49 protein-coding genes and 5 pseudogenes (2 of these 54 only partly in view) are annotated in these 57,671 nt (G+C 54.7%); 21 read left to right on the top strand and 33 right to left on the bottom strand.

Going from position 1 to position 57,671, the window contains the following annotated elements; all coding sequences use genetic code 11:
* Nucleotides 1-428: the end of an ABC transporter ATP-binding protein gene (locus AC5JQH_RS10510; RefSeq protein WP_008176865.1), read on the top strand. 688 nt of this gene lie to the left of the window's left edge; 428 of the gene's 1,116 nt are visible here — the last part of the coding sequence; its start codon lies beyond the left edge, outside the window; it ends in the stop codon at nucleotides 426-428.
* Between the two features lie 7 nt (nucleotides 429-435).
* Here AC5JQH_RS10510 and AC5JQH_RS10505 read toward each other — a convergent pair whose 3' ends face one another.
* The 3 genes from AC5JQH_RS10505 to AC5JQH_RS10495 all read right to left on the bottom strand — a co-directional run bounded on the left by AC5JQH_RS10505 (nucleotide 436) and on the right by AC5JQH_RS10495 (nucleotide 3,948).
* Nucleotides 436-2,148: an ABC transporter permease gene (locus AC5JQH_RS10505; protein WP_405417856.1), complete on the bottom strand. Its 1,713-nt coding sequence runs from the start codon at nucleotides 2,146-2,148 to the stop codon at nucleotides 436-438.
* Nucleotides 2,149-2,295: 147 nt separating this feature from the next.
* Entirely contained in the window at nucleotides 2,296-3,147 is an 852-nt protein-coding gene (locus AC5JQH_RS10500; protein WP_273084132.1) for a UDP-2,3-diacylglucosamine diphosphatase, read from the bottom strand.
* A gap of 177 nt (nucleotides 3,148-3,324) precedes the next feature.
* Entirely contained in the window at nucleotides 3,325-3,948 is a 624-nt protein-coding gene (locus AC5JQH_RS10495; protein ID WP_008176858.1) for a YbhB/YbcL family Raf kinase inhibitor-like protein, read from the bottom strand.
* Between the two features lie 114 nt (nucleotides 3,949-4,062).
* Between AC5JQH_RS10495 and AC5JQH_RS10490 the strand changes: the two genes are divergently transcribed.
* Both AC5JQH_RS10490 and AC5JQH_RS10485 read left to right on the top strand, forming a co-directional pair.
* A complete protein-coding gene (locus AC5JQH_RS10490) occupies nucleotides 4,063-4,395 on the top strand; it encodes an ankyrin repeat domain-containing protein (RefSeq protein WP_405417852.1) in 333 nt (110 codons plus the stop codon).
* 6 nt (nucleotides 4,396-4,401) lie between these two features.
* Entirely contained in the window at nucleotides 4,402-5,145 is a 744-nt protein-coding gene (locus AC5JQH_RS10485; RefSeq protein ID WP_008176853.1) for a spermidine synthase, read from the top strand.
* Between the two features lie 6 nt (nucleotides 5,146-5,151).
* Here the strand turns inward: AC5JQH_RS10485 and AC5JQH_RS10480 are convergent, their stop codons facing one another.
* Nucleotides 5,152-5,712 carry an LOG family protein gene (locus tag AC5JQH_RS10480; RefSeq protein ID WP_273084128.1) on the bottom strand — a complete coding sequence of 187 codons (561 nt, stop codon included), beginning with the start codon at nucleotides 5,710-5,712 and terminating at the stop codon, nucleotides 5,152-5,154.
* On the bottom strand, nucleotides 5,709-6,581 hold the full coding sequence (gene yghU / locus AC5JQH_RS10475) for a glutathione-dependent disulfide-bond oxidoreductase (RefSeq protein WP_014578957.1): 873 nt from the start codon (nucleotides 6,579-6,581) through the stop codon (nucleotides 5,709-5,711). Before yghU ends, AC5JQH_RS10480 begins: the two co-directional genes overlap by 4 nt.
* A 109-nt stretch (nucleotides 6,582-6,690) precedes the next feature.
* Here yghU and AC5JQH_RS10470 point away from each other — a divergent pair, with 109 nt between their 5' ends.
* Complete coding sequence (locus AC5JQH_RS10470) at nucleotides 6,691-8,799, top strand: NosR/NirI family protein (RefSeq protein ID WP_273084125.1); 2,109 nt, start codon at nucleotides 6,691-6,693, stop codon at nucleotides 8,797-8,799.
* Between the two features lie 26 nt (nucleotides 8,800-8,825).
* Here AC5JQH_RS10470 and AC5JQH_RS10465 read toward each other — a convergent pair whose 3' ends face one another.
* Nucleotides 8,826-9,380, bottom strand: a complete 555-nt coding sequence (locus AC5JQH_RS10465; RefSeq protein ID WP_273017721.1) for a carboxymuconolactone decarboxylase family protein — start codon at nucleotides 9,378-9,380, stop codon at nucleotides 8,826-8,828.
* A 117-nt stretch (nucleotides 9,381-9,497) separates the two neighbouring features.
* On the opposite strand from AC5JQH_RS10465, the gene AC5JQH_RS10460 reads away from it, so the two are divergent.
* The 3 genes from AC5JQH_RS10460 to AC5JQH_RS10450 all read left to right on the top strand — a co-directional run bounded on the left by AC5JQH_RS10460 (nucleotide 9,498) and on the right by AC5JQH_RS10450 (nucleotide 12,902).
* Entirely contained in the window at nucleotides 9,498-10,103 is a 606-nt protein-coding gene (locus AC5JQH_RS10460) for a TetR/AcrR family transcriptional regulator (protein ID WP_273084121.1), read from the top strand.
* Between the two features lie 246 nt (nucleotides 10,104-10,349).
* Complete coding sequence (locus tag AC5JQH_RS10455; protein WP_008176838.1) at nucleotides 10,350-11,660, top strand: NAD(P)/FAD-dependent oxidoreductase; 1,311 nt, start codon at nucleotides 10,350-10,352, stop codon at nucleotides 11,658-11,660.
* Nucleotides 11,661-11,873: 213 nt separating this feature from the next.
* Nucleotides 11,874-12,902, top strand: a complete 1,029-nt coding sequence (locus tag AC5JQH_RS10450) for an IS630 family transposase (protein ID WP_287498697.1) — start codon at nucleotides 11,874-11,876, stop codon at nucleotides 12,900-12,902.
* Nucleotides 12,903-13,149: 247 nt separating this feature from the next.
* Here the strand turns inward: AC5JQH_RS10450 and AC5JQH_RS10445 are convergent, their stop codons facing one another.
* Complete coding sequence (locus AC5JQH_RS10445) at nucleotides 13,150-13,446, bottom strand: hypothetical protein (RefSeq protein WP_342632643.1); 297 nt, start codon at nucleotides 13,444-13,446, stop codon at nucleotides 13,150-13,152.
* A gap of 13 nt (nucleotides 13,447-13,459) precedes the next feature.
* On the opposite strand from AC5JQH_RS10445, the pseudogene AC5JQH_RS10440 reads away from it, so the two are divergent.
* A pseudogene (locus AC5JQH_RS10440) lies at nucleotides 13,460-13,845 on the top strand (transposase); the annotation flags it as partial.
* A 16-nt stretch (nucleotides 13,846-13,861) separates the two neighbouring features.
* Here the strand turns inward: AC5JQH_RS10440 and dmpG (AC5JQH_RS10435) are convergent.
* The 13 genes from dmpG (AC5JQH_RS10435) to AC5JQH_RS10375 form a co-directional block, all read right to left on the bottom strand.
* Nucleotides 13,862-14,899, bottom strand: coding sequence for a 4-hydroxy-2-oxovalerate aldolase (gene dmpG, locus AC5JQH_RS10435; protein ID WP_474546508.1), 1,038 nt, complete (start codon nucleotides 14,897-14,899; stop codon nucleotides 13,862-13,864).
* A 13-nt stretch (nucleotides 14,900-14,912) separates the two neighbouring features.
* Nucleotides 14,913-15,848 carry an acetaldehyde dehydrogenase (acetylating) gene (locus AC5JQH_RS10430; RefSeq protein WP_474546509.1) on the bottom strand — a complete coding sequence of 312 codons (936 nt, stop codon included), beginning with the start codon at nucleotides 15,846-15,848 and terminating at the stop codon, nucleotides 14,913-14,915.
* Nucleotides 15,849-15,869: 21 nt separating this feature from the next.
* Nucleotides 15,870-16,658, bottom strand: a complete 789-nt coding sequence (gene dmpE, locus AC5JQH_RS10425; RefSeq protein WP_474546510.1) for a 2-oxopent-4-enoate hydratase — start codon at nucleotides 16,656-16,658, stop codon at nucleotides 15,870-15,872.
* 145 nt (nucleotides 16,659-16,803) lie between these two features.
* The gene (locus tag AC5JQH_RS10420) at nucleotides 16,804-17,631 is read right to left on the bottom strand and encodes an alpha/beta fold hydrolase (RefSeq protein ID WP_474546511.1); all 828 of its coding nucleotides are present in this window, start codon (nucleotides 17,629-17,631) and stop codon (nucleotides 16,804-16,806) included.
* Between the two features lie 199 nt (nucleotides 17,632-17,830).
* The gene (locus AC5JQH_RS10415; RefSeq protein ID WP_011784498.1) at nucleotides 17,831-19,132 is read right to left on the bottom strand and encodes an IS1380-like element ISMaq3 family transposase; all 1,302 of its coding nucleotides are present in this window, start codon (nucleotides 19,130-19,132) and stop codon (nucleotides 17,831-17,833) included.
* Between the two features lie 428 nt (nucleotides 19,133-19,560).
* Entirely contained in the window at nucleotides 19,561-20,832 is a 1,272-nt protein-coding gene (locus AC5JQH_RS10410; RefSeq protein WP_339779678.1) for an IS4 family transposase, read from the bottom strand.
* A 253-nt stretch (nucleotides 20,833-21,085) separates the two neighbouring features.
* Nucleotides 21,086-22,423 carry an OmpP1/FadL family transporter gene (locus AC5JQH_RS10405; RefSeq protein ID WP_493805558.1) on the bottom strand — a complete coding sequence of 446 codons (1,338 nt, stop codon included), beginning with the start codon at nucleotides 22,421-22,423 and terminating at the stop codon, nucleotides 21,086-21,088.
* Nucleotides 22,424-22,462: 39 nt separating this feature from the next.
* Complete coding sequence (gene bphC / locus AC5JQH_RS10400; protein ID WP_491558411.1) at nucleotides 22,463-23,398, bottom strand: biphenyl-2,3-diol 1,2-dioxygenase; 936 nt, start codon at nucleotides 23,396-23,398, stop codon at nucleotides 22,463-22,465.
* 19 nt (nucleotides 23,399-23,417) lie between these two features.
* Nucleotides 23,418-24,248, bottom strand: a complete 831-nt coding sequence (bphB, locus tag AC5JQH_RS10395) for a cis-2,3-dihydrobiphenyl-2,3-diol dehydrogenase (RefSeq protein ID WP_110068218.1) — start codon at nucleotides 24,246-24,248, stop codon at nucleotides 23,418-23,420.
* A gap of 59 nt (nucleotides 24,249-24,307) precedes the next feature.
* Nucleotides 24,308-25,534 (bottom strand): NAD(P)/FAD-dependent oxidoreductase, encoded by a 1,227-nt coding sequence (locus AC5JQH_RS10390; RefSeq protein WP_491558413.1) that lies wholly within the window; start codon nucleotides 25,532-25,534, stop codon nucleotides 24,308-24,310.
* Nucleotides 25,531-25,860 carry a bifunctional 3-phenylpropionate/cinnamic acid dioxygenase ferredoxin subunit gene (locus AC5JQH_RS10385; RefSeq protein WP_491558414.1) on the bottom strand — a complete coding sequence of 110 codons (330 nt, stop codon included), beginning with the start codon at nucleotides 25,858-25,860 and terminating at the stop codon, nucleotides 25,531-25,533. The genes AC5JQH_RS10390 and AC5JQH_RS10385 overlap by 4 nt, the downstream gene beginning before the upstream one ends.
* A 130-nt stretch (nucleotides 25,861-25,990) precedes the next feature.
* The gene (locus AC5JQH_RS10380; RefSeq protein WP_491558415.1) at nucleotides 25,991-26,551 is read right to left on the bottom strand and encodes a 3-phenylpropionate/cinnamic acid dioxygenase subunit beta; all 561 of its coding nucleotides are present in this window, start codon (nucleotides 26,549-26,551) and stop codon (nucleotides 25,991-25,993) included.
* Nucleotides 26,552-26,765: 214 nt separating this feature from the next.
* A complete protein-coding gene (locus AC5JQH_RS10375; protein WP_493805557.1) occupies nucleotides 26,766-28,136 on the bottom strand; it encodes an aromatic ring-hydroxylating dioxygenase subunit alpha in 1,371 nt (456 codons plus the stop codon).
* A 570-nt stretch (nucleotides 28,137-28,706) separates the two neighbouring features.
* Between AC5JQH_RS10375 and AC5JQH_RS10370 the strand changes: the two are divergent.
* Nucleotides 28,707-28,824: pseudogene (locus AC5JQH_RS10370) on the top strand (transposase); the annotation flags it as partial.
* A gap of 46 nt (nucleotides 28,825-28,870) precedes the next feature.
* Here the strand turns inward: AC5JQH_RS10370 and AC5JQH_RS10365 are convergent.
* Complete coding sequence (locus AC5JQH_RS10365) at nucleotides 28,871-29,851, bottom strand: AraC family transcriptional regulator (protein ID WP_491558417.1); 981 nt, start codon at nucleotides 29,849-29,851, stop codon at nucleotides 28,871-28,873.
* A gap of 220 nt (nucleotides 29,852-30,071) precedes the next feature.
* Here AC5JQH_RS10365 and AC5JQH_RS10360 point away from each other — a divergent pair.
* The 11 genes and pseudogenes from AC5JQH_RS10360 to AC5JQH_RS10310 all read left to right on the top strand — a co-directional run.
* A pseudogene (locus AC5JQH_RS10360) lies at nucleotides 30,072-30,456 on the top strand (IS1380 family transposase); the annotation flags it as partial.
* 477 nt (nucleotides 30,457-30,933) lie between these two features.
* Nucleotides 30,934-31,341 carry a BphX family protein gene (locus AC5JQH_RS10355; protein WP_342632656.1) on the top strand — a complete coding sequence of 136 codons (408 nt, stop codon included), beginning with the start codon at nucleotides 30,934-30,936 and terminating at the stop codon, nucleotides 31,339-31,341.
* Nucleotides 31,342-31,593: 252 nt separating this feature from the next.
* Nucleotides 31,594-32,485: pseudogene (locus AC5JQH_RS10350) on the top strand (acetaldehyde dehydrogenase (acetylating)).
* Nucleotides 32,486-32,504: 19 nt separating this feature from the next.
* A pseudogene (gene dmpG, locus AC5JQH_RS10345) lies at nucleotides 32,505-33,544 on the top strand (4-hydroxy-2-oxovalerate aldolase).
* 70 nt (nucleotides 33,545-33,614) lie between these two features.
* Entirely contained in the window at nucleotides 33,615-34,475 is an 861-nt protein-coding gene (gene bphD / locus AC5JQH_RS10340; protein WP_342632657.1) for a 2-hydroxy-6-oxo-6-phenylhexa-2,4-dienoate hydrolase, read from the top strand.
* A gap of 320 nt (nucleotides 34,476-34,795) precedes the next feature.
* Complete coding sequence (locus AC5JQH_RS10335) at nucleotides 34,796-35,374, top strand: antibiotic biosynthesis monooxygenase (RefSeq protein ID WP_342632658.1); 579 nt, start codon at nucleotides 34,796-34,798, stop codon at nucleotides 35,372-35,374.
* Nucleotides 35,374-35,610: a hypothetical protein gene (locus AC5JQH_RS10330; RefSeq protein WP_342632659.1), complete on the top strand. Its 237-nt coding sequence runs from the start codon at nucleotides 35,374-35,376 to the stop codon at nucleotides 35,608-35,610. The genes AC5JQH_RS10335 and AC5JQH_RS10330 overlap by 1 nt, the downstream gene beginning before the upstream one ends.
* Before the next feature lie 81 nt (nucleotides 35,611-35,691).
* Nucleotides 35,692-36,597 (top strand): IS110 family RNA-guided transposase, encoded by a 906-nt coding sequence (locus AC5JQH_RS10325; RefSeq protein WP_493805556.1) that lies wholly within the window; start codon nucleotides 35,692-35,694, stop codon nucleotides 36,595-36,597.
* 30 nt (nucleotides 36,598-36,627) lie between these two features.
* Nucleotides 36,628-37,026, top strand: a complete 399-nt coding sequence (locus tag AC5JQH_RS10320; RefSeq protein WP_139783518.1) for a transposase — start codon at nucleotides 36,628-36,630, stop codon at nucleotides 37,024-37,026.
* Nucleotides 37,023-38,111: an IS3 family transposase gene (locus tag AC5JQH_RS10315; protein ID WP_493805555.1), complete on the top strand. Its 1,089-nt coding sequence runs from the start codon at nucleotides 37,023-37,025 to the stop codon at nucleotides 38,109-38,111. The genes AC5JQH_RS10320 and AC5JQH_RS10315 overlap by 4 nt, the downstream gene beginning before the upstream one ends.
* 32 nt (nucleotides 38,112-38,143) lie before the next feature.
* Nucleotides 38,144-38,488 carry a transposase gene (locus AC5JQH_RS10310; protein WP_493805554.1) on the top strand — a complete coding sequence of 115 codons (345 nt, stop codon included), beginning with the start codon at nucleotides 38,144-38,146 and terminating at the stop codon, nucleotides 38,486-38,488.
* Between the two features lie 177 nt (nucleotides 38,489-38,665).
* Here the strand turns inward: AC5JQH_RS10310 and AC5JQH_RS10305 are convergent, their stop codons facing one another.
* The gene (locus AC5JQH_RS10305; protein WP_342632661.1) at nucleotides 38,666-39,748 is read right to left on the bottom strand and encodes an IS630 family transposase; all 1,083 of its coding nucleotides are present in this window, start codon (nucleotides 39,746-39,748) and stop codon (nucleotides 38,666-38,668) included.
* Nucleotides 39,749-39,979: 231 nt separating this feature from the next.
* Complete coding sequence (locus AC5JQH_RS10300) at nucleotides 39,980-40,273, bottom strand: hypothetical protein (protein WP_342632662.1); 294 nt, start codon at nucleotides 40,271-40,273, stop codon at nucleotides 39,980-39,982.
* A 607-nt stretch (nucleotides 40,274-40,880) separates the two neighbouring features.
* On the opposite strand from AC5JQH_RS10300, the gene AC5JQH_RS10295 reads away from it, so the two are divergent.
* Entirely contained in the window at nucleotides 40,881-41,096 is a 216-nt protein-coding gene (locus AC5JQH_RS10295; protein ID WP_474546217.1) for a hypothetical protein, read from the top strand.
* 66 nt (nucleotides 41,097-41,162) lie between these two features.
* Here the strand turns inward: AC5JQH_RS10295 and AC5JQH_RS10290 are convergent, their stop codons facing one another.
* From AC5JQH_RS10290 to AC5JQH_RS10245, 10 genes are all read right to left on the bottom strand, one after another.
* Nucleotides 41,163-41,405, bottom strand: coding sequence for a hypothetical protein (locus AC5JQH_RS10290; protein WP_474546218.1), 243 nt, complete (start codon nucleotides 41,403-41,405; stop codon nucleotides 41,163-41,165).
* Between the two features lie 218 nt (nucleotides 41,406-41,623).
* Nucleotides 41,624-42,151, bottom strand: a complete 528-nt coding sequence (locus AC5JQH_RS10285; protein ID WP_493791948.1) for a hypothetical protein — start codon at nucleotides 42,149-42,151, stop codon at nucleotides 41,624-41,626.
* Nucleotides 42,144-42,635, bottom strand: coding sequence for a hypothetical protein (locus AC5JQH_RS10280; protein WP_474546219.1), 492 nt, complete (start codon nucleotides 42,633-42,635; stop codon nucleotides 42,144-42,146). The genes AC5JQH_RS10285 and AC5JQH_RS10280 overlap by 8 nt, the downstream gene beginning before the upstream one ends.
* A 1,082-nt stretch (nucleotides 42,636-43,717) precedes the next feature.
* Nucleotides 43,718-44,746: an integrase domain-containing protein gene (locus AC5JQH_RS10275; RefSeq protein ID WP_493792046.1), complete on the bottom strand. Its 1,029-nt coding sequence runs from the start codon at nucleotides 44,744-44,746 to the stop codon at nucleotides 43,718-43,720.
* Nucleotides 44,747-45,703: 957 nt separating this feature from the next.
* The gene (gene brxL / locus AC5JQH_RS10270) at nucleotides 45,704-47,746 is read right to left on the bottom strand and encodes a protease Lon-related BREX system protein BrxL (RefSeq protein WP_493805553.1); all 2,043 of its coding nucleotides are present in this window, start codon (nucleotides 47,744-47,746) and stop codon (nucleotides 45,704-45,706) included.
* Nucleotides 47,746-50,088, bottom strand: coding sequence for a BREX-1 system phosphatase PglZ type B (gene pglZ / locus AC5JQH_RS10265; RefSeq protein ID WP_493791696.1), 2,343 nt, complete (start codon nucleotides 50,086-50,088; stop codon nucleotides 47,746-47,748). The genes brxL and pglZ overlap by 1 nt, the downstream gene beginning before the upstream one ends.
* On the bottom strand, nucleotides 50,085-53,270 hold the full coding sequence (locus tag AC5JQH_RS10260) for a DEAD/DEAH box helicase (RefSeq protein WP_493791697.1): 3,186 nt from the start codon (nucleotides 53,268-53,270) through the stop codon (nucleotides 50,085-50,087). Before AC5JQH_RS10260 ends, pglZ begins: the two co-directional genes overlap by 4 nt.
* The gene (locus AC5JQH_RS10255; RefSeq protein WP_493791698.1) at nucleotides 53,267-54,064 is read right to left on the bottom strand and encodes a hypothetical protein; all 798 of its coding nucleotides are present in this window, start codon (nucleotides 54,062-54,064) and stop codon (nucleotides 53,267-53,269) included. Before AC5JQH_RS10255 ends, AC5JQH_RS10260 begins: the two co-directional genes overlap by 4 nt.
* The gene (locus AC5JQH_RS10250; protein WP_493791699.1) at nucleotides 54,061-57,543 is read right to left on the bottom strand and encodes an Eco57I restriction-modification methylase domain-containing protein; all 3,483 of its coding nucleotides are present in this window, start codon (nucleotides 57,541-57,543) and stop codon (nucleotides 54,061-54,063) included. The genes AC5JQH_RS10255 and AC5JQH_RS10250 overlap by 4 nt, the downstream gene beginning before the upstream one ends.
* Nucleotides 57,544-57,659: 116 nt before the next feature.
* A protein-coding gene (locus AC5JQH_RS10245; RefSeq protein WP_493791700.1) for an ATP-binding protein crosses the window boundary here: on the bottom strand, nucleotides 57,660-57,671 show its end. The gene runs 1,710 nt beyond the window's last position; 12 of the gene's 1,722 nt are visible here — the last part of the coding sequence; the start codon falls outside the window, past its right edge; the stop codon is at nucleotides 57,660-57,662.

The following is a 57,671-nucleotide window of genomic DNA, read 5'->3' as shown; positions in this document are numbered from 1 at the left end:
GAGACGGAGAGATCGTGCAAACGGGAACTCCTACAGACCTTTACTGCAATCCTGCCGAGCCGTTCGTGGTCAACTTTTTCGGGCAGGTGAACGAACATCGCGGCGTTGTCCACAACGGCGTGGTGACAACGCCATTGGGCCACCTGGAAGCTAAAGGTTTTGAGGACGGCAGCAGCGCTAGAATTCTGATCCGTCCGGAGGCGGTCAAAGTCAGGCAACTTGAAGGACAGGCCGGTGATGACCGCACCAGCCATGTTCTGATGTCCCGACTGCTCGGCCCGACCAGTCTGTTGCATATTTGTGCTCACGGGCCGGACGGGCAGGAAATGCACCTGCATGCAAAAGTGCCCGGGGTGTTTCTGCCGGAAGAGGGACAGGCTGTCTCGCTTGAGCTGGATATGTCGCAGGTTTTTCTGTTCGCCGAGTAAACCGTGGCTACCCCGTTTTACTTCCCGGGCGGGACCGACGCATCGCCAGGCTCAGAATGACCACGGGAATGATCCCGACCACAACAATGGCGAGGGAGGACATGGCCGACTCGGCCAATCGCTCGTCAGAGGCCAGGCTGTAGGCACGGACCGCCAGGGTATCGAAGTTGAACGGCCGGAGTATGATGGTCGCCGGCAACTCCTTCATCACGTCCACAAACACCAGTATACCGGCCGCCAGCAGGCTACTGCGCATGATCGGCGTATGAACCTTGCGCAAGGTACCACCGGCGGTTTGACCGAGGGTTCGCGCAGCTGCGTCCATTGAGGGCGTAACCTTCCCCAGACTGGCCTCAACCGTATTGAAGGAGACGGCCAGGAATCTCACCGTGTAGGCGTAGATCAGGACAAAAGCGCTGCCACTGAGTACCAGACCCACCATGAAACCAAAGTTGTCACGAAGAAAGAGATTGAGCTTCTGATCCAGCCAGGCCAGCGGAATCATGATGCCCACGGCAATGACAGACCCTGGGATGGCATAGCCCATGGCCGCAATCCGGTTCACACTCCGGACCCAGGAGCTGGGATTCAGCCGCGCGCCGTAACTCAGCATTACCGCAAGCGTGACGGCAACCAGCGCCGCGCTTGAGGCGAGTATCAGACTGTTGAACGCGAACTCCAGAAAACGCGTCCCGAAAAGGCTGTCGCCGGTCGTAATCGCCATTTCCAGCAGAATCAGGGCAGGGACAATAAAACCAATGAGAACAGGCAGGAAACACACTGCAAAGGCGAGCGCAGCCTGACCTGAATTCAGCGAATACTCGGGCAATGCCTGATACCGTGCCGAGGTATGGTATTGCTTGCCACCGCGGGAAACGCGTTCCAGAACAACAACAAGAACCACGAACACCAGCAGGCAGGCTGCGAGCTGAGCCGCTGCAACCGGCTCACCCAGGCCAAACCAGGTCCGGTAGATTCCGGTGGTGAAGGTATCGACGCCAAAGAACTGGACTGCCCCGAACTCGTTCAGTGTTTCCATCAGGACCAGCGAAACGCCGCCGATGATCGCAGGACGGGACAGCGGCAGAGCAATGCGTTTGAACATACGCCACGGTCCCAGGCCGAGAGTGCGGCCAACATCAAGTGCACTTACCGACTGCTCCATGAACGATGCCCGGGCAAGCAGGTACACGTAGGGGTAGAGCACCATGGTAATCAGCAGGGCAGCACCGCCCAGGGACCGGATATCCGGAAAGTAATAGTCGCCAAACTCCCAGCCGAACCAGTCGCGCAAGGCGCTTTGTAGTGGCCCCGCAAACTGCAGGAAATCCGTGTAAGCATAGGCAATAACGTAGGTTGGCACCGCCAGCGGCAGCAGGAGAGCCCACTCGAACAGCCGCCTGCCGGGAAACCGGCACATAACCACCAGCCAGGCACAGGCAGTGCCAATCAGGGTGGTTCCTACAGCCACAGAGACACTGAGTACCACGGTGTTACTGAGGTATCTTCCAAGAACCGTGCTGACAAGGTGTTGCCAGACTTCACCGGACGGGAAAAACACATGGGCAAGGATGACCAGCACTGGCATCGCAACCAGCAGGGCGATCACGAGGGTGCTGACCGTCCAGGCATTGAAACGACGCGCGCGATGACTGGCGGCGCGGGTCCCGGGGCCAGCGCCAGCAAAACCGCTTGTCTGTGATGTCGTATGTTCAGCCATAAAGCCTATGAAGGGCTGGTAGGGACACGGAGTATAAGGGATACGATGGCGTTATGAAAAATAGCCACCCTGAAGGAGGGGTATTGAAGCCTCGATGGGCATGAGCGAGTGCCAGGGTGGGCGACCGAGGTCGCCGCACACCTCTGCTCAGCTGACGAGCCGGTTGACCTGCTCCACGAACGCTGTGGGCAGGGCATCAATCACCGGCCGGGCGTCTCCGCAAACATCCGGATGCGGGGCGTCAGGCTCTCTGGCCAGAACATTGGGGTTTTCCGACCAATGCAGCAGCTCCAGTGTGCCGTTCTCCTGCTCCACCAGCGCCGTGCAGTGTTCTACCCAATCGCCGTCATTGCAGTAAAGACCATCTTCGCTGCGCAGGAAGCCGGCGGAGTGGATGTGGCCGCAGATAAAACCGTCGTAGTTGCCCTTTTCCGCGACCGTCAGCGCCGCCAGTTCAAACCGCCGGATGAACGTGCGCGCCTTGCCGATTCTGCTCTTTACCCAGGCTGCCAGCGACCAGTAAGGCTTGCCCTTGAGCCGGCGCCAGGCGTTGAACCAGCGGTTCAGGCGGAGCAGGATACCGTGGGCACGGTCACCGACCAGAAGCATCAGCGGGCTGCAACGCACCACCTGGTCAAACTGGTCGCCGTGGCAGATCATGAAGCGTCGACCATCTGCGGTGGTGTGTATGGCCTTGTAGCGCAGCTCAATACCGGCAATGGTCTGGCCGCAGAACCGGCGCAGGAAATCGTCGTGGTTACCGGGCACATAGACCACCCGCGTTCCACTGGCAGCCAGCTCAATGAGTTTGTGAATGACGGCCCGATGGGAATCCGGGAAGTGAACCCGTCGCTGCATCGCAATCAGGTCGATGATATCGCCCACCAGATACAGAGTTTCGCAGCGGACCTGGTTCAGGAAATCCAGCAGATACTCGGCCTGGCAGTCAGCCGTGCCCAGGTGCACATCGGAAATGAAAACGCTCCGGTAGCTCCGCATCTTGCCTCCCGTCTTTCAACCATTCCGGATGCTGACACCTTGGCAAGACCGGGTGACGGGGACATGACAACAACAAGACACTTCTGTGACGTTCAGAAAGGAATCAGGGGGAGGGAACGATGGCTATCCGGTAACCGATTGGGTTACCGGAATATCACTGCTCGGTGTCTGAATCCGTTAGCGCAGGTCCGGATTCAGGGTGTAGGTACCCGTCACCCGGGCGCTGGCCAGTACGTGGCCTGCCATGGCTTCGCGCACATCGTTACCATCGAACTCGCCATCCAGGGCAAGGGTATCCACATCCAGTGCATGCACCTCGAAGTGGTAGTGATGGATGATCTCATCGTTCCAGGGCGGACAGGGACCATCGTACCCGGCGTAGGTGCCGTTCATGTCGGGATTGCCCGCCAGGAACTGGGTGTAATTGTTCACGCCGCGGATACCGATGGGACCGGGCCCCGGCTCCTTGCCCTTGGGAATCACGCCATCGCTGTCTTCGCCTTCCGGAATCCGGGTGGTGCCGGCAGGCACATCCACCAGCAGCCAGTGGAAAAAATCGACCCTCGGGATGTCCCTGGAAACCGTCTTGCCTTCCTGGTTTACATCATCCGCAACGCTGGGCACGTCCGGATCAAACATCATCACCACGAAGCTTTTCGTGCCCTCGGGCGCACCGTCCCAGACAACTTCGGGGTTCCGGTTGGGACCGAAGCTCATGTGGTCATCTTCGCTGTATACCCCGAATGCGAATTTCTCGGGAATCGGCTGGCCTTCTTCGATGCCTTCAACCTGCAGTTTCACGGCGTTGCCTCCTGTCGTTTTTAGCCTTGGGCTCATTGACTGTGTCTGGGACAGTCTCATTCTGTGATAATACGTTTTTAACACAAAATCGATTGAACTGACCACGGAGCCCCGATGAGCCAACAGAAGCCCGGCAAGCCGCAACAACCCGCGAACCAGAAAGACGAGGATGCGGTTGCCTTCGCCCAGGGTATTTTCGAACTGGCCTGCAACGGCGGTGCCGGACCTCTGAGCGTGATGCTTGATGCCGGCGTCCCGGTGAACATGCGCACCAGCGAGGGCGAGACCCTGCTGATCCTGGCCAGCAAGCACGGCCACCCGGAAACGGTACGCCTGCTGCTGGAAAAAGGCGCCGATCGCGAAGCGAAGGACAGCAACGGCAATACCGCTCTGTCGCTGGCAAAAACCGACAGCGTAAAGCGCCTGTTCGAAGAATCCGGCCGGTAAGCCGGCATGTTCAACAAAGGCGAGATTATCCACCACACCCGGGATGCCCTGGGCAGCATTCTGGTGGTCGATTACCGCAAACACCGGGTGCTTACCTTCAATTCGGTGTTCGAGCAAAGCAAGATTGATCGCCGATTTCCCTATCTGCCAGTTCATGAGTACAACCGGGCCATGATGCTGCCGGCGGTCTTTGCCAACCCTCGCCACGTCACCATTCTGGGCCTGGGCGGCGGCGTGATGGCCGGCGCCTTTCACCATCTTTATCCCGAGTGTCGGATACACGCCGTCGAACTGCGCCAGGCGGTACTGGACACTGCCCGGGAATTTTTTGATCTGCCCGGCAGTGAGCGCCTTGAGGTAACCATTGCCGATGCCCGGGATGCCCTGGAAAAGCTGCCGGAGGCGAGCACGGATATGATTCTGGCCGATCTGTACAACGCAGACCGGATGAGCCCTGCACAGGCCCAGAAACAGTTTGTGGATGAGTGCGCCCGGGTGCTCACGGAGGACGGCTGGCTGGTGCTGAATTACCACCGGACTCCGGATGTCCAGGGGGCTTACTTCCGGCGGCTCAAGAGGCACTTTGCGGTGCTTCTTGGCTTTCGAAGCAAAAGTAACAACACCGTGGTTTATGCCAGCAAACAGCACTTCCAGTCGGTGCATCCCAAAGATCCGGTGTTGGCGGAACTTGAAAGCCGGCTGCCGATTGACTGGCGCCGGCTGATGGCGAAGGTCAGCCGGATGGAGTGAGGTCGCTCACAACCATTTTTCTTCGGGGCTCTGATAACCCTCAAAGGCTCGGTGAAGGGTCGCGGGCTGATCGGTCTGGATCAGCATGTCGATATATTGCTGCTTGAGAAAACCCGCCCGCTCCATGGTTTGCGCCATCGCCAGCAACGGGTCAAAAAACCCGTTGACGTTGTAGATGGCACAAGGCTTCTGGTGCAGCCCCAACTGGCCCCAGGTCCAGGCTTCGAACAGCTCTTCCAGCGTGCCAATACCACCCGGCAATGCGACAAAGCCGTCGGCCAGATCCGCCATCAGGGCCTTGCGCTCGTGCATGTTTTTAACCACATGCAACTCGGTCAGACCGGAGTGGGCCAGTTCCCGGTCTCGCAGGTGCTCGGGGATCACCCCGTGAACCCTGCCGCCGGCGGCCAATACCGAATCGGCCACGATGCCCATCAGACCGACATGGCCTCCGCCGAACACCAGCTCAGTACCATTGCGACCGAAGTAATCACCCAGCTCCCGGGCCTTGTCCGCGTACAGCGGATCATTTCCGGACCGGGAGCCGCAATAAACCGCGACCTTCATTCACCGTCACCAATCTTGTCCTGGGTTTGGGTCTCGAAATCACTGGCGTCGTGACGCTCGTGCAGCTGGCTGCTCGGCTCACCCCAGGCCCGGTTGACCATGCGGCCACGCCTGACCGCCGGACGCTGGGCAATCTCATCGGCCCAGCGAATGACGTTGGTGTAGGTGTGGGCTTCCAGGAACTCGGCCGCGTCGTACACCTTGTTTTTCACCAGGGCACCATACCAGGGCCAGATCGCCATATCGGCGATGGTGTATTCGTCGCCGGCGATGTATCGATTGTTTGCCAGCTGACGGTCGAGCACATCCAGCTGGCGCTTGACCTCCATGGTGTAACGGTTGATCGGATACTCATAGTATTCCGGCGCGTAGGCGTAGAAATGACCGAAGCCGCCACCGAGCATCGGCGCACTGCCCATCTGCCAGAACAGCCAGTTCATGGTCTCCGCGCGTCCGGCGATGTCACTGGGCAGGAACGCCCCGAATTTTTCCGCCAGGTAAAGCAGGATGGACCCGGATTCGAACAGGCGGATGGACGGGGTGACACTGTGGTCCACCATGGCCGGGATCTTGGAGTTGGGGTTCACTTCCACAAACCCGCTGCCAAACTGATCGCCCTCGGTAATCCTGACGAGCCACGCATCGTACTCGGCGTCCTTGATACCCAGCTCCAGCAGCTCCTCCAGCATCACCGTTACTTTCACGCCGTTGGGCGTCGCCAGCGAATAAAGCTGCAACGGATGCTTGCCAACCGGTAGCGCCTTGTCGTGGGTCGGACCGGCGATCGGGCGATTGATACTGGCAAACCGACCTCCGCTCTCAGAGTCCCATTTCCAGACTTTGGGTGGCGTGTAGGTAGCGTCGGTCATGGCATTTCTCCTCACAAAGTAGCATTCAGCTGGCTCCGAGGTCGCATTGAGCCCGGGGCCGAAAACTCTAGCATGGAAGTTCAAACAAAAAGAACCACAGGAGTACCCCATGGCAGGGCGCATCGTGCTCCTTCTTGCCTGTCTGTTTTTAGTGCCCCCGGTTCACGCCGAGCTGTCAGACAGCAAGCGGGCGCTGATTCAGGAGCTGTTTCCCTCGGCAACGGTCATTGAAGACAAGCTGCCCGATTTTCCCGTGTACCCGGTGTATCAACTCCAGGAACTGCTTGGCTATGCCTACGAAACCGCAGACCATAGCCGCCTACAGGGCTTTGCCGGCAAACCGATCAGCATGCTGATCGGCCTCGACAGCAAAGGGCGTTTCACCGGCATCAAGGTGCTGAATCACCACGAGCCGGTTTTTCTCCATGGCCTGGGCGAAGGCCCCCTGTTCGACTTTGTAGACCAATACGAAGGGCATTCGTTACAAGAGCAGATTATTGTCAGCACCTCCAACTCCAGCCGTTCCGGACGAACCAGCGACGGCAACGTGGTGCACTTTGACGGTGTCAGCAAGGCCACGGTTTCGGTCCTGATCATCAACGACACCGTGCTCTCTTCAGCCCTCAAGGTGGCCCGCAAGAAACTCGAGGGCTTTGCCCAGAGCGCACCCACACGGGCGAAACCGGATTTCTACCAGCCCATGTCCTGGCAGCAACTGGTGGATCGCGGTTACATCGGACACTGGCAGATTGCTCCCGAATCCATCGAGGCCGAGCTGGGCCGGCCTCTTTCAGACTACCCCATGGACATCGAACCCGCAGACGGCGAACCTTTTACCGAGCTTTTCTTCGCCTACATCAATTCGCCCATGGTGGGACGAAACCTGCTTGGAGACGATGGCTATCAGCGCCTCATGCAACGGCTGGATGACGGCGCACAGGTTCTGGCCGTCATGTCCCGGGGCGCCTTTCCCCACGTTTCCCGAGAGTTCGTGCCCGGCAGCTCTCCGGACCGTGTTGGGCTCACCCAGAACAACCTTGCCGTGGAAATGCGCGACCTCAACCTGCTGGACCAGAATCTCGATTTCCGGGCGGCCGGCATTCCGTCATTCGATGCCGGAAACCTGTTCCGCGTGGGCGGTAACGCCGGCTTCAACCCCGGGGCGGAAGCCAATCTGAAGCTCAATGTCGAACTGGCCCGCAATCACCTGATGGTGGACCGCACGTCCCTGAATATCCCGGTTCGCTTCAACGAAGAACTGTTCGAAACCGTCGAGGTTGCTCCCAACCCGGAGGACACCCGTGAACCGGTCTGGATCGGCCTTTGGAAAGAACGTTGGTGGCAGATTTCACTGCTGGTAATCGGCCTGACCGTTCTGACCGTGTTCTTCGCCCGCCAGAAAACCCTGAGCCGCAACCCGAAGCTGGTACACCGGTTCCGCTGGGGATTTCTGTTCTTCACCCTGTTCTTTATCGGCTTCTACGCCCAGGGCCAGCTTTCGGTGGTTAACATCTACACCCTGTTCCTGGCGATCTGGGACGGTTTCTCTCTCAATGTGTTCCTGCTGGATCCGATCATCTTTATTCTCTGGGTGTACACATTCATAACCCTGTTCATCTGGGGCCGTGGCCTTTTCTGCGGCTGGCTCTGCCCGTTTGGCGCCCTGCAGGAAATGGCCGCCTGGCTTGGCGAGAAACTGAAGTTCCGCCAGATCAAAGTGCCCGAGCACTGGCACCGGCGCCTGATTCTGCTCAAATATCCGATCCTGCTGGCTCTGGTGGGCACCGCTTTCTACTCCCTGACCGTCGCCGAAAAAATGGCGGAGGTGGAACCATTCAAAACCAGCATAACCCTGTTTTTCGTTCGCTCCTGGCCCTTCGTTCTCTACGCCGTCGGCCTGCTTGTGATCGGCATGTTCATCCACAAATTCTACTGCCGCTACCTGTGCCCGCTGGGCGCCGGCCTCGCGGCGCTCGGCCGGTTACGCTTGTTCAGCTGGCTGGACCGGGTTGAGCTCTGTGGCAACCCCTGCCAGCACTGCAAGAATGAGTGCGGTATCAATGCCATTCGCAAGGATGGCCGGATCGATTACGACGAATGCATTCAGTGCCTGGAATGCGTCGTTATTCTCGAGGACGACACCCGGTGCGTCGACAAGCGGCTCGAGACCAAAAAACGATCAAGACAGGCGAACATATTGGCAACGGACGCGGGCTGACCCGTCCCGTTGCCGCGAAGCCCGGATTATTGCTTCTTCTGCCATTCAAACTTCTTGAACGGCTCATCAACGGGCGTCTCCGCAATGTGGTTGACGTAGTTACTCATGACTTTCTGGGACAACACCAGAATCACTTCCAGCACCTGGCGGTGCTGGTAGCCCGCTTCGTAAAACGCGTCCAGATCCTCTTTGCTGACATTGCCGTGTTTGCGCATGACCGCAAGAGTGAAGGTTCTGAGCGCCTCGAGCTTGTCGCTCGGCAGCGGCGTTTCGTCCCGCAGTGCATTGGTAATGTCGTCAGACACATCCATCATTTTGGCAATCCCGGTATGGGCCGGAACGCAGTAATGACAGGCGTTTTCCACGTTGATGGTCTGCCAGACGACAGTCTTTTCATCATTATCAAAGCTGCTATCCAGCACCAGTTGATGCAGTTGCTGGTAACCCTCAAGGATGCCCGGCGCCTCCGCCATGACCGCATGCAGGCCAGGAATCATGCCGAACGCCTTGAGCGAGTTGTCCAGCAATGGTCTGGATTTCTCCGGTGCCGTGTCTTTGTCGTGAAGGGGGAAATCTGTCATTGCCAACTCCTTTATTGAATGATTGCTCAATTACCACTTCAGGCTAACTGTTATTGAGCGGTCATTCAAGATATAATTGAGTGGTCATTCAAATCACTACGATGGTGAATTGTTGTTATGGCCAGACACGCACGCTATGACCGAAAAACCGCTCTGGAAAAGGCCGTTGGTCTGTTTTGGGAGAAGGGCTATCACGGCAGCTCCATGAAGCAGATCGAGCAGGCCCTCGATATGCGGCCGGGCAGCATCTACGCCACGTTTGGCAGCAAGGACGGTCTGTTTTCAGAAGCACTGGCCGCCTATGCGGAACAGGGCGGCCGGGAGTTGGCCGTTCACCTCAAGGGTTTTGATTCCATTGTTGACGGCCTTCAGGACTATCTGCGCGGCATCGCCTGCGGTTGCGGCGACGGAAGCGCGGCACCTTCACGAGCCTGCATGATCGTGAAAACACTGCTGGAATCCAGCAATACGCATTCGGCCCTGGCGGACCAGGCCAACAGCATTCTTGCTGCGATCGAGGGATCTCTTGCAGACCTGGTAGAGCAGGCTCGGGTGAAAGGGGAGCTGGCGCAATCCGTAGACAGCCGTCGACTTGCCCGGCTCCTGCAGGCGCAGATCATGGGCCTGAGGTCCATGGGTGAACGCAATCTGGATCCGCAAGCCATGAAAGACCTTGGTGACGATATGGCCGCCATCCTGGACGGGTATCGCACCCAGCATTAGACCCGCTGTTCCTTCTGCAGCTGCGGCGAGCGCGCCATCCACAGGTTCGCGAGCGCCAGGCCGGAAGGAAACAGCACTTCCGTAGAATTGTACCCACAGGTCCGGGCGCGTTAACATTATTGCCCGGCTCAGGCCCCGCCCTGTTTCCCGATCGAATTCCGGCTTCTCGTCTGGTTCCGAGTGAGGACAGCCAAGCATTCTCGCCTGAAGAGTCCTTGGCTCTCTTCACTTACAGGTCTGATTGGTATGGATAACCTTCATCACATTGTTGTGGTCGGCGGTGGCGCCGGCGGTCTCGAACTTGTTACCAGCCTCGGGAACAAACTGGGTAGAAAGGGAAAAGCCAGAATCACGCTGGTGGATTCCGGTCTGACCCACGTCTGGAAACCCCTGCTGCACGAAGTTGCCTCCGGTTCCCTGGATGCCAGCGCGAACGAGATCAACTACCGCGCCCATGCCCGCAAACACCATTACGAATTCCAGCTCGGCCGCATGAGCGGACTGGACCGCGATAGCAAGAAAGTGGTCATAGCCCCGTTCCACGATGTCGACGGTACAGAGGTCGTTCCCGAACGCCATATCCCCTACGACACACTGGTGATTGCCGTGGGCAGCACCGCCAACGACTTTGGCACGCCCGGCGCCCAGGACAACTGCCTGTTCCTGGACAGCCTCAAACAGGCCCGGCGCTTCCACAACCTGATGCTCAACGCCTTTCTGCGCAAGAATCACGAGGCGTTGCAGGGGGCTGAGCATACCCTGAATATCAGCATCATCGGCGCGGGTGCCACCGGTGTGGAACTGGCAGCAGAATTGCGACTGGCGTCCCGCGAGCTGCCGGTGTACGGCATGAACCACCTTCAGCCCTCGGACGTTTCCATTTCCGTGATCGAGGCCGCTGACCGCATTCTTCCCGCCCTGCCTGGCCGGCTGTCTGCGGCGGCCACCAGGGAGCTGGAACACCAGCGGGTGAAAGTACTGACCGGCCAGCCGGTGAGTGAGGTACGGCCCAGTACGGTCGTGATGAAAGACGGCACCGAATTACCCTCGGAAATGACCATCTGGGCAGCGGGCATCAAGGCCCCGGCCTTCCTGGCCGAGCTGGAAGGTCTGGAGGTGAACCGGAGCAATCAACTGGTGGTGGAACAGACCCTGCAAACCACCCAGGATGCCAATATCTTCGCCTTCGGCGACTGCGCTGCCTGTCCGCAACCGGATTCCGACCTGCCAGTTCCCCCCCGGGCCCAGGCTGCGCACCAGCAGGCAGACACCCTGTTCAAGACCCTCTGCAACCGCCTGGACAATGGCGAGGCGGTGCCCTTCGTCTACAACGACCACGGTTCGCTGATCAATTTCAGCCGCTATACCACCGTCGGCAACCTGATGGGCAACCTGTCCGGCCGCAGCATGTACATCGAGGGCAAGGTGGCCCGCATGTTCTACCTGTCCCTATACCGGATGCATCAGGTAGCCCTGCACGGCATGTTCCGCACCGGGATTATCTGGCTGATGGATAAAATCAGCCGTGCCATGCAACCCCGACTCAAACTACACTAGAGATACAGTCGAGCGGCAATGAAGTGGAGCGGGTGAAGGGAATCTAACTTTTCATAACAATCAGATGGTTATGCATATTAATCAGGTTCGTCATACAAGCTGCCATACAACTCTGATCAGCCTGCATTTTTTGTTACTAAGAAGTACAAAAGTAAGCGGACATCATTTATAATGTAGGCATTGTTCAACCGACCTTATCGGAGTTGCCTACTCATGCGCCATACTGACGGTCGTAAACTGGATCATAAAACTCTGGAAGCTCTTCGCATTCGTGCTGTCCAACAGGTTATGGATGGTGAAAGTCCTGAAGTTGTCATCAAAGCCCTGGGTATGAGTCGGGCCCGTATCTATGAATGGCTGGCTGCTTTCCGTGAAGGTGGGTTTGACGCACTGAAGGCCAAAGAGATTCCCGGGCGTCCGAAAAAGCTTAGCGGCGAACAGATTCGGGAGCTTTACACCTGGATTACCACCTTTACCCCGGACCAGTTGAAGTTCGATTTTGCCTTGTGGACCCGGGGTCGGGTACGGGAGTTGATCCGGCAAAAGTTCAACGTTCGACTCAGTGATGTCTCTGTCGGTCGCCTGCTTCGCAACCTGGGGCTGACACCGCAAAGGCCACTGCACCGGGCGTACCAGCAGAAGCCAGAGGCTGTAAAGCAGTGGAAAGAGGAAACTTACCCAGAGATTCGCAAAGAAGCCAAGAAGGTCGGCGCCACCATCTATTTTGGTGATGAGGCCAGCATACGTTCTGACTACCATAGTGGCACTACCTGGGCGCCCATCGGAGAAACGCCGGTGATTCGCAATACCGGTAGTCGCTTCAGCATCAATATGATCTCTGCCATTTCCCCCCGTGGAGAGCTTCGGTTCAAAACCATTGAAGGGACAATGAATACGGACGCCTTCATTGGGTTCCTCAAAGCATTGGTACAAGACGCCGAAAAGCCGATATTCCTGATTCTGGATAACCATCCAGTGCACCATGCCCGCCGGGTCCGGGCATACGTGGAGGGCCTCAACGGCAAGCTCAAGCTGTTCTTCCTGCCGCCTTACTCACCGGAACTGAATCCTGATGAGTCCGTTTGGGGCTACATCAAATACCACCACGTCGGAAAAAAGATCATAAACAGCAAAGACCAACTTCGGAATATCGTTTATCGACAACTTCGGCGGTTACAGAAACTACCCCGGTTATTGAAGTCTTTTTTCGGTCATCCGGACCTGGCGTATATCGCCGGGTGATGTTCGCTTACTTTGTTTCTGATTAGTATTTTAGGTAACCTCGGGGTCTGCGCCGGTAACTTGTGGTCTCCCCAAAAAATCGTCGCGGTCGAGAGTGAGGCGTCATCACTATCGCAAAGGTCGCAAAGCGAACATTCCGGCGGATAGACCAACACTCACTTTTGTTGAAAACTCAGCCTCTTTTTTTGGCATGTCGGAAGTAACGCGATGGAGCTCCTCCTGACCTATGATTGATTAGCGTTTCCCATCAGTCCTGGATACTGAAAGTATCCCCTCCAGAACCGAAAGTTCCGCTTTCAAGACGTATCTTCACTTCAAGATTATGGCGTGAATCGGCATTGGCCAAGGCCTCTTCCTGACTGATCCTGCCCTCGCTATAAAGCTCCATAATGACCTGATCAAAGGTTTTCATGCCCTGCTCGGGGCTCTTCTCCATGATTTCTCCAATGCCATCAATTTCCCCCTTATTGATCAGATCCTTTATGTAAGGACTGGCTAGCATCACCTCGACAGCCGCTGCACGTTTGCCATCTTGACCTTTCAACAGGCGCTTACGTTTTACCCTGACCGGGATCCGTCGCATGCCCGACATGCCGTTGTGCCTGGCAGTCAGGTGAGCAGCGACGGACTCGGGAGCTTCCGGGCCTTCGATGCGCCTCCCTACCCTCATGTGCGCCATATCACCGGCGGTGGGCGTGCCAGCGTGGCGAACCCGGAGTTCAACTCGGTCAACACGCTGCTCGGTAACCTCAAGAACCCGATCACCGGTACCTATCATGCCATATGCGGGCAGCACGCCCCGCGCTACCTGGCCGCCGAGCTCGAGTATCGCTTCAATCGGCGCTATGACCTCAAGGCCATGATCCCGCGCTTTCTCACGGCCGCCGCCCGAACGCCGCCGATGCCGTACCGGTTCCTGAGGATGGCTGAGCTTTATGCGTAATCAGGTAATGTCTTGCTCATGCATTCTGCTTCTTTTGGGCGGCCAGCAGATCCAGCGCCACATCCACGATCATGTCTTCCTGGCCACCCACCATGCGGCGTTTTCCCAGCTCTACCAGAATGTCCACGGTCTTCAGACCGTACTTCTGTGCCGCCACTTCGGAATGGCGCAGGAAGCTGGAATAGACTCCGGCATAACCCAGGGCCAGGGTTTCACGGTCCACCCGTACCGGGCGGTCCTGCAGTGGGCGCACGATGTCGTCAGCCGCGTCCATCAGGGCGTACACATCCGTGCCATGCTCCCACCCCATCTTGTCGAACGCGGCAATGCACACTTCCAGCGGGGCGTTACCAGCGCCGGCGCCCATGCCGGCCAGGGAGGCGTCTACACGGTCACAGCCCTCTTCCACCGCCACGATGGAGTTGGCCACACCCAGGGCCAGGTTGTGATGGGCATGGATGCCGGTTTCGGTTTCCGGCTTGAGCACATCCTTGAGCGCCCGGAAGCGGTCGCGGATGTCGTTCATGTTCATGGCACCGCCGGAGTCGACCACATAGAGGCAGGTGGCGCCGTAGTCTTCCATCAGCTTGGCCTGTTCCGCGAGACCCTGTGGGGTCTGCATGTGGCTCATCATCAGGAAGCCCACGGTGTCCATGCCCAGTTTGCGGGCGTGCTCGATGTGCTGTTTGGAGACATCCGCCTCGGTGCAGTGGGTGGCCACTCTTACGATTCTCGCGCCGGCGTTGTAGGCGTTGTCCAGGTCGTGGACGGTGCCGATGCCGGGCAGCAGCAGGGTGGCAATCTTGGCGTGTTCGATGACTTCCGCCACCGCCTCGATCCACTCCAGGTCGGTGTGGGCGCCGAAGCCGTAGTTGAAGCTGGAGCCCTGCAGGCCGTCGCCGTGGGCCACTTCAATGCTGCCCACTTTCGCTTTATCCAGGGCTCGTGCAATGTCCTGCACGTTCTTGATGGAGTACTGGTGGCGGATGGCGTGGCTGCCGTCGCGCAGGGTCACGTCGGAGATGTAGAGTTTCTTGCCAGGATTAAAAGTCATCGTTTTTTCCTCCTCAGTTGACCAGCGATTCGGCGATGCGCTCGGCGGTGCCAAGGGCCGCGGAGGTCATGATGTCCAGGTTGCCGGCGTAGGCCGGCAGGTAATGGGCGGCGCCTTCCACTTCCAGGAAGATGGAGGTCTTCAGGCCGCTGAAGCGGCCCAGGCCCGGAACGTTCATGGGCTGGTCTTCCGGGATCACGTCAAACTGCACTTTCTGCTTGAGGCGATAACCGGGCACGTAACTGTTGACGGCCTGGACCATTTCTTCCACCGAGGCCTCCACTTCCGCCTGGTCGGCGGCATCGGAGAGCACGTAGACGGTATCCCGCATCAGCAGGGGCGGCTCGGCCGGATTGAGGATAATGATGGCCTTGCCCTTCTGGGCACCGCCCACCACTTCGATGGCCTTGGCGGTGGTCTCGGTGAATTCGTCGATGTTGGCACGGGTGCCGGGGCCGGCGGACTTGCTGGAGATTGAAGCCACAATCTCGGCGTAGTGGGCCTTGGCGACACGAGAGACCGCCGCCACCATGGGAATCGTCGCCTGGCCCCCGCAGGTGACCATGTTGACGTTGCCTTCCTTCAGATTCTGTTCCAGGTTCACCACCGGCACGCAGTAGGGGCCGATGGCCGCCGGGGTCATGTCGATGATCTTGATGCTCTCTTTATGGCCCCGCAGGAACACTTCGTTGTGCATGTGGGCCCGGGCGGAAGTGGCATCAAACACGATGTCGATGTCGGCGAACTCCGGCATCTTCACCAGGCCATCCACGCCCTCATGGGTGGTGGCGACGCCCATGCGGGCGGCACGGGCCAGGCCGTCAGACTCCGGGTCGATACCCACCATGGCGCCCATTTCAATATTCTGGCCGTTGCGCAGGATCTTGATCATCAGGTCCGTGCCAATGTTGCCCGAGCCGATGATGGCTGCTTTGATTTTCTTACTCATGACTCTTTCCTGTTGCTTATATCAGTCGAACCGCACGGAGCAGCTTCCAATACCCGCCAGCGTCATCCGCAAATTGTCACCCGCATTGACCGGCACCATTGCGGACAAAGCGCCGGACAAAATGACTTCACCGGCCTTCAGCGACATTCCCAGTTCGCCAAGGGTGTTGGCCAACCAGGCAACCGCAATCGCCGGGGACCCCATGGAGGCTGCACCTGCCCCCGTACCCACGGTCCGGCCGTTTTTTTCCAGCACCATACCGGTTGTGAACAGGTCCAGATTACGGGGGTCCACCAGGCGATCCCCGAGTACAAACACGCCACACGACGCGTTATCCGCGACCGTGTCCTGAATCCGGATCTTCCAGTCGCGAATTCGTGAATCGACAATCTCAAAACACGCCATCACACCTTCGGTGGCCCTAAGCACATCAGCGACGGTGACACCGGGGCCGTTCAGATCCCGCTTCAGGACAAAGGCGATTTCACCTTCCGCTTTCGGTTGGATCAGGGATTTCATGGCAATCGACTCGCCCTGGTTGATCACCATGCGGTCCGTCAGCTGGCCAAAATCGGGTTGGTTCACACCCAGCATGTCCATGACAGCCTGACTGGTAACGCCTATTTTTTTTCCAATAACTTGCTCACCTAGCGCCAACCTCTTAGCAAGAAATAGTTTCTGTATTTGATATGCATCTTGGACGGTTAGCTCAGGATATCGATCCGTAATACTCTGTATCGGCGTAGAGCTCTGGTACGCAGAAAAAAGTTCCTTTGCAATTCTGTCACCGTCACTCTCACTAGAACACATATTTATTTCTCACCCCCCATTTCCTCGCCTGAAGAAATTCGATTTTAAATCGGCGCCTTCAATAACTGCGTCAATACGAATCCGAATTATTATTAACGCTTGCATTAAAGGCACCCGATTCTATCTACCCACAAAATTCAGCACACTACTCGTTGATCTCATTAAAGAAGTCAACTACGAGACGGTTGAATCGATCTGTATGTTCAATTTGTGTCCAATGCCCACAGCGACCGAAAACATGCAACTGCGCACGATCTATGACTTCAGCCAAGTGCAAGCTGCTGGATAACGGGACAACCCGATCCTCTCTTCCATGAATAATCAATGTCTCATTGGAAAGACTTTTAAGCTCTTCGTCAGAGCTGGCTAACGAGTCTAGCCACTGCTGGCGTGGGGCAGGGAACATACTTGCGAATGACTCCTGAACTCCAGGGCGAATACTTGCTTTATATCGCACCTCTGCTAATTCATCGCTCACCAGGGAACGGTCATAAGCGAAGAGATCGAGAAGCTTACGCATATTCTCTATAGACGGTTGGTAACCCCAGACTGCATCCAGGCCCTCTGTGAGCTTGAACTTAGTGCCAGCTGCGCCCATCAGGACCAAACGACCCACTCGCTCCGGATACCTCAGAGCGGTAGCAATCGCGAGCCCCCCCCCAAAAGAATTACCTACGATGTGAGCCTTTTGAATATTCAAAGCGTCCATAACACCGATGATGTGCTGGACCCAATTATCCAGGGAAAACTCATAACCATCAGGTTGTTCGGTATAGCCGAATCCAACCATATCGGGCGCAATAACACGATAGAACTGGCTTAGATATGGAATATTAGGGCGCCAATTAGCGTAGGCAGTCACACCCGGTCCAGAGCCGTGAACCAGTATTACCGGGTATCCTTCTCCAACGTCGTGGTAATTGGTTTGGATACCTGCCGCTACAACGCTCTTACCGATTTCAGGGTTCGTCATCTCTCATTCCTCATTTTTCGAAATATTGGGTCACTAGCCCGGATTTCTCATAGTGCTCCAACAACCTTCGCAGACCAAGCCTGGTAGTGCCAGATCCGAGTGGTCATGGTCGAAGTTGGCGATTATTTAGCCAGTTTCCGGCATTCAGGCACAACTCCCCCTTTCCCCCATTGGTATCGGGCCGGGGGAGCCCGATTATCTACTGGGGCACCAAGCGCTGAACCAGTGCTGAGAGATCGTTCTTGTGTGGATAGCTATCACTCATCAACACCCGTATTCGGCGGGTGTTGCGGATGATGACTGCGCCAACCTTGATCAGCTTCAAGCGCAAGGTGCCGGCACTCATACGTTCGAAGGGCGTGTTTTTCAGATGCACCCGCAAACGCTCGAACAGGGTGTAGGCGAAGCCGGATAAGATCAGCCGCCACTGGTTGGTCCACCAGTGTGTGCTGGAGGTGCGACCGGCAAACAGATCCAGTTGTTGATCCTTGATCCGGTTCTCCATATCACCCCGTGCGCAATACTGTTCGTAGTAGAGCTTGAATCCGTCATCGTAGCGGGAGCTGATAACGAACCGGGGGTTCGGGCCTTGAGGGCCATATTCCAGGCGCGCAACCACCCAGCGTGGCTTATGCCAGCTTCGGGCTTTGTAGCGGAAGCGGAAGGTGCTGGCGAGCTTATGGCCATGAGCCTCGTAGTAGGTCCGGACTTTGTCCATGGCTGGGGCGGCAAGCGCCTCCAGCCGCTGGTTGCGGGCCATGCCTACGATGTAATCCACCTGGTTGCGATCGCACCAGGCCAGCAGTCGGGGCTTGCTGAAGTGGGAGTCGCCCCGGAACACGATCCGGGTCTGTGGCCAATACTCGCGAATAAATCGCACCAGCAGCGCCAGAATGGCCCAGCTGTGCCGGGCATCACCTCGATTGCTGGTGCGCAGATAGCTCACCAGCAAGTGCCTACCGCAGAAGACGTAAAGCGGGAAGTAGCAGTGATGGTCGTAATACCGGTTAAAGAACTTACCCGGCTGGTCGCCGTGCACCGGAATATCGGTGCCGTCAAAATCCAGCACGATTTCCTTGGGCGGCTTCTCATGCTGCTCGATAAAGTGGTGCCAGAGCAACTCATGCGCTTTGACAATGGTTTGCCGATCCATCGCCTGCTCCATTCGACAAAGCGTGGACTTGCCGGCCAGAGTCGAGGCATTCCCCGTGGCGGTTTGTAGTGCCTGATCAAAGCGAAGCGCTTCATGATCATTCAGATCTTCGTAGCCACCGGCCACACCGTAGACCCGTTGCCGGACCAGGGACTTGAGCTCATGACGAATCATCCGGGGATCCCGCTGGTCGGTCAGAGTCTCGGCCAGCCGTTGGGTTAACCGGTGTTGTTTGTCGACTTCGCGCAGTAACAGCAAGCCGGCATCGGAGGTGATATGGCCTCCGGAGAAGTCGGTTTCAATCTGGCGGCGGGAAAGTGGCGAGAAGGTCAGTTTTTGAGGTACCATTTTGGATAGCGGTTGTTGGTGTTGATTGATGGTGTAAGGTCCTGAAATTTTAACACTTTCAGCCGCTTTCTTTTATCCCCTCATGAGAAATTCGGGCTAGGTTTCAGAAGGCGCACATAGATTCTTACAACCGCTATCCCAAAGAAGATATATGCAACTCGATCCGGAGTCAACGTCATCAACTTAAGCCCCGCAGAGTCCAAAATCCAGTTCCAGCCGAAGCCATGGGCGGGGTTTGGTGGCATCATCGTAACGATATCGCGGCAATGAGCGCCAGCTGAAGCGATTTTTTGGGGGATAGACCGGATTTCAGGCGGGTCGTGACCTGTACAGGTGGGGAGGCGCGTTTTCAGGGCGAGCGGAAGCCGACCGCTCCGGAAGCAGCCTGTTGGTTGGGTGAGTGGTGGGGTCCGGGTTGTTAACGCAACTTAGCGGGTGGGCTTATACCCCTCGCAGCCTTTGGTGGCGCACCGCCGGCGTTTTCGCGAGCTGGAGCGGCCGGGGCGGATGGCGCCCAGGGCGCTGGCCATCAGTTCCAGCAGGCCTGAGAGCAGCGCGCGGGTGGGGTTGAGCAGTAGCCGGACGAGGCTGTTCTTGAGGCAGGACAGCCCCTGGGTGAAGTTGGGCTGCCAACGGTGTTTGCGCTGGGCGTGACGCCGGTCGATCTCGGGTTGCTGCAGGGTTTGCATCAGCAGTGCCAGGTTCTTGAGCAGGATGCGGGCGTGCAGGTCCTGCTGGACGGCCTGGGGGGAACGGCCACTGAAGTTCTCCAGGTTCAGGGTTTGCTTGAGGCGCCGGTAGTCGGTTTCGATGCCCCAGCGGCGGTGATACAGGTCGGCAAAGTCTGCCGCAGGAAACGCCTGCGCATCCAGCAGGGAGGTGGCGAGCACTTCCGTGGTGCCCCCCGGCAGGTCCACCCGCACCAGGCGCAGGGTCACCGGGCCGTCTAGATCCGTCCCGGACTGCTGGCACACCTGGCGCGAGAGCCAGTTGGTGCAGGTGAAGGTGTGTTGGGTTTCCCGGTCGCCGGACTGGACAAAGTCCCGCACGGCGCGATTGAAGTTCAGGCGCAGGCGCATCACGAACGGAATTCGGCGTTGCGCCAGATCGGCGAACAGCCAGTGGGCGGGATAGCCGCGATCAAACAGGATCAGGCTGCCTGAGGGGGCGTGATCGAGATGGCTTTGGGCACAGCCGCGCTCACAGATCGTCGGGGAGACGAGCAGGCTGTGCAGGGTCTGGCCGTCGCCCAGGTCGATCAACTGGGACAAGCGGGCCACCGGCAGGCCCTGGTGGGTGCCGAAATGGCTGGCCTGTCTGTCTTCCAGGGGGAGATGGACACTGGAGCCGTCGATGCCCAGCAGGCGCAGGCCGCGCCAGCGGTATCGCAGACCCTGCGCATCCAGTTGTGCCTGAACCACCTGGTTCAGGGCCTCGAACACGGTCGGATCCAGCTTGTGGCGGGCCTTGCAGAAGGCCGAGGCGGTCACCTGACAGGATTCCAGGGCCGCGCCGGTGACCTGCTGGAAAAAGCCGTTCAATTCGGTTTGCAAGGCAGACTGGGGCTGATTGAGCAGGAACAGGGCCAGGTGTTTGAAGTTCAGGTGGCAGCGGCGGGTGAAATCCTGGGGACGTTGGCGGTGTTCGGCGATAAAGGCGGGGTCATCCAGTAGACTGGTTATTTTATGTACAATTTTCAGTCAGGATCTCGCTGGGCGTGTCAACCGTTAGTTTTGGCGGAAGTTTCATGAGGCGTATTCCTCGTGTGTTTGTGAACCGTAATTATATGATATCTCTGGATAAACGTCACTAATTCAATGACGTTGGATCCGGAGTATCTGGAGTAAATTACATACACTATCGATAGAACCTCCTTGTTCTTATCCAAGCCGAGGGAAATTTAAAATCTATAAGTGTAAGCCAAACCAAAACTATCTTGAGAATGCTTAACCTTTATTGGGTCAGAAGTGTTAGGCAGCTTAGAGTTCTCCATCGTCTCTTCAAAGGAGTGGTCCAGGCAAAGTCCACTTTACTTGCCGTTGACCATTGGTAGGAAAAACCCAGAGACCCGAAAGTATTAGGAATAGCAGGAATAACCGCAAGTAATGTATCTGAGCGTAGCGCCTGAGTCGCCATTCTGGCACCGCCTCGTAGCGTCCACTTTCCCGTCATATAGGCAGCGCCAAGCGATAGCGCTGTCTGATCTCTATAATTCTGCGGCAGGAGAATATCGATATTTTGGCCAGTATCCGCCACAAAACCAACATCGATATCTTCCATTGCATCCTCCCAGAAGATCCGGGAGAGGTCAGCCGCCAGCAACCACTGGCTACCAACCTGGTGGCTTATCCCCAGATTCAATTGAGCGGGTGTTTGAAAATCCCGAATCTTAACTGTTCCAGGTAGCGCGATTTGTCCGGCAACAGCATCGACCGCAGTCAGGACTCCATCACCCTTCATGTCCCCGATATGGCTCTTCATGGAATAAGCAACCCCTATTCGAGTATCCGGGCTGTACTTGTAGATCATACCCACTCGCCCCCCAAAACCCCAGGCATCTACACCGCTTGCAACCGGATGGTTTCTTGAAAAGCTGAAATGCGCGCCACGAAAGTCAGGCAAGCCTCCAAGTACAGGTACAAGAGTCCCACTCACACTACCAGACCCCATAAGCGAGCCTACCTGGTCCGCCCCCATCAACATTTCAAGGTTCAGGCCTTGCCACAGGGCATCCACGCTGGCCCCTACTATAAGCTGGTCATTAACCTCATAGCTGGCAGCAAACGGGATATTCATTGTAAGCAGCCGACTGGAAGACTCGAGCCCCGTATCAAGCCCCCCGGTGGCACGGGAGAGAAAACCATCATTACCGTACTCTGTCCCTACCCCACCTTGAGCAAAGGCACCAAAACCAAGCGCCAGGGAGCCATTGCGATAGGTATAGGCCAGCTGCGGAGCAGCATATGGGCCTCGGTTTTTCGAGTGATCTCTGGAGGAGGAGACCTCCCCAGTGGCTTGGTCTTTAACCGAGAGGTCAGCAATTACAACATCGAAACCCACATGAACTTCAGAGCCGAGCTCCATTAAAGATAGCGTCGCAGGATTCGTCATCATACCCGCTGCACCCACATCATAAGCAGTTGCAGCTCCGCCCATAGCCGTGGAAATTGGACCATGCCCAACAAATCTGAACACGTCGCTGACCGCCAAGGCATTTCCGGCGGTCATCATCAAGCCAGCTATAACAGATGTTATTTTTATTTTTTTCTTCATTTTTATTTTTTCCTTCATTTTTATTTTATCTATGCCAATTCCCGTTAGTAGAAGCTGTTATTTTCTTCGTACCGATTTATGCCCCCACATGGCAGTTCGGTTGTGTCTTGTCACCACCCAGGAACAATCATCGACGTCACGAGCACCCCAGCCAAATTCAAGTTCAAACCCGGATGGTGTTTCAGCATAAAATGAGACCATGTGGTCGTTAACGTGACGTCCGATCGTCGCAGTGATCATGCTAGATGTACTGTTGTCACTTTCCCCTGCCCGAAGGTTAGAGTCGGTTAATTTGTCTGACGAACCATCGAGTCGGTCGTAGGCATAACCTACATCATCAAACGTCAAGGCTTGCAGCAAGAAATGGTGAACCCTCTTGGGTAACGGAGCCTCGGCGATAGCCAGGGTGTGGTGGCGACCATTGCAATGAAGGAAATAACCTCGCACAGTAATATCTGGGCCTATCGCGATGTCGATTACGTCGGATAACTGAAAGCCTAACAGTTCCGTGTAAAACGACAGGCCTTTCTCAATATCTGGAACCGCATAAAAATAATGTCCCGCTCCTTGCTCTCCGGTAACGAACCCGCTGACACCAGCGCTAGAGATAAAAGGCTGCTCAAATAACTCTGTGGCCCCATAGTAAAGCTCCAAGGACATCCCAAATGGATCATTGAATGAGATCAAATCCATCACGCCACGTTTTTCTGCCAGTTCAGTGTCGCCCGTCTTGACCTGAACCCCGGCTTCACGTAGACGTTCCGTCATCAGCCTCAACGCCTTGGGATTGGCCACTTCATAGCCTGCAAATTCGAGGTCGTCAGAGTCACCTTTTTCTATCGCTATTCGCCACTCCCTTGAATCCATACGATATAAGGCTTTCTCATCAGAGCCATTAATCTCCATCAATCCGATTTTCTTGGTGAGATAGGAGCGCCACGCTTGCACATCGCTTACAGAGAACCCCATGTAGCCCAGGCTTTTGATACCCATTTATATCTCCTTATTCGATTTATTCGATATTGAGCTTGTCAAGGAGGTCATTACCTCCAGCCACAGAAAAGAGCCCACGGACACCCATCCCACCGTCATAGTTTAACAGTGCACCAGTAGCGGGTGCGGAATCCCCTCTTGTGGCGAAAAACACATAAGCCCCTGTGTACTCATCAACATCGGGCATACGACCGATTGGTAGTACGCTTTCCAACATTTCCCCCAACGGGATTTCAGATATGGATTTCTCGTTCATACCTAATGAACCTGGCCCTGACAGGCTCGTATTCATCCCGCCAACGCCAACACCATTAACGCGTATGTAGGGTGCCAACTCAAATGCAAGTTCACGTACCAGGCCGACAACCGCGTGTTTTGTAGCCGTATATAGAGGCCCACCGCCATTGGGATAAAAGCCCGCATTTGAAATCGTACATATAATGCTGCCACGACTGGCAACGAGAGCCCGTAGGCAAGCCTTTACAGCGAGAATATAGCCCTTTACATTAATCTGAAATAATTCATCAAACGCCTTGTCGATATTATCTTCCGGTAAATCGACAAGTGGCATGTTGTAATCCCATATACCCGCATTGGGTATTAACACATCGATTTTTCCAAACGTGTCAACACATTGGGTGGCCGCTCTTTTCAGATCCTCCAAAGAACGCACATCACCGGCAATCGATACCACTGCTTTACCGTGCTCTTGCTCCAGCTGGCGAACTCGATCCGGAGATTTATCGAAAACTGCGACCTTGGCACCTTCCTTAACGAATCTATCTACCAGGGCACGACCCAACCCTGACGCACCCCCGGTAATAAAGACTACTTCATCTTGTAATTTCATAAATAGGCTTCCTAATTGGAAATCGTGTAGACCTTCAAAATTAATCTCGCTCGGCGTCGCTATGCCTTAGCCTTCAAAAAGTCCCTCAGACTGAATTGAGGATCAGCCAACTCTGGCGTGGAAACAGGAACACCTCGCGTCACCAGACGGCTTGCAATCGAAAAATCTCGCGGATCATCAATGGCTATGGCCGCTTCCACGCGGTTATCCAGGACCCTGAACAACAGACGGGATCTACTCTGTTCGTTATTGCGCACAACAATTTCGCCTGGGCCGTTAATATCACCTGCCATCTGGAGTCTGTGCCCTGAAATTTCAGTCCAGGAGGTTTGGGTCTGAGGCGAGGGTTGGGGCTTGCCCAACATAGCGAGGGCGGCAATTTCCGCCTCTATTTGGCTGTTCAGGTATGTCTCAAGTGAGCGCCGCTCACCCGATCTCAGTGGCCAGGCAGCCACATCCCCAGCTGCGAACACTCTGGGATCTGAACTTTTTCCAGTGGCATCGACGAGTACACCACCACCCGGTTGACACTCAATACCGGCTGCGCGAGCGAGATCATCGGCCGGCTCGGCCCCGATGCTTACCAGGACGGTCTCAGCTTCAATTCGTCGACCATCAGTGCACACAACCGCACGCACGCGTTCGTCGCCTTCGAAACGCAAGGCATGCGCACTTCGTTCAACCTGAACGCCAATACGTTCCAATTCGTTACGACACCACTTGCCGGTATCACGGCCCAGAACACGTAACAGTAGTTCGTCCCCACACTCCAGAATGGTGACGCTGGCACCAAGACCACTAGCGGTGGTTGCCACTTCACATCCGATCAGGCCGCCACCAATGATTACCAGGGACTTGGCCGTTGCCAGTGAATCCTTCAGCCTGTTGGCATTCTCGTATGTTCGCAGTGTATGGATGCCCGGCAGATTGCTGCCCTCAGCCTGGATGCGCCTTGCGCGTGACCCCGTTGCCAGGAGTACATAGTCGTAGGGAATGTGACCGTCGGACTGCAAGCGAACCTGCCTGTTTGCGATATCAATTCCAGTCACACGCTCCGCCAGATGGAGCGTTATGTTAGCTGACTTACTCCAGTCAGGCCCCAGGATCGCCGCGGGCTCGTTCACTTTTCCCGCCAGGAGCTCCTTGGACAGACACGGTCGATCATAGGCAGCACAAGGTTCTTCTCCTATTAGGTGAATCGTCCCCTGATACCCTTCAGTGCGCAGACAGCGAGCCGCAGTTACCCCGGCAAGCCCGGCGCCAATAATAACAATTGATTTACTCATGGCGCATAATACCCGGCGTCAAAATCAACGAGGACATCATCGCCCTCGATTTTTAACGGAAACATTTTGAGCGGATCACATGGAGGTGCCGCTTTTACCTTGCCCGTGCGTACACAGAACTTACCCATATGCAGAGAGCATTCGACGATGTCACCTTCGAGGTAGCCCCCTTCAGATAAGGACCAATCTCCATGAGTACATCTATCCTGTGTCGCGAACAGCTCACCATCGACGTTGAAAATCGCGATAGCTCCCTCGCTACCTTCAACCTTCAGGGCCTCACCAACGGGAATGTCAGATACGTTACATACTACGGAAAATTTCATTATTTTGTTGTCTCCTAACACTTGATTTGGTTCGCGACTCAACTTTCAGGCAGGAATTGATAAGGTTCACTTATAAAGCTTTCTCTATATATGAGAGCTTTATAAGTGAACGACAGGAGCTTTGTACCAATCAGAAAAACTGGCTGAGATTATTAGCAGTAATCGTGCTCTGATCGAGTAATATGGTTCGCTGGGCAATCTTGAACCCAAGTCCATTGGTCACACGGTGCAAAATATCTCTGCGCTCACCAACATATATGTCCGTCATACGCTCCAGTCGGTTTCTGTAACAAAGGAACGCGGAACTAACCTCCAACGCGGCAGAATCCTCTGTTTGACGGACGATCACGTTATTGACAATGTGTCGGCTGCGGGAAGGCGGATCCTCGGTCCAGTTTAAGCCTGACAGTCTCCCACGAATTCTCGCCCGTAAGCTCTCATAGTCTTCGTCAAAGTGGGCGTTACCTCCCGGGGGAATGTACTCCAGGGCCTTATCCCGGGAGATATGGCTGGTTCGAATCGGCATCCAGTACCGAACGTCTTCGGTCATCAAAGCCAGCCAGTCCTCGTATTTCTGATAATCAAGCAACTGGGCCTCGCGGTAATAGAATTGTTCCACGGCGTGTTGAAGCTCATGATCAACGGGCTTCAGTGGCCATTCGATCGGTTTAGTAAGATCACTAGATGTCATTTTTTATTCCTTCTATCTACATTAGGCGCTGGCATAAGATTGAGCGTTTAAACAAAGCCGACTCCAGACCTAGGACCAATGCCTTTGGAATTCGGCCAGATTAATAGCCACCAAGACTGAGTTGATTTTGTTTCGCCGGCTCAGCCAACTTTCGCGTTCCCCAGCCGCAGTAGACACAGGGAATGCGATTACTTTCTTCGATGCTCTCAATCGCTCATGGCCGCAGCGTTTCCCAGCTTGGCTCGGACATCATGCGAGCCCAGTGATGGTACATTCCGCGCGCGGCTTCCTCGCTATAGACGTAGCTGGTCTTTCCAGGAAATTCTGGGTTGTTTTTATTCGGGACACCGGCACCCATCTGAGCACAGAGGGGTTGACTTCTCGCCTTATGACCCCGCAACCCTCGTTGAACCTCTACCCAGTTTTCGCCGTCGTCCTGCTCATAGGTTCCACCCTGATTGAAGGTGAAAATGTTCTTCCTGCGATACTCTTCCTTAATTTCCTCCGGTGCATCGGCATCCACTACAATGAAGGACCATACCTCGACCTCATGGGGCCCGCGCGGATGCCAAGTACGGACTGTATTGATTCCTGGGAGAAACGAACACGTCGGGAAAATTGTCATGTGCTGTGCGACCATTCGGTCAGCGGGAAGCTTTTGCCCCAAACGGCTCTGAGCGCGCTCAGCTGCAGGCCCTTTGGTCCAGTAATCAACCACCTTAGGCCCCATAATGGCTTGAAGGAGCGAGAAATCATCATTGAACCAACCGGTTCCGTGCCCGCCCCACTTGGCTCGGAACTGATTACCGGTTGACGGCAGTTTCACCTGAGACAGATCCACGTCGGGCGGAAGGCTGGACAGCACGCCCGCCAGATGCGCCATCGTGCCTGCGTGGTACATATCACTGCAGAACTGCTCGGCGGCAAATTTCCAGTTACATGGGATTACCGTTTTCTGCATGCCACTAATAACCTCGGTACCCGCCTCGGTCCGATCGAGCATTACATCCATATAGGGGGTTGCGTCGCTCAAATAGGTGAGCAGATCCGGGGCCTCTTCATCCCAGTTGGCGAAAATCAAACCTTTATAGGTATCCACACGCGCTTGCAGCGGACCCCAATCGGCCTTGTCGAACCCACAGTCACCCTCTTTCTTGTCACAAAAGGCTTCTTTCTCGAAGGGGACGTTGACTAGATTTCCGGCGGTATCGTAGGCCCAGCCGTGATATGTACAGGTGAATGATTTTGCGTTTCCGAAATCCGAACGCTCAATTCGCATACCACGATGCCGACACTGGTTCAGGAAGACCTTGATGCTCCCATCTTTCTGCCGAACGACGATGACAGGATCTTCAGCCATATAGGTTGTGATATAGTCGCCCGCCTTGGGAATATGCCCCTCGTGCCCAAGAAGCAGCCAGGAACGAGCAAAGACTCTCTCAAGCTCAATTTCATACAGGTCCTGATCTGAATAAATACGGGGATCAATCAGCCCTATCTCCTGATCCACTAGATTTTTGATTTCTTCATTAGACCATTTTTTCACCCATTTTATGGGCGTTTCGGTTACTTCACTGTTGTTCATTATTGAGCTCCTATGCTTTGTCTTCTCTCAAGATGCTCCAACGAAAGCATCTACCAAGCTTCTTGTTTTTGCATCGCAAGTAAACCCTACGATGCCAACACCAATCTGAACTGAAATGTACCAATGGACCTAGCCATATCTAATCCCGATCCCGCGAAACCTGCCCGATTGAACTTGGCTCGACGCATACTCCAGAACTAAGCATTGGCTAGCGCAAAGCTGTTGACCCTTAAGGCGCTTGACTTTATCTGCTCAAGCCCTGTTCATTTCAAATCGCAGCTATTGTGTCGCGCTGGCCGGCACGGGGATATCCGATTTCTTTAAATCGCCATCCGTTTTTTAAGGTACACGCCCGGTCATCACTCCTTGTCAGGGGTAGCGGGCGTCCAGTTTTGGGACAATAATTCGTCGATGATGTTGGCCTTCTGCATTGGCAGGCGGGTCAGCGCATCCTTTAGACAGGCATACGGATTATTCTCGTAGCCTGGCGGACTGAATCAGGGCATCGTCTTGTTTTTGAGTTCCAGATGGACAGCCGGGAAGACCGGCTCAAAGAAGCGCAACCAGTGAGAAAAGCTTCCTGGACGCATTGAGATGGATGACGCCTATCTGGGCGGTGAACGGCCGGGAAAGCGCGGGCGCGGCGCACAAGCTCCCGTTTGTCGCCGCAGTGCAAACCAATGAAGAACGCCGTACCGGTTCCTGAAGATCGCTGAGCCTTATGCGTAATCAGGTTAGTCGATGAGGTTGGCTTCTGCACGCATACGGCGCAGAGTCTCCGATGGCAGCTCCCCGAAAGTGTACTTATAGCTATCGGCAAAGCGTCCAAGATGTAGGAATCCGTAGTCAATAGCCGCTTCGGTGACACTTCTCGCTGCAGCGTCCGGGTTACTCAAGTGAGTATAAACGGCTTCCAATTTGCGCTGGCGTATGAATCGCATGGGTGTCGTACCAGCATGCTTCTTAAATAGCTCATTTAAAGAGGGAGCACTCATACCTGCCAGCTCGACCAATTGCTCCAGACAGATAATTTGCTTGATATTGTTCGAGATGAACTCTTCCAGACGTTCGAACGAATCGCCTACACAACTCATCGGCTCGCGGCTAATATTACCGCCAGGTATGGCGAGCAACTTACTTATTAAAAGCTTGGCATAGCGTTCCCCCACCTGAAGATGAGACTCGTCATTTTCCGCTTCCTGACATACCAAGCTAAGCAAACTAATTAAGCCATCCTGCTTTGCGTGACGATAAAGCGGGGCGAGGCGCGCCCTCGAGTCCGAGTAACTCCACCTATTTTCGCTGCAAACCGAGTGAATTAAACGAGCGGGAATCTTGACGACAAGCTTCTCGTAGTTGTCTGAGTAGGTAAGGTCTAAAGTGCTGTCAGGGTTTAGTAACAATAATTCGCCGGGGGCTAATGTATGCTCTTCACCACCCGCTCTCAATGAACAGAGCCCTTTAAGCACGAAGTGCACATGGTAAAGACCTTCGCGTTCATGCGGCGACGACGAGACTGCCGCTCTGTCACCGTAGCACATTTGGAACAGACCCAAGCCGCCAATCTCGACGTGTTTCAGATTAACCTTTAGATTTTTAATGCGGTTTTGGACAACACGATGGGAGCCTGCATGCTCGTTGGAATAACTGACAGCATCGCTAAGGCAGCATCTGCTTAAAATTTGGCTTTTTTCACTTAACTGACAAAAATGCATTACCATTAATCCTTCATTGTAATTATTATTGGTTGGCGATTTGCACGATCGAATCGTGGCCCGATGCTGCGAAAACCAAAACACCAAACCTCAATTTAGGTCAATGTCAATATTGATTTATCACTGAATCCTTGCCCTCCCAAAGCCTGCAATAGCGGGCTTTGGGAGGATATAAGAGCATCGCACACCCAGTCAGTGCTTTCGGCTCACGCGCACTTTCATTCTCCAACAATCCCGAACCGAAGTCTATACACCCCACAGCGGCCTGGCCCCGGTGGGCCACTGTCTGAACCGGCATAGGTCGCTCACCAAAACCACCCGCACCGTAATCAAGCGCCACGGTATTCCGAACACTGAACTGATCCGGACCTATCTCGGGCTGATTACGCTGGGCCAGAGTGACTTCGAGGCGGCAAGGCCAGTCCGGACTGGCTCTGGGATGACCCCAGCCTTGAGCTTCTGCAGTCCAGTGGTGCACCGATCTCGCCTCTGAAGATGGGCCATGTAGCCCTGAATATGGACGCTTTTCCCGTGGACAACAGCCAGACCAGCAAGGAAGGTGTCAGCTACTCCTATATAAGAGGTATGACATCTATGCTCCGATACGCCACCCGGCCAAACATCGTCGCCTGAGGACCGTGTGATGCAGAAACTGATGTACATGGCCTGCCGCCCCTGACTCACAGCGGTCGGCAGTGACTACTGCGAGTTAGCCGTCACTGTCCGGGCTTTGTCGTTTATCGCGACCTTTATAGAGGTCTCGCCTCTTCCGGATAAGTCATTCGATCCGATTACCGACTTGATATCACCCGGTAAACCATCCCAGGGCCATCGACTATTGTCTGGACGCCATCCCCTGGTCGCAAAATGATCAATCTCAGGCGACTGGCCGTCCTTGACCTGCACATTATGGGCATCAACAACTTGGTGTTAACTGAACCTTGGTGTAAATTGGCCTGAATGGTGCCCGGGCAAATATAGTGAGGAGCGGAGTCACCCAGAGCACGTTGTTGTCGAATAGCCTGGGCATGTTTTTTTCCAAGCAAGAAACCTGAACCCGCCCCTGAACCGAGGAAGCTGCCATGACAAAAGCAAGACTGTTTTTTATTGCCATCGGCGTTTTTTACATCATCAACCTCATTGGCACGCTTCCCTTTAGCACCTTGGGCTTGTTTGGCACGATGTACCCAGGCGTCGAACTGCACGTGGATGAACCGATCTTCACCTTGCTGCAAGATGCCTGGGCCATTGTCGGTCTTCAGTTGGGTGCCATCGGGGCCGTCGCCTTGTGGGGCGCGCGCGATCCGGGTCGCTATGAGGCCGTCATTCCAGTGGTCATTGCAACGGAAGTTGTCGATGGCCTCTGGGATTTTTACAGCATCGTATGGAGCCACGAAGCTTTGTGGTTCGGGCTTGTCACGCTGGCGATTCATTTGATTTGGATTGGCTGGGGCTTTCGTGTCTGGCGTACCCTGCGTCGAAACCGCTGAAATCTGCTTGAATGACTCTTCAGCGACCAATCAATACCCGACCAGATGGATTCTGGCTGCATTTGGGAAAGTTTTGTGTCCGCACGGGCAAAGTCAAATCTCCACCTCCCTGTGCGGCATTGGAAATATTTCCTGTCCGCATCGAAGGCAATGACGTGTCAGTCGACTTCGAAAGAGGGTATCTGACGCCATGATCGAAACCATAGGGGGCGGCTCGGTGCGCTTTCACTGACTTTTCCGGAAATTCTGCATATGACGAAAAAAATCAAATGCGCCCTGATCGGCCCCGGCAACATCGGCACCGACCTGTTGGCCAAGCTGCAACGCAGCCCGGCATTGGAGCCGGTCTGGATGGTCGGCATCGACCCAGAATCCGACGGCCTGAAGCGTGCCCGAGAGATGGGCATCAAGACCACCGCTGACGGTGTCAATGGGTTGATTCCCCACATGCAGGCCGACGGCGTGCAGATCGTCTTCGACTCCACCAGTGCCTACGTGCATGCTGACACCAGCCGCAAGGTCAACGCCGAAGGCGCCCTCATGATCGACCTCGCGCCCGCGGCCATCGGTCCGTTCTGCGTACCGCCGGTCAACCTCAAGGAACATGTCGGCAAAGGCGAGATGAACGTCAACATGGTGACTTGCGGAGGCCAGGCCACCATCCCCATGGTGGTGGCCGTCAGCCGTGTGCAGCCGGTGGCCTACGGCGAAATCGGCGGGACCGGGCACTCGCAAGAACATTGATGAATTCACCCGCACCACCGCCAGCGCCGTCGAAAAGGTGGGCGGCGCGAAAAAGGGCAAGGCCATCATCATCCTCAACCCGGCCGAGCCGCCACTAATCATGCGTGACACCGTGCACTGCCTGCTGGAGAGCGAACCCGACCAGCAAAGGATCATCAAGTCCATCCACGCCATGATCAAAGAGGTGCAAAAGTACGTGCCCGGCTACAAGCTGGTCAACGGCCCGGTGTTCGACGGCAAGCGCGTCTCGGTCTACCAGGAAGTCGAAGGCCTGGGCGACTACTTGCCCAAGTACGCCGGAAACTTCGACATCATGACCGCAGCGGCCGCCCGCACCGCCGAGATGTTTGCCGAGGAAATCCTCGCCGGCCGGCTCACACTCAAGCCCGTTCGCGCCTGAACCAAACAGGAGAACCACCATGAAGCTACAAGACAAAAAAGTCACCGTTCACGACATGACGCTACGCGACGGAATGCACCCCAAACGCCACCTGATGACGCTCGACCAGATGAAGAGCATTGCCAGCGGCTTGGACGCCGCTGGGGTGCCGCTGATCGAAGTCACCCACGGCGACGGCTTGGGAGGCTCCTCCGTCAACTACGGTTTTCCGGCACATAGCGACGAGGAATACCTGGGCGCAGTCATTCCGCTGATGAAACAGGCCAAGGTCTCGGCCCTGCTGCTGCCCGGCATCGGCACCGTCGATCACCTGCTGATGGCCAAAGACCTGAGCGTGGCCACCATCCGTGTGGCGACCCATTGCACCGAAGCCGATGTGTCTGAGCAACACATCACCAAGGCCCGTGCGCTGGGCATGGATACCGTGGGCTTTTTGATGATGGCACACATGGCCAGTCCGGAAGAGCTGGTGAGCCAGGCCAAATTGATGGAAGGCTATGGCGCCAACTGCATTTATGTGACTGACTCGGCAGGCTATTTGTTGCCTGAGGGCGTGAAAGCCCGTCTGAGCGCGGTGCCCGCGGCCCTCAAGCCCGGGACCGAACTGGGTTTCCACGGCCATCACAACCTGGCCATGGGCGTCGCCAACTCGATCGCAGCAATTGAAGCCGGTGCAAATCGCATCGACGCGGCGGCCGCAGGCCTGGGCGCTGGTGCTGGCAACACGCCGATGGAGGTGTTCATCGCCGTGTGCGCCCGCATGGGGATTGAAATCGGGGTCAATGTGTTCAAGATCCAGGACGTGGCCGAAGACCTGGTGGTACCGATCATGGACCACATCATCCGCATCGACCGCGACTCGCTCACGCTGGGCTATGCCGGGGTCTATTCCAGCTTTCTGTTGTTTGCCAAACGCGCCAGTGCGAAGTATGGCGTGCCTGCGCGCGACATCTTGGTCGAGCTGGGACGGCGCGGCATGGTGGCGGGCAGGAAGACATGATCGAAGACACCGCCATGACCATGGCGCGTGATCGTGGGTTGACCTTAACCTCCGTATGAAATCAAACCCAGCGCAGTATGAATCACTCCACCTGACTTGTTTGCACACCATTCACTTAAAGGATCAAAAATGACAGCGCTCACTGAAAGTTCTACTAGCAAGTTCCTGAACATAAATGAAAAAGGTTTTTCCGATTTCAAGATTCACTACAACGAAGCGGGTAACGGCGAAACCGTCATCATGCTGCATGGAGGGGGCCCCGGCGCGGGCGGTTGGAGTAACTACTACCGCAACATCGGTCCCTTTGTGGAAGCTGGCTACCGGGTGATCCTGAAGGACTCGCCCGGCTTCAACAAGTCGGACGCAGTGGTGATGGATGAGCAGCGCGGCTTGGTCAACGCCCGTGCCGTCAAGGGGCTGATGGATGCGCTCGGCATCGACCGGGCGCATCTGGTCGGCAACTCGATGGGAGGCGCCACAGCACTGAACTTCGCTATCGAATACCCTGATCGCATCGGCAAACTGATCCTCATGGGACCTGGCGGCCTTGGCCCCAGCATGTTTGCGCCGATGCCGATGGAAGGCATCAAGCTGCTATTCAAACTGTATTCCGAACCGTCCTATGAAAACCTGAAACAGATGATTCAGGTGTTTTTGTATGACCAGTCCCTCATCACCGAGGAGTTGCTGCAGGGCCGCTGGGAAGCCATTCAGCGCCAACCGGAACACCTGAAGAACTTCCTCATCAGCGCGCAAAAGGCGCCGCTTTCAGCCTGGGATGTGACTGCCAGACTTGGAGAAATCAAGGCCAAGACATTCATTACCTGGGGGCGCGATGATCGCTTCGTTCCCCTTGACCACGGCTTGAAGCTGCTCTGGAACATTGACGACGCACGCTTGCACATTTTCTCCCGATGCGGCCACTGGGCGCAATGGGAGCATGCCGATGAATTCAACCGTCTAGCGATTGATTTCCTGCGGCAGGCCTAAGGAGAAAGCGCTGTCTGTTCTATAAATAATGACGGGCGGGCAAATAGAGGTGCTCGTTCGTTAAAGAATTATGATTACTCATTTCGTGAGCGACGTGCGCCGGTTCAGATAGTGGCCCACCAGGGCCAGGCCGCCATGCGGTGTATAAACCGCCCAAGGCCCTGCGATTGCGTGCATTGAGCAAATTCGAGCTGTTCAGAGTTACGGATTCAGAATGCTACCATTGTTTTCGATTTGTTCTGCTCTACCCCACTTGGGCTTGCCATTGCAGGCTCTCTTTTTACATATCCAGGCAATAGACTAAATAATAAGGAAAAATTATGAGCACGCCTCAGAAAACGGCCTTGACGGTTGTTGTCTCCCGTCGCGTTATTAAAGGCAAGGAAAGCGAGTTTGAAAAACTCAGCACGGAAATGACCCAGAGAGCCGCAACGTTTCCGGGTTATCTGGGCGCAACAATGTTCCGACCGGCCTCTCCCGAAGACCCGGAGTACCGAATTGCCTTCAAGTTCCGTGACAGGGAAACATTGACTGCCTGGGAAGAATCGGAGGAACGGGCCGAACTACTGGAACAGATCGAAAGCCTGCTGGTGCAACCCAGCGAACGGGAAGTCACCTCCGGGATCGTCACCTGGTTCACCCTACCTGGACAGAATCCGGTGAAACCACCACCCAAATGGAAGATGACGATTGTCAGCTGGCTAGCCCTTTATCCGGCGGTAACCCTGGTTTTTGTAATGTTTGGAGACATTCTGGCGCAAATTCCGTTATTGCTCAGAACCATGACAGTGACCATCGTGGTCATGCTGCTGATGACTTATGTACTGATGCCCCGAATGACCCGATGGTTCGCCTTCTGGCTATTCCCGGAAAAGAACAGGAATGTACGTTTACGTTGATGGGATTACAACGTTCGCAGTGGGTCGCGCTGGGCCTGGTCTTGCTGCGGACACCGGTAGCCGGCTGGTTCGATGGGAAGAAGCTAATCACATCTATTCTGATCATGGCCGGCCTTGTGCTGTTCGCAACCGGAGCGTTCCCGGAGTTTGTCTCTGCCTTATTAGTGCTGACCCTGGCGCCCGCCGACGTGGTTTTCGGGGCTCACCGCTACCGCCTGCTAGACATGATGTTTTGACCTGCCCGTCCTCAACGCACGTGGGTTATTGTTGAGGACGGAAAGAAACCAACAGCAGAGCCACTTTGAGGAGGGCAGGTCATGAATAAGTTTAAATCAGAAGCGTCCCGAATCGACACCGTTGCAGCAAGGCTGGAACTACCCGGGCAGGAATGTTACGCCGCGTATGTGGGCTTGGACGTCCATAAGGAAACGATTGCGGTGGCGGTGGCTGAACCCGGCCGGCAGGAGCCCCACTCCGAAGGTGAAATTGCCAACCGCCCGAAATCGATTGAGAAGCTCGTGCGGCGCCTGAGTGAGCGGTTTGGTGGTCGTGTCCTACAGTTTGTGTATGAGGCGGGGCCCTGTGGCTATGGTCTGTATCACCAGCTCGCCGGTACCGGACATATCTGTGAGGTGGTGGCGCCGTCGCGCATTCCCAAGGCGGCGGCGGAGCGGATCAAGACGGACCGTCGGGATGCATTAAAGTTGGCCCGTCTTGCGCGCAGCGGTGATCTGATGCCGGTCTGGGTGCCTGGTCCGGAACAGGAAGCGATGCGGGATCTGACCCGTGCCCGCGGTGATATGAAGTCGCAGGAGCGCAAGGCCCGCCAGCAGCTGAGCGCATTCGTGCTGCGTCACGGCCACGCCTGGCCCGCTGGCAAGAAACGTTGGACGCAGGCCCATTACACGTGGCTGGAGTCGCTGAAGTTCTCACACGACTGGCAGCAGGTGGTACTGCAGGAGTATGTCGATGCGGTGAAGGCGGCGACGCAGCGGGTGGCTGATTTGCGGACACAGATGGAACGGGCGTTGGCACAGTGGTCCCTTGCACCGGTGGTGGAGGCTCTGGTGGCACTCAGAGGAGTCGACACACTGGCGGCCATGGTGTTGCTGGCTGAGTTGGGGGATATTACCCGCTTCGACTCGCCCCGTCAGTTGATGGCATTTTTAGGGCTGGTGCCCCTGTGTGTCAACCTAAGCCTGAGCCAATTGATTTTGAGATAACATATAAATCAGGGCGCTCAGGAGAGCACAATGCCGAAACCCATTACCACTGTTGAGCCGAAGGTCATGCCAGATCCCAAGCTGGAAAAGCGCACCCGCCGCATCTTCACGGCCGAGTACAAGTTATCGATCCTCCAGCAAGCCGATGCTTGCAAGCACGGTGAGCTGGGAGCTCTGCTGCGGCGCGAGAAGCTGTATTCAAACCAGCTGGCTCAGTGGCGTCGCGAATTTGCCGAACAGGGCGTAGCCGGCCTGCAAAAGTCCGTACCCGGTCCAGCATCCAAGAACACCGCTGAACAGAAACGTATTGAACAGCTGGAAAAAGAGAACCAGCGCCTGCGCCGCCAGATTGAAGTCAAGGATGGCTGTTTACTGCTCCAAAAAAAAGCTTTGGCGCTGCTGGACAGTATCGAAGAGAACGAGTCATGAGGCTGGTTGCCTCTGAGTCGCTGCCTATCAACGTTTCTGAGCGTCAGGCGTGTGACGTACTGAACGTGTGCCGTAACAGCGTGCGTGCGGCCCGCAGGCGGTATTATTTCTGCGGGCCACCCAGCCCATACCGACGCAAGCGCACAAGGACCGTGCAGTCCAAGGCCCTGAGCCCGCAAGAACGGGAGCACGTCAAAGAGGTGCTCGCCAGCGACGAGTACGTTAACCAGCCGCCTGTTCAGGTGTATTACCGCCTGCTGCAACAGAGTATTTACCTGTGCTCCATCAGCACCATGCACCGGATACTGCGCGAGGCGGAAATGAACGGCGAGCGCCGTCAACAGCGCCCTGGTTGTGCACAGCCCGTACCACGGCTTCAGGCCACCGGCCCCAACCAGGTCTGGAGCTGGGACATTGCCAAGCTGGCCACCCAAAAGCGGGGCGAATACCTGTCACTGTATGTGGTCATGGACCTGTACAGCCGTTATATCGTGGCCTGGATGCTCTCGCGCAAGGAGAACAGCGCGTTATCGAGCCAGCTGATTACCCAGGCTCATGAGCGCTATGCCATCGAGCCTGGAGCGCTGACCCTGCATCAGGATCGGGGGGCTCCGATGACTGCCCACTGTTACCTGGATTTGCTTGGTGAGTTGGCAGTCACTGCCAGCCACAGTCGGCCACGTGTCAGCAACGATAACGCCTTCAGTGAGGCTCAGTTCAAAACCATGAAATACCAGCCTGACTATCCGCGGCGATTCGATAACTACCAGCACGCCATGCTCTGGTGTGAGGACTATGTCAGCTGGTACAACAACGACCATCACCACAGTGCTCTGGGCGGCTTTACACCGCAGCAGGTGTTTACCGGACAGCACGTTGAAATCGCCAAGGTGCGACAGGCTACGCTTGATGAAGCCTTTGCCAAACACCCCGAGCGCTTCAGCCGAGGGCGCCCCACCGTACAGATGCCTCCACAGGAGGTCTGCATCAATCCGGTACCGGTAGGCGCCGATCAGGAAACCATTGAAAAAGGAGTCAATTTTCCGACCCTGCCACGGGCTATTGAAAAGCAACTTAATTTCTAAAGAACTGGTTCAGATGAGGTTGACACGTTCCGGTGCCGAGCGAACACAGCAGTGGCGGGAGGCGTCGCCAGGGCGGCATCACGCTCACGGGCAATGGTCATGCCCGGCGTATGCTGGTCGAGTCAGCCTGGAGTTACCGCTTCCCGGCGCGCCAGACGAAACACCTCAAGCGTAAAGCGGCCCCAGCGTCAGAGGCCGCGAAGGGGATCGCCTGGCAGGCCCAGAAACGGCTTTGCGGTCGCTACCGGGATCTCATCCAGGCGGGCAAGAACAGCAAGCTGGTGTGTGTGGCGATTGCGAGGGAACTGATAGGTTTTATCTGGGCAATCGTCCGGGAAGAAATGCCGAGGGTTCACAGTGCCACGAACGCCGGGTGAACCCCCATGAACCAGCAACAAGCATAGGATGAGGTAAAGAGGCACTTTGAGTCAGGGCAGGGCTAGGCCGGTGTGGAGAACCCTTGGGAACCACTAAACCGGCAGTGACCGGGAAACCGCCTAAAGGCGGTTCCGATCACTGATCCCTGCTACTAGTGTTCCGTCTGGGTAATCCGTTTATTTATTATCAATAACGCTCAGCTTTGCTCGCGCGACTGAAGTCATAATCGTTTCTGCACTCTTGTGCCAGCGAAATGGCTTCGCCAGCTTCTCATTATGAGTCTTGATAAAGCGACGAATCGCCGTCTTGAGTTCACCTACACTGGTAAAGATGCCACGGTACAAAGCGCGGCGTTCCAGTTGACCAAACCAGCCCTCAACGGCATTCAGCCAAGAGGCGCTGGTTGGTGTGAAGTGAAGCTTGAACCGGGGATGTTTTTCCAGCCAGGCTTTCACCTCTGGTGTTTTATGAGTCGAGCTGTTGTCCAGAATCAGATGAAGATCCTGCTCTTTCGGTGTTTCTCGATCAATTTGTCGCAGAAAATCGAGAAACTCTTTGGCACGGTGGCGTTGTGTAATGCGCCCAATCACTTCACCGTTCAGGATATTCAGGGCCGCGTATAAGCTGGTCGTCCCGTGCCTTTTGTAATCGTGGGTACGGCGCTCGATCTGGCCGGGTTTCAGTTGCAGCTTTGGTTGAGTGCGATCCAGTGCCTGGATCTGCGTTTTTTCATCAACCGACAGCACCAGCGCGTTATCCGGCGGATTCAGGTACAGGCCAACGACATCGAAAACCTTCTCAGCAAAGTCCGGATCATTGCTTATTTTGAAGGTTTTCAGCCGGTGCGGTTTCAGGTCAGCGGCTTTCCAGATCTGATGTACTTGCCAGCGACTGACACCGGCATATTCGGCCATCAACCGGACGCTCCAGTGGGTTGATTCCTTGGGCAGCTTTTTGACCGTGTCATCAAGAATCGACTTGACCTTTTTCCGGTCCAGCTTCCTAGGCTGTCCGGGCCTTGGAGCGTCTTGCAGGCCACTCAGGCCCTGCTCGATATAACGGTTACGCCACTTGAAAACGGTAGGCGTGCTGGTCTCCAGTCGCTCAGCCACCGCTTTCGGTGGTTCGCCAGCATTCAGAGCCAGAACGATCCGAGCGCGTTGAACAAGATTCTGACTTAATGTACTTGTTCGTAACCAGCTTTCCAGCTCCAACTGATCATTCACGGTAAGATTAAAGGGTGCTGGTTTCCGCGCCACAACAGGATCTCCAAGCCAGTGAAAAACGACCTGAATTATAGCATATTTACGCTAAGGAATTACCCGGACGGAACACTAGTAGCACTTAAGATCGTCGATCCGGTTTTCAGCTGGGACGTCTCCATCTGGTACTCCAGCTTGCAAGAACTCAGCGAGGGCGCTCACGTCGTCCGTCAGCTTATCCACGACGAAATCGTACGCCTAGTCCACGAAGGCCGTTGGAGCGCCCTCCTAGCCGATGATACACAACCGTAGCATGTCATAATTAACGATACATATATTTCTTCGTGGGTTCGGATAAAAGTCCGACAGCGGGACTTTCCCTTTCTGACGGGATTGGTACGAACCCTTCCAGAACTGCCCTGATTTGCGATCGAACACCGGCCGGCTTGCCGAGCGATAAAGAACGTAGCCAATTGTGAGGTAGCCGGGAATCAAGAGGAACGGTGTGATAAACGCAAACTTGCCCCAGGTGTCGACGATAAGAATCATCGGCAGGGTGATCAGAACAGGCAGCAGGGCCATCAGGATCTCCAGCGAGGATGGCAATGACAATGTCAGAGCAAGTGGCCCCAGGGAAACGAGCCTTCGCCGTAGAAGCACGCTTTGTGGTCATTCTGACAATTTTCGAATGTTCGCTTTTGTTTAATAAGCGCTACTGGCCCGCTTCCATATTTTTATCAAGCTTGGTTTTTCCTTAGGCCCCGTTCCGGCTTCATGACTCCACCCGCCCACCGTTTAGCCTGACTCACACACCTTGCCCCCTCCACAAGAGGCTCGTCGGAGCAATTGCTTGGTCAAAACGTGACTTCATGTATTGTGGAATTCGACCGGTCAACAATCTAATTTCACAGGAATTTATCTATGAATAACGCAATCAGTCAGCTCAGCTCGTCAATGGAGCAGAGGCGCGCAGTCGCCGATACAATTGGCCTCTGCCAGGGCGCCACTCCGCGACTGAAGCTGTCTTGCTTCGACGGCAAAGCCGCCACGAATAACGAGACTCCCGACAACCCCAGCGACAACGCAAACAACACGGGATCTCTGCTCACTTGTACACCGCCCCAAAAATCATTGGTGGATCAGCTTGGCGACACCAGAACTAACACTTGGCTTTGAAGGAAAAGCGACCATGAAATCAATAACCGAAGCACGGCGGCTGGCCGCTGCACTCTCGTCGGAATTTGGCTGCGGCGATCTGCACATCCATGTTCAGATGCAACGTGGCGAGAGCTTGATCAGCCTCGATGTGTACCAGAACTCGGAGGAGCCCGAGCGCCTCATGGCGACTCTCGATTTCGATACCGGCGCCCGCTTGCTGGTGGATAGTTCGAGTACACTGCACTAAGCGCTCCGGACCAGCCCCGATCACACACCCGTGTTTGGGGCTCTTTGCTTTGAAGAGCTTCCAAGACTACGGAATAATTCCCCGCTGAATTTGCTGAATGAAACGCCGTAGCCGACCAATATCCTCAGGGGTTTCCAGCAAACTCTCCGGAGACACGTTACCTAGAAACAGTCGGGTTCGTCCCATCCATTCCCGAGCCAGACCTTCATCGCCCTCAAATAACTCAAGAACTTCCAGCCAAACTTCATCTTTGAGCTCAGACAGCTCAGGCTCCACGTTACCTGAGAGCTCACTGTCATTTATCGGCATCGCGAGTAACTCCACCAATCGTTTTCCATCTGAAGCTTCATCCGACGATGGTAGTGCCTTTTCGACAGTTTGACACCAACCTTACCCGGACGGCCGCGTTCGCCGGTGCCTTTATATCAAATGCCACAACAGCCTTTTAGCCCACACAGACGAGACCATTGGCAGCTAGGGGGAGTTGATACCGTCAAAATAAGAAGGCAAAGCTCAGGTGGCCGATATCACTTTTCGGTTGCCTCATGAGCGCCCCCAAAGTACGCCACGGCTTCGTCAAATGGGTTCTGTCGCAATGGTTTGTCATTCACACGAGCATCATGGGTCCGGCGGTCTATTAGTTTCAGTACCGCCATAACGGTTCTGACTGTTTGCCAGTTATCAGTCATATCTCGCAGATCACGGCGAGTGACGTCTACCAACACCTTTGAGCCATCGTGTTCACTGTTTACATCCGCCCCATCTCCGTCAGGCTGAATTAGCTCAGGAAACAAACCTAAGAAATCCCTTTTGGAGCGTATGTCATCTCCAAAATCATCAGGGAGCCGATCCATCCAAGTGCGCCCATGCTGCGACCTTAGTGAGTCGAGCAACATGCTCCATGTGAGCTCTGTGAACGGTGGGCATTGACCAATCAAGTGCTCGGGCCTCACGTCACGTTTATCTCGTCCGGTTAAAAGGGCCTCTCCGTTCAACGTAGCAAGACGGATGAAATGAACTTTGTTTGAAAGACAATTTTTCATGACGTCAATCACAGAAGATTCGGCAATAGGTAGGCGCGCGATTACGATGAAACTTGGTCATCGGCGAGTCTGGCAAGTAGTCACTCTCCAACTTCATCCAAACATCGCTGCTTTCTAGATAGTCAGAAAATGATTGATTGGTGACATGCGACAAGCAAACTGCGTCTACGTGAGGCAGGTTACCCAGATAATCAATTAAGGAAGTTAAGAAGCCTTGGCACTGCAACCACCTTGGAAGCATAATCCTTTCAATTGCAGGACAGGCTGAATTTCTATCAATATTATTTTTGTACTTTCTATTGACCAAATCTGGCCTTATTGATGGAATCCTTATGTGAATATCAAACTCTTGATCTTCAGGTTCATCGAACTCATGAAAGCGATATGAAACATTGAATACTTGACTTGGATATTTAGAGTTCGAAAAAGACTCACTTACTAGCTTCGCAAGCTCGTTTGCAAACTTCCTGGCTTGGTTTTGTTCGATATCATTCATACCATTTTCTCACCAACTTTTTCCACCCTCTATATAGTGGCGAAGCGCTGAAGGGCTCCTTTAGCTAGAGCATTCAGATTGACCACTCAATTATTAAAATAACAGAAATCGGAGAGACTGCAATAGGATCACCCGCATTAAAAATCAACAAAAAAATAGATTACGAGATATAATGAAATCCTTTTCTTTCGTTAAAGATTTGCGCAACAAATTTACGGGGTGTTAATTACAAATAAACGCTCGCTCATTTTCTATGATTATTCAAAAGTTATAATGAAAAATGGCCGCTAAAGCTGGCAAACAGCAAATGAAATTTTCTAAAGACTAGGCATTCTTTAATCAATCGGTTTTTGGAGATCCTCTTTTTATAAATACAATCAGAGGAAAATAGAAAATAGTTTGAAAATAGCAAAGCTCTCGGCATTCGATGGAATGTCGTCCTTTTGACTCAAACGCAGGCGGTGATATCCATGCCATGTTTTGGATGATCAAAACCAAATACTTTCCACTTTCCCTATGCTTGTCCTGGCTATCGCTTTACCTCGCGGAAGAAGCCCGATCCACAGCTTCGTCTACTTCAAATAGCTCAAGAACATATCTCCAGACTGCCTCTCTCAGCTACAACAGTTCCTGGTCGTCGTCACCGGAAGTCTGACTTTCATGAACCGGCATTGTGGGGAGCTCGCGAACCCCTCTCCATCTGCATCTGCATCTGCATCTGCATCTGCATCTGCTAACGGTAGAACTTTTTCGACCTCTTAACACCGATTTTCGTTGGACGGCCTCCTTGCTCCGTCGTAGTCTTTACGCCGAGAGCGCCCTCCCAGGTTTCTGGGCGCCCTGCAGCTCTGATGATCAGTCCGAGTGCACGCATATATTCTTTTTTTGTTGAGTCAGACGCCGAATGGGCCGGCAGCCACACATTCCGGAAATATTGGCAATGATGCAGCTTAATCTGCTCTGGCCGGGTTACGTGAGGGAATTGCGCCTCAATTACCGAAACAATCCGGATCATTCGGTTGATGTACCGTTTCCGCTCCGTGTCACTGAGTGCACTGAAATCCAATCGCCGCAAAATGTGGTCAAATCGCATTGCGCGTGCCTCCCACATAAGAACTGGCTACTGACACTCTATTGTGGCCCAGCTGCCTGGCCACTTCCTCCCTGGCGAGCCGGTCCATGATTTTGTCTCGAATTGGCGCTTTCAGCGGCGACGGTCCACCCATCACTTCCTCATAAATATCCTGGGCAAAACCCGCCCTGAGTTCCATGAAATGGGGAATTCCAGACGACTGCAAAAACTGCCGGCATGGATTAACTTCGTTCAGCAAAAATGCCTTCACCGTGTCGGTTTCAGACAACAAGTTCCGGGATCCTTTCGGTCGAACCTCGATGGCATACCGCAGCGCTTCCATACGAAATTCATTCGCCTTGATCGTGCGGTCTTTGGATTTCCTCCCGCCTTTGCAACCTTCGAGAATGGTAACCTCTCCCGCAGCCTCGATTTCCCGCTTCATACGGTCAAGGTCCTGAATGACGCATTCCCGTACACGCATACCCCAGGCACGAGCCAGCAGAATTACGGCAGCGCCACGCTCGAATCCGGCAACAATTGCAAGATTGGCTGCATGCTTGGTATCCCGGACATCCGCCTGGATCTCTCTGGTCCTCACCGATTGCCTGCAAACACCCAGAACTTCCCGCCCCGATACTTTCAGAGCGTCATCACCACGAAATGCGCGCATTACGGTGTTAACCGTGCTGATGGCATTGTGTGCGTATGCGACGCTGATTTGCTCATCGACACCCCCATCAGGCCACTCGTAGTCGCCATTCAACCGGGCTTTGATGTAGGCCCCGAATTGAAGGATGAATTCCCGGTCGATTCTCCTCGCATCGTTCATTCCACAGCGTTTGCAGTAACGAACAAACACAGACGCGCGGCGCTTGTGGGTTGCTCGGGTGTTGAAGTGGCTGTCTGAACCGTAGTGCTGGTCCAACGCCTTATGAATAGCCTCGCTCAGTTTTTTGCCACAGCTGTAATTCCGCTTGTACGCCGGTTTTTTCCGCTTGGCAGAGCGGCGGCCTCGTTTGACAGATTTATTACTCATACCATCCTCCATTGTCTTGAAAAATCGTGAATACAGGGTGCGTGGCCAACCATGCGGAATCTGGGGCTCAGAGCCGGTCCCCACGCTGATGCTCCGCCCCGTAGTCCGCATTAAGTGTGACTGTGCCAAGGCTTTGACCGCCCTGACGGTGGGAGCATCCATCGTGCTGCTGTATCAGCACTTTTGCGTCTCGGTTGCGGACCGTGAACACGAGATCGAAACTCGACAGCGTGTACGGGGAGCGGCATCTCGTAATCAGCGAGATATCGCAACGGAGGTTTTGCCTAACGGCGGTGGGATGACCGGGGAGGCGAGCAGCCAACGATGATGCGCTGGTAACGTTCCGTGTTGCTCAGTTGCGGAGTTAACGTAGACCTTTTCCGCAATTTTCGGTCATTGATTAGGCTTGCAACTTACTGATATCAGCGTGTTTGCAAGTCTCTTACCTATATCCATCTCACTATATAAACAGCAGCACTGCTGAGTGGATAGCGGATCGGGTTTTGTGTTGGCGTCGATAAGACGCACGTGCGGGAGTTGCTGGCGTGGCCGGCAGTTTTGGATTGGATCTCGGAGATCCATTGAGGAGGGTGATCACGGGGACCGTTTCTGAGTCCGGCGAAGCCGGAAGTAATTGCTGATTATTTAAAATGCTCAGCTAGCACCCCTCTTAATCCAATAATGGATGCGAGGATTTGATGAGAAGTTTGGCAAACTGCTCCGTAGATCTCAACGTGTGAAAACGCGAATTTTCTGCGTAAACTCAAGATTTTTACTTAATGAGAACAGTTAGTTAACCATATCAATTCGGCTGATAACGAGGGGTGCGACGACGGTAATGGACTCCAAATGCACCCCAAGTGGACTTAAGCAAATCGAGTGGCGGCGAGGCCATCCCGAAAGGTCACTTCAAGTACACTTGGAGTCCATTAGAACCAAGGGTTCAGCTATCCAGAGCTACTCCACCATCGCCTTAATCAACGCATCCCGGGCATCAGAGTAAAACTGAATATCGATCTTCGTTGCCATCTCGTCCGACAAATCAAACAACTGCCGGCGGCAGGCAACGGGCATCAGCAAGGCCGTTGCGCCCTTCTCTACCGCGATCTCGGCAACGGTCACCGGGTTATGCACAGGCTCTACCGAACCGCCCAGGTTGATCTCACCCACAATAATCAGACCGCCTCGAACGCTTTTCTTCAGCAAAGCGGTGCTGAGGGCAATCAGTGAGGCCATACCGAGCTTGGTGCCGGATTTGGAAGCGTCGAAGGCTCGAAGCTGCACGGTGAATTCGTGTTGGCGAGGATCTTTGTCGCCGACCAGTTGGGCCGATCGGGCGTACAGATTCTGCTCGGCGTAGCCAATGCTTTCCTTGAAGGCCGGTGGCACTGGTTTATTCAGTACCTTGACACCGGAACCCGGGCCTTCGTTCACCTCAATACGGTAAAGGCCGGGGTGTTCTTCTCCGGTGCCCGGGGAGATAGACCAAACCTGGCCAGGTTCCAGCGGGTCGTCACCAATGCTGTTTTCACTGTGCAACTCCGGAGTGGAAACGAACTTTTCCACACCGTCTTCACCCATCACATAGCTGAAATGGGTATTCCGGAACTCTGCCGCGCCAATACGTTTCTGCTGCTCTTTCACTCGGCGCCGGGCTTCCATGGCGATGCGTACCGCCCATTCAATGTCTTCGTCCGGAATCTGGGCCTCGCCCGGGTACAGCAGTTTCAGCAAGCCACTGATGGTCTTGTTCACCGCATTGGTGTCCCGTCCGGACAAAGCACCACCGAAGAACACACGGTTTTGAATCACACTCAGCCGGCTCTGGTTACGAAGCTGGCTCCAGCACTCGGAAAGGAAGTCACTCACCAGACCAAAATGATTGGTCAGCAGCTCCTTGCTGACTTTGGGCACATCCCAACCTGGCAAGAAAGCATGAATACGATCCATGAAGGCGGTATCGTCCTTCATCTCCGGCGGCATAGGGCCAAACAAGTGGCCTATACGCTGCTGGTGCTCCACATCCACATCGAAGTTACCCACCAGCACAATACTGCCGTCCGCACGGATGTTCTCCTTGCCACGACTGAACTCCCCGGACTCCATATAGCCCTTCATGATGTTCACGCCGTCTTTCTGGTCGAAAGAGATACCGGAGACTTCATCGAAGCAGACAACATCGTACTGACAGACCAAACCTCGCTGTCCGTTCGAGTTATTCACAAACATCTTGGCGACGGTTGCTTTGCCGCCTGAAATCAGATGGGCGTAGGGAGAAACCTGCTGGAACAGATGGCTCTTACCGGTGCCACGGGGGCCAAGCTCCACCAGGTTATAGTTGCGCTCAACAAACGGCACCATGCGCAATAGCATGGCATCGACCTGCCGCTCAGACAGGCCTTCAATCTCGATACCGGTAGAACGCAGGAGGAAGGCTTTCCATTCATCCGTGGTAAAGGCTTTCCGAGCCCCGGCCAGGCTATCCAGCACATCCCGCTTGGAGAGCTGAATCTCCCGCAAAGACTCCACGCCAAATGGCCGGCCTTTGTTTTCCTGGGCAATGGCGGCATCGTAGTTCAGGGTAATCTCGGCGTAGAAGCCACCGGTAAGCATGCGCTCATGCTCATTCACCAACTCTGATGAGATACGAACATCCGTCAGGCGAAGGCTGGGCAGTGTTGCGATGTAACTATCGGTCTTTGCATCCAGGCGAGCGGTAATCAGATCAATAATTTTGACCTCACCGTTCTCCCTGGCCCGGGCCTTGAACAACTCCTCTTCACCCGCCTTTACGGTGCGGGATTTGAGCTGCCGCTGAACAATCTCCAGCCCTTCATCAATTTCTTCTTGGTCGGTGCTTGCACAGTAGCGCCCCAGCAGAAACTCCACCACGTAGGTAGGCACCGGAAACTGGCGGCTGAAAGTTCGCACCAGGTCTTTACGCACCAGGTAGCCATCCAGTGCGGCTACCGCTTTGTTATCAATGTCATCCAATACCATCACACATCTCCCCCACCAATCCTTGTGTCGGTCTGGGCTACCAGAGCCCGGTTATCATCCAGCAACACCACCACGGCGTTCTGGCCTTCCATGTCTTCGTCTTCCACCACTACCGATGCTCTGCCGTCTTCCTTCAGCGGCTTAGTGCTGAGCACGACACTGCTGGATGCCTCTCCGGCACGGGTACGAATATCCAGCTTCAGGCCTTTGTACTGACCTTCCACGGCTACCGTGCAGCGAAGCCCCTTCCAGACCACATCGGTGAACTCTATCGCAGCCTGAGCGCCTGCGGCGCCGGTCACCACCAACTGTAAAGTGAGGCACTCCTGCAAACTGAGACCACCGTGGGCGTACTCCTCGCCGTTCTTGTAACAGCTGACGCCATCGGCCAACGCGAAATAATGGCTGGGGTTCCAATACCAGGGAAACACCCGTTCCTGAGTGTCTGCGCCCGGCTTGAGCGAGGCACAGCGGCCCCATTTGCTGTCAGCGAGTACGCTCGGCAACTGGGTTTTGGGCAAGCCTCCCGGCAACAACAGCCAACCATGGTCGGTAACCACCCGAACCCGCTTCCAGCCGGCAGCCAGTAATTCGGTAATCCGGGTTTGAACCTCCTGCAGCAGGTTGTCCAGGTGTTTGGCCAGTTTCCAGCCCCGGTCGTGACCTTCATGATCAATATCGCCGAACTCGCACCAGGCAAAGCCCTGGCCATCACCATTGTCCGTGCGGTCCAGAACACGCCAACCGGCCTCTTTCAACAGCTTCTTGTGGTGATAACCACCCTTCAGAGATTGGCCTGTCTCGGCCACAGCGGGTTCGAAGTCAGCGCTCGCGTCGTCACCTTTGATCTTGTCCCGTACCGGAGACACGGCCACCTTGCCCGTGGCCGTGACACTGGGCAGCGCCGTCCACACCGGAGTTTCGGATATCTCCAAGCCTGCCGTTTCCAGCCGCTCAACCAGACGTTTACCGGTATCAAAACGCAAACCATCCACAAACAGCACGCAATCGCCGTGCTCAGCCGGGATTGGCGGTGCATTCTCATGAGAACCGCCGGGATAACTGGCCCCGTCCACATGCTTTTGCAGATAGCGGGCCGAATCTTCCATCCAGGGCAGATAAACAGACCGGATGGCTGTGGTCACTGCGTTCAGGTTATCGTTGCTGGTTACTTCAGCCAGCGCTCGCATCACGCTGTCATCCACCTTCCAGCCAGTACTGGCATAGCCATTGGCAAGATCGGTAACCGTGCCGGCCGCAAGAGCCGTTTTCGCGTGTTCTGCCATGGTCGCCAGGTGCTTCAGTGCCAACGCGAGGGATGCCTCGCCCAACTCAGCCCATACCAGTGAGCGGCGGCCACCGTGGGCTTGCTCCAGGTCTTTAAGCTGCGCTATGGCCTTGTGAGCCGGCATATTGCTCAGTGCCAGCAGATCCCGGCGTAAATGCTCTTCCTGGCTTTGGTTCCACTGCGGCCAGCCACCGGCCACGGATTCATCCGCGAACAGATCGAAAGCCGGCGGCTGACACTTGCGGATCTGGTCCGGAATGTGTGGATAACGATTAGGCGCTTCGCAAAACCGCTCCCACACCGCTTGCCAGGGGCCCTCATGATTGGCCAGTTTGTTACATCCGGCCAGAATACCGTCTTGCTGCGGATTGAACGCCAGTTGGGACTGACACACCGAAACAAAGGCCTGCCATTCGTTCTCGCCCCGGGTGGCCTGAAATGCTTCACCCTGGTCCAGCCACAGCAACAGGTCCCGGGTGGGATCACCTCCGGTCAACAGGGTATTGAAGTAGTCTTTATCCAGCCGTTTGCCTTTGAGCAGCTCAACTTCCTCATCCAGCAAACGGTACAGCGCTAACTGCATCGCATGGCGGCTTTCGCTGTCTTGGGCGACATCCAGGCCCAGGCCACCCTGGTCGGATTTCAGATAAGCCAGAATGGTCCAGTCCTTGGCATTCACCTGAGACCAGATCACGCCCCGGTACTGCAGCTCTGCCAAAGGCTTCAACTCATCGGGGCAGCTCTCCACCGCCCGCAAGTCCTGGCGGCTGACACCGGGCAGGTACAGGATCGGTGCCTTGCCTTCCGGCAACTCAATATCTTCCCCGAACCCGGCAATGGCGTATCGAAGCCAAATTGCCGGGCCAGTGCGTTTCTCCGGAGCGTAATCACCCAGCACCATCAGCTCTGGCAGTTCAGCTTGGAGCACCGGAATAACGGCTTCCCATTGGCGATCACGGTCGGGCCAGAGGATGCAGGCGGGGGCTACCTGAATATCTGGGTTGAAGATGGCAGAGTCACGAATGGCCCTAACTAAACGCTCAACGACTTTCATCCATCTGCCCCTTCCAAGATACGCCAAACTTTTCGATACGTGGGCCCAGTTTCCCCGAGGGCAGCCTGCCAATCCGACTCTTTCAGATCTGTTAAGGCGGCCCTTATTTTTGGAAGCGGTTCACCGAGGAGTGAGCTGCAATGGGCTGCCACGCCTTTCGCTGCGGATCGTGGTACACCCAAAAGCCGCATTGTGACAGCCTCATCCGTGTCCACCCCGTAAAACACCCGGGACGGGATGTTGCTCAGCCGTTTAAAATCCTCGTCTTCAATATCGCTAGCGGTGATTGATAGCAATGCTCCAAGGCCCCAAGAGGCAGTTTGAGTTAATCTTCCAAACAGGTTTTGACCACATCTTGTAATCGAGTCGACCGAACTGTCACCCACCTTAGAGAAATGGCTCTCGGATATTTCTGTGATCGACTTTCCAGCTACCCAATCCTTGACGATTCTTGCAAGTTTATCTCCGTCTTTACCCGATCCGCCGGTCGCTGCTTCGAGATTCTCTCGAAGCTCAGGCACTCGAAGAAGCACGCCCATCATTTGTTCCAAAGTTCTATTTCGAACATCGAAGAGTGTTCCTCCGTCCCAAGAATCCTTGTTCAGGTTGCCCTTGTTTGTAAGAACTGTTCGGATACTATTGAGGGAAAACCCCGTACTGTCGACTAGCTTCAAAGGCTGCCCGGGTTCTTGAAGATAAGCAGAATAGTGTTCAACACCAGATAGTAAGCGTCGCGCCAGGTGTCCGTGTTGTAGACGTAATTTTTCGAACCCTAATGTTCCGCGTAATACCTGTTCAATTTGCTGAATATACGCTTCAGGCTCACCCATTTGTCGATAGGTATGAGCTAGGTACTGGAGGAAACTGGACCACTCAGGCTTTTTGTATACAAGCCCTCCCAAGTCATCCATTTCTGACATTGCGTCTAATGCCATCGTTATTAATGAGGAATTTAAATCACCAGTATTTTTATTAACAAACTCACTAAGCACTGCTGATTGACGAGCACCATCAGCAGCCAGCGCTACAATCCCTAGCTGTCCTTGAGAAACACGGCCTGCTCTACCAGCGATGTTCCAAAAGTCTTCTGGCGGCATGTCCTCTGCGTACCCATTGCCAAAGTATTGATGGGACGCCATAACCACGCCACTAACAGGGAAGTTGATCCCTTGTGCAATAGTTGTAGTGGCTACTAAAAAGTCCAACCTTCCATTTTCGAAAAGCCACTCCATCAAAGCTCGTATTTCTTCTGGGAGCCCCGAATGGTGCACTCCAATCCCATAAGAAAGAAGGCTTGTGAGAGGAAAATCCTCTCCCATTTCTAATCTAAGGTACTCTTTCACCAACGCCACATCTTCATGGTCCTGAGCTTTTCTATTAGCATCAATTCTCAGACGTTCTGCTAAGCCCCAAACCCAGTCTGGCCTTGCATGCATTACGATCACAGGCCCACGTTTTTTCAAGAACTGAGCTGCTATAGCTGCAGTTTTCCCTTTATCTTTAGCCTGAGAATACGTGGTAGCTACGTCATCAACTTTTGGGAACGATATCGAATCATCTATAGATATAGTTTTTCTAGTAGTATGAACAGTTTCAAAATTGACGCTGTAATCAAAGCTGCGGCCATTCAGTTTTTCGCCTTTTTCAGCATGAACAATGCCAATGGCCCGATCATTAGGCTGCCAGTCAAGCCCTAAACTGATATCGTCAGAGTTCTGACCGCCAAGCCATCTCGCTACCTCTCTTGCATTATTAATGAAAGGAGTGAGAAGCAGGAATTGCGCAAATTCACACTCCTTATTTATTGTCGCCAATAAAAGCTCTAGTTTTATACCCCTGTACGGACCTTGGATAGTATGAGCTTCGTCGACAACAACAAGTGTCAATGGGCGCCCAATCTTTTCTTCCCATCCTTGCCGAAGCATGAGGTCAAGTTTTTCGGGCGTTGTGACCAAAACACGAAACTTTGAATTGTCGTCAGTTTCTGAAAGCAGCGCGATTTCTGCACCATCTACTTCTAGAGCAGGGCTGACTTTCTCAACAATTATCCCCAGTTGAGAAAAGTCTCTTCGTAGTTGTCGGACTACTTGGTTAACGAGAGCTCGATTAGGAGCCAAATAAGCAACCCACCCCTCATTTCCGGGTTCATCAAACTGGTTCAGGGCCTGGAGTATGCGGAACTGCGCAATTAACGTTTTTCCGCTTGATGTTGGCAGGCTCACTACGACTGCTCGGCGACTGGAACCTAAAAGCCCCTGTTCCGCAAGGGTGCGGCGTTGAGGTGGCAGAACATCAAATAGGACGCGATCCCCTCTTCCTCTGTCGACTAAGGTTCTGACGAATTGCGTAACCCGAGAGTTAACGGCTCGCGTTACGGTCCAAATGGAATTATTAACCATCTGGGTTGACGCACAGGAAAGTAGTCGAGTTAGAGGCTCCAGTGTTAAGAGTCTGGCAGGCTCACAAGCTGCTAATGCCCGGTCAATATGAGTGTCTAGCAATTGCTGGACCTGATGATTTCCATCAACCACCCCATCTGTCATGAAATGGGCGAATATCTCTGCCGCTTTTGTTAAATGGTACAGACCAATAAGCTCAAGGGCAGAAGCCTTAGCCCTTTGGGGGGCGATTTCACTAAGGTAAGTGCTTTCAAACTCCTCTTGGCTCCTCCGGAGATCCGCAATACGGTGAAGGATGCAATCGCGATCATCCCAGCCCTTTTTCCTGATCAGGCGCAGCCATATGTCGATAACTGTCGCCCAAGTTCTTTGTCCCCAGTCGGCAGAGTCGATGGGTAAGGCTGGCCATTTTCCTTGCGCATCAATAGTCCTGAGCCATCTAGCCGCGTCGGACCCTCGATCGCCGACAACCGCCAACGCTGCTGCACGCAAAATTTGCATGCCATCGGCTAATGAGTCTTCCGACCTTGGAAGTGCTCTGAATAGGCGAAAAGCATCTACTGCAGCTTCACGCATCGCCTTTTCGCGGACTTCGTCCTCTTCAAACCGACCTGAAATAAGATCCATGGTTGCAAGCTCAAGGGCATTCGCCACGTCTGCCAAAGGCTCAAAGTCGACCTGAATATCGGATGATAATAATTCATCATGGACTTGTAGATTGTCAGCCGCTTCTAATGCAGACTTTCGCTTATCCACAATCGAATCGAGTAACCAGTGATTCATTTCACACCTCCTGAACGAAGGTGAGCAATTAGCTGATCGTTACCCCATGGCAGGTGTATAGCAATTAAGTCGCATAATGTCGGTTCATCTAATTTCTTTCGTAGAGCTGTGCCACGCCCTGAAAGGTCGCGTGAGTCGGGGTCAGTGTCGCGAACCAAAATACCAAACAGCACTACAGCCTTTTTCCCAGAATTAAAGAACTCCTTGCAGGCTTCATCGAAAGCAGCTTCATAGTCTCCCGACTTAACCCGCGGCAATAGCCACTTTAGTAATTGGCAAAGGATTGTGAAATCGTGTGCCAGTCTGTCTATTTGGTGGCCGAGATGGCCACTTCGCCCGGACATTACCTGGGGCGGATGTTTTTCCTCACTTGAAGTTTTTACTTCCCCCAGCACAAGCTTGTAGCCATCGTCACGTTTAACGAAACCAACCAGATCAGCACCGGGTAAGGAGCCAAATGGATTTCTTTTATCGCGCTCCATATTCCAAGGGAACTCTATGCAGTGAGCATCCATCAAGAAGCGTTCTGCTAATGCTTCTCCAGCCGCCCAATCACGCGTTTCGGATGCATCGGAACTTAGAATTTCTTCGAGGTGGACCCGGCCCATCCCGGTCAATTCAAGTCCTCTCAGGTGGCCTCTAAAATCCTCAGTAGCTTCATCATCATCAAGCCTTTCCCTAACAGAACCGGCCAAGTAGCTGTCGAGGTCTTCGCAGTCACAGAGCTCCACTCCTCGCCAAGAGACACTTTCATGGTTGTCCTCATAGACTGTGTTGACGAAAGCCAAGGTCACCTGATGCCTCCTGCTTCAGCTTTGTTCTTTTTCTTCAGGATTTTCTCCTGAGCAGAACGTTTCTCAGCCAACGTCAGATGATGATCATTAATCCGCTCGCCACCAAATTTGTGGTACCAGGGCGCGGATTCCACATCCTTGCCACGGTCCTTGGTCCATTTGATGTTGGGTTTGTCGCGCAGGATGCCGGCACCTTTCTTTTTCACATCCGCGACGGTCATGAAGGGGCGGATGTTTAGGCGCACGCCGTCGTTGAGGTCTGGTTCCCAGCCGATCGGTTGTTGTTCTATGGGCTTCCAGCGCACGAAGATATCGTAGGGGGCTTCGCCTTCGAGGATCTGCTCCAGCTTTTTCTTCAGGGCTTCGGCAGCGGCGAGTCGTTCTTCGGCACCGTCGATGCCATTGTTCGTGTCCTGCTTCTGGCGGCCGATCCAGTCACCCAGGTATGTGTAGATCAGGGTTTCGAGGTTCTTGCGGTCGAGCTGGTGGTAGTTGACCAAAGCCGAGAAGCCATCCGGCAAGCCGTCCCAGATGTGCCAGATAAAGGGACGATTCTGGAAGAGTTTGCAGTGCTGAGTGAAGAACTTGTCTCGCAGCCAGGTTTCCAGGGTTTTGCCGGCGTGGCCGGCACTCTTGAGAAGTTCTGCCAGAACATCGGTGGACCAGGCATCGCCCCCCTGCTGTTGATAGGCAGCGGCCAGCAAGTTCAGCAGACGGTCTGCCGCGGAGGCTTCTCCGCGCACCGGGGGAATACAGACAATGCCGTCTTCATCGGCGAAGGACAGCAGGGTTTCGCAGCGCTTAACCCACTCACGCTGCTCGTCGGCCAGCTCCATGCCGTTATCCAGTTCGGCGGGCCAGCGGTAGCCGAGCAGGCGGGCAACGGCGACTTGTAGGACTGTGTCGTCGGTGCGCAGCGGGCCTGCGACTGTCCACTTTTGTTCTTCGTCCCACACAACTGAACCGCAGGGGTGGCCGTGGAAGATCCATTGGGTGGGGTCGTTAGTGTAGGGTTTGGGCAAACCGTGGGGGTATTTGTTTTCGCCGACTTCTTGCCAATAACCTATATCGAAGGGGATTTTTACCAATGTGGCATTAGTTACATTTTTCTTCTTGTCGATTTTTCTGACTTCGTCGTGGAAGTCTTGGCTTGAGCAAAAAGACCAAATTGCTGGCAAATGATCCTCTTCAGCGGGAATAATTGCAGCACTGGATTGGTCGTATAGGTTTCCTGAATACAGCGTAGCTGGAAGAGTGCGAGTTTGCCGAATTGCAACCCCAGGCTTACCCCATGCTTCTTTACCTTTTATGTATGCCAAGGGTGATGTTTGAAGTTCTCCCTTTCCTTGCTCCCACCGGATTGCACCATCTCTTCCTGTGAACTTCTCTGAGGTAGAACAGGGCAGCTGGAAAAAGCTCCAGACTTGGTTCGGCCACTCAACTTCATGGAAAAGAAAGACAAATCTCGGGGTGTCACCGTTTTGAAGGCCAACATAAGACCCGGCAATAGTTGAGAGCAACGGGTAATCAGATGCATCGAATAGGCCAATTCTGTAATCGGGGTTAGTCAACTGTTGACTCTGGAAATATCTTTCCGTTACTGCATTTTTCAGATAAAGGTTTTTTTGCACTACTCCTTTTTGAACAGTTGCGTTGATACCGAGATAGCAATCTTCTGGCCTTGGTTCGCCTTTTGTGAATGAAATCAATGCCGCAAAAGCCCCAGCTGCCTGCGGGCTCTCAAACGCTTGCTCTCCAAGGTCAGCCAAACTGTTCCAAGTAGCCTCTTTTAAAAGGCGCTCACGTACTTTTTCATAAGACTTTAGGAACAGCCATTCATGAGGGGTGACCACAGATGCATTTCCTCCTACGGCTAGAATATCCTTTATCCGTAGAATAAACGCAGTTGCTAAATTCGATTTTCCGGCTGCATAGTTTTTCTCAATATAATCTTGGCTGGCTTCAACTAGCTGCTTTGTCTCCTTGAATGGAACATTTGTGATTACCCACTGAAATTTTTCAGTAAGAATCTTGGCAGCGTTGGCGGTACCTTTTGCAACCACCCCAAGTTCACTTTTATCGATATCTTTCAGCTCAGACAATGCTTGCGACAAAAGTGGCTCGACTTCTTCCCATCTCAGTTCAAACAGGGACCCTTTCCCCAAGCTTATCTCCGGATTTATTAAGCTACCTAGAACTGGGGCATCCTCGAACTGCTTATACAGCTCTTCGAGCACTATCTGCAGATTCGTATTTTCGCCTGCCAACGCCAACCATTCGTCTTTCTTGGCGCTGATCGACAGGCCGGTACAGGCCAGGTGCAGCTCCGGCAATGGTCGGTAGCCCTCCGCGCCGGGGTATTTCCAGGCCGTCAGGGCTAATGCAAAGGCAGCCAGTTCGACACAGCGCTGGTCCAGCTCCAGACCATGAATGTTCTCACGCAACACGGCATCCACGGCGTCCCGAGCGGACAAACCATCGCGCTCCATGCGCATGGGCACCAGCATCAGGAAGGCGGCCACCAGAAAGTGGCCGGAGCCGCAGCAGGGGTCCAGGGTTTTCAGGTCGGCCAGTTGTTCCGGCCAGGCATCGAAGGTGCCGGCGGCCGGTGTCCAAATTTCTTCCCCCTCTCCCTGGCCCTCTCCCGCGAGGGGAGAGGGGATTTTGACAAAGCGTAGGTATTCCAACGGCACGCCGGGGATAGAAGCCTTCTCCCGCAGTTCTTCTTCGCTTTCAGCGTGCTTCAGGTCGCTTTCACTGAGCTGCCGGGCCGCCCACCAGGCACCGAGGGCGTTGTCGAGCAGGAAGCTGACCATGTAGGGCTCGGTGAAGAGCTGGGTAACGGCGGGGAGCTCCCGGGCGCCGATCTTAACCTCGGACTGGTTAACCTGTTCCTTCTTCCTGGCCTGCCAGAACTGGTAAACCCAGCCCAGGCTGTCGGAGGCGGTGAACACTTCCAGCGGCAGACCCGCGACCTGGCGTTCCAGGGCCTGTTGGTGCTCCGGTGGCAGCGTGAGCTGGAAGACCGGGGAGTCCAACCGGAAAATCTGCGGCAGCATACGGGCCGCATAGCGGGCAGCCAGTTCCCAGCCGTTGGCGGCGCCTTCATCGGCTGCCAGGTCTTCACACTCTTCCAGGGTGATGGCTACCGGTTCGTCCGGGTCCGGGTACATGAGCAGGTCGTTTTCCGCCAGGAAGCGGGCAAAGAGCATGCGGTGCCAGTGCTCGTAGGCAACCTCTTCCACCAAACGGTCCATGCTTTGGACCTTGCCACCGTTCAGGGAGTCACCCAACTGCCGCCCGTGGGCGCGCAAGCGGCGGCGCAGCTCCCGCTCTGTCTCGCTCAAGTGCGCGGCCGGTGTGGGGTCTGCCACACCCAGCTGGTCCAACGCGGCGCGGGCACCGGTTTCGGCGGTGTCGCGGGCGTTTTTAACGGCGCGTTCCAGTTGGTTTCTGAGTGTCTTGTCGAGTGGCTGCATGTTCTTTTACTTCTCCAATCCTTAAAGCGCTTTTCCTGGCGCATCGGTACGCACCGATATGCGCACTTTATTTATTAAACGCATAGTATGCGCATAGAATTCGGTCTATGCGAATTTCAATGCTCACG

Source organism: Marinobacter sp. H13, assembly GCF_059072335.1.
Note: the sequence above shows the minus strand (reverse complement) of the source record. Positions and strands in the feature narration are given on the sequence as shown.

Coding starts and splice junctions, on each gene's coding strand:
- AC5JQH_RS10505 (WP_405417856.1), bottom strand. CDS start 2,148: ATGGCTGAACATACGACATCACAGACAAGCGGTTTTGCTGGCGCTGGC.
- AC5JQH_RS10500 (WP_273084132.1), bottom strand. CDS start 3,147: ATGCGGAGCTACCGGAGCGTTTTCATTTCCGATGTGCACCTGGGCACG.
- AC5JQH_RS10490 (WP_405417852.1), top strand. CDS start 4,063: ATGAGCCAACAGAAGCCCGGCAAGCCGCAACAACCCGCGAACCAGAAA.
- AC5JQH_RS10485 (WP_008176853.1), top strand. CDS start 4,402: ATGTTCAACAAAGGCGAGATTATCCACCACACCCGGGATGCCCTGGGC.
- AC5JQH_RS10480 (WP_273084128.1), bottom strand. CDS start 5,712: ATGAAGGTCGCGGTTTATTGCGGCTCCCGGTCCGGAAATGATCCGCTG.
- yghU (WP_014578957.1), bottom strand. CDS start 6,581: ATGACCGACGCTACCTACACGCCACCCAAAGTCTGGAAATGGGACTCT.
- AC5JQH_RS10470 (WP_273084125.1), top strand. CDS start 6,691: ATGGCAGGGCGCATCGTGCTCCTTCTTGCCTGTCTGTTTTTAGTGCCC.
- AC5JQH_RS10465 (WP_273017721.1), bottom strand. CDS start 9,380: ATGACAGATTTCCCCCTTCACGACAAAGACACGGCACCGGAGAAATCC.
- AC5JQH_RS10460 (WP_273084121.1), top strand. CDS start 9,498: ATGGCCAGACACGCACGCTATGACCGAAAAACCGCTCTGGAAAAGGCC.
- AC5JQH_RS10455 (WP_008176838.1), top strand. CDS start 10,350: ATGGATAACCTTCATCACATTGTTGTGGTCGGCGGTGGCGCCGGCGGT.
- AC5JQH_RS10450 (WP_287498697.1), top strand. CDS start 11,874: ATGCGCCATACTGACGGTCGTAAACTGGATCATAAAACTCTGGAAGCT.
- dmpG (WP_474546508.1), bottom strand. CDS start 14,899: ATGACTTTTAATCCTGGCAAGAAACTCTACATCTCCGACGTGACCCTG.
- AC5JQH_RS10430 (WP_474546509.1), bottom strand. CDS start 15,848: ATGAGTAAGAAAATCAAAGCAGCCATCATCGGCTCGGGCAACATTGGC.
- dmpE (WP_474546510.1), bottom strand. CDS start 16,658: ATGTGTTCTAGTGAGAGTGACGGTGACAGAATTGCAAAGGAACTTTTT.
- AC5JQH_RS10420 (WP_474546511.1), bottom strand. CDS start 17,631: ATGACGAACCCTGAAATCGGTAAGAGCGTTGTAGCGGCAGGTATCCAA.
- AC5JQH_RS10415 (WP_011784498.1), bottom strand. CDS start 19,132: ATGGTACCTCAAAAACTGACCTTCTCGCCACTTTCCCGCCGCCAGATT.
- AC5JQH_RS10405 (WP_493805558.1), bottom strand. CDS start 22,423: ATGAAGGAAAAAATAAAAATGAAGAAAAAAATAAAAATAACATCTGTT.
- bphC (WP_491558411.1), bottom strand. CDS start 23,398: ATGGGTATCAAAAGCCTGGGCTACATGGGGTTCTCTGTAAGCGATGTG.
- bphB (WP_110068218.1), bottom strand. CDS start 24,248: ATGAAATTACAAGATGAAGTAGTCTTTATTACCGGGGGTGCGTCAGGG.
- AC5JQH_RS10390 (WP_491558413.1), bottom strand. CDS start 25,534: ATGAGTAAATCAATTGTTATTATTGGCGCCGGGCTTGCCGGGGTAACT.
- AC5JQH_RS10385 (WP_491558414.1), bottom strand. CDS start 25,860: ATGAAATTTTCCGTAGTATGTAACGTATCTGACATTCCCGTTGGTGAG.
- AC5JQH_RS10380 (WP_491558415.1), bottom strand. CDS start 26,551: ATGACATCTAGTGATCTTACTAAACCGATCGAATGGCCACTGAAGCCC.
- AC5JQH_RS10375 (WP_493805557.1), bottom strand. CDS start 28,136: ATGAACAACAGTGAAGTAACCGAAACGCCCATAAAATGGGTGAAAAAA.
- AC5JQH_RS10365 (WP_491558417.1), bottom strand. CDS start 29,851: ATGCATTTTTGTCAGTTAAGTGAAAAAAGCCAAATTTTAAGCAGATGC.
- AC5JQH_RS10355 (WP_342632656.1), top strand. CDS start 30,934: ATGACAAAAGCAAGACTGTTTTTTATTGCCATCGGCGTTTTTTACATC.
- bphD (WP_342632657.1), top strand. CDS start 33,615: ATGACAGCGCTCACTGAAAGTTCTACTAGCAAGTTCCTGAACATAAAT.
- AC5JQH_RS10335 (WP_342632658.1), top strand. CDS start 34,796: ATGAGCACGCCTCAGAAAACGGCCTTGACGGTTGTTGTCTCCCGTCGC.
- AC5JQH_RS10330 (WP_342632659.1), top strand. CDS start 35,374: ATGGGATTACAACGTTCGCAGTGGGTCGCGCTGGGCCTGGTCTTGCTG.
- AC5JQH_RS10325 (WP_493805556.1), top strand. CDS start 35,692: ATGAATAAGTTTAAATCAGAAGCGTCCCGAATCGACACCGTTGCAGCA.
- AC5JQH_RS10320 (WP_139783518.1), top strand. CDS start 36,628: ATGCCGAAACCCATTACCACTGTTGAGCCGAAGGTCATGCCAGATCCC.
- AC5JQH_RS10315 (WP_493805555.1), top strand. CDS start 37,023: ATGAGGCTGGTTGCCTCTGAGTCGCTGCCTATCAACGTTTCTGAGCGT.
- AC5JQH_RS10300 (WP_342632662.1), bottom strand. CDS start 40,273: ATGGCCCTGCTGCCTGTTCTGATCACCCTGCCGATGATTCTTATCGTC.
- AC5JQH_RS10295 (WP_474546217.1), top strand. CDS start 40,881: ATGAAATCAATAACCGAAGCACGGCGGCTGGCCGCTGCACTCTCGTCG.
- AC5JQH_RS10290 (WP_474546218.1), bottom strand. CDS start 41,405: ATGCCGATAAATGACAGTGAGCTCTCAGGTAACGTGGAGCCTGAGCTG.
- AC5JQH_RS10280 (WP_474546219.1), bottom strand. CDS start 42,635: ATGAATGATATCGAACAAAACCAAGCCAGGAAGTTTGCAAACGAGCTT.
- AC5JQH_RS10275 (WP_493792046.1), bottom strand. CDS start 44,746: ATGAGTAATAAATCTGTCAAACGAGGCCGCCGCTCTGCCAAGCGGAAA.
- brxL (WP_493805553.1), bottom strand. CDS start 47,746: ATGGTATTGGATGACATTGATAACAAAGCGGTAGCCGCACTGGATGGC.
- pglZ (WP_493791696.1), bottom strand. CDS start 50,088: ATGAAAGTCGTTGAGCGTTTAGTTAGGGCCATTCGTGACTCTGCCATC.
- AC5JQH_RS10260 (WP_493791697.1), bottom strand. CDS start 53,270: ATGAATCACTGGTTACTCGATTCGATTGTGGATAAGCGAAAGTCTGCA.
- AC5JQH_RS10250 (WP_493791699.1), bottom strand. CDS start 57,543: ATGCAGCCACTCGACAAGACACTCAGAAACCAACTGGAACGCGCCGTT.